Origin of the sequence: Salimicrobium halophilum, assembly GCF_900100295.1 — a bacterium.
Classification (GTDB): Bacteria; Bacillota; Bacilli; order Bacillales; family Halobacillaceae; genus Salimicrobium; species Salimicrobium halophilum.
The window spans coordinates 223,455-275,441 of sequence record NZ_FNEV01000002.1; the positions used below are offsets into that span (position 1 = coordinate 223,455).

The 51,987-nt window shown below is 46.7% G+C and carries 81 protein-coding genes and 2 riboswitches (2 of these 83 running past the window's edge); of the genes, 65 read left to right on the forward strand and 16 right to left on the reverse strand.

The genetic code is table 11. The features are described 5' to 3' along the window. From BLQ44_RS04460 to thiE, 6 genes are all read left to right on the forward strand, one after another. On the forward strand, positions 1-262 hold the 3' portion of the coding sequence (locus BLQ44_RS04460) for a hypothetical protein (protein ID WP_093192488.1). Its footprint begins 218 nt before the window's first position; 262 of the gene's 480 nt are visible here — the last part of the coding sequence; its start codon lies off the left edge, out of view; it ends in the stop codon at positions 260-262. Positions 263-335: 73 nt separating this feature from the next. Next, positions 336-444, forward strand: a riboswitch (TPP riboswitch). Between the two features lie 78 nt (positions 445-522). After that, positions 523-1,011: an energy coupling factor transporter S component ThiW gene (gene thiW, locus BLQ44_RS04465; protein ID WP_093192490.1), complete on the forward strand. Its 489-nt coding sequence runs from the start codon at positions 523-525 to the stop codon at positions 1,009-1,011. Then, positions 1,012-1,114, forward strand: a riboswitch (TPP riboswitch). Positions 1,115-1,150: 36 nt separating this feature from the next. Next, the gene (tenA, locus tag BLQ44_RS04470) at positions 1,151-1,837 is read left to right on the forward strand and encodes a thiaminase II (RefSeq protein ID WP_093192492.1); all 687 of its coding nucleotides are present in this window, start codon (positions 1,151-1,153) and stop codon (positions 1,835-1,837) included. Beyond that, entirely contained in the window at positions 1,834-2,634 is an 801-nt protein-coding gene (thiD, locus tag BLQ44_RS04475; protein WP_093192494.1) for a bifunctional hydroxymethylpyrimidine kinase/phosphomethylpyrimidine kinase, read from the forward strand. Before tenA ends, thiD begins: the two co-directional genes overlap by 4 nt. Continuing rightward, on the forward strand, positions 2,631-3,371 hold the full coding sequence (gene thiM / locus BLQ44_RS04480) for a hydroxyethylthiazole kinase (RefSeq protein WP_093192496.1): 741 nt from the start codon (positions 2,631-2,633) through the stop codon (positions 3,369-3,371). The genes thiD and thiM overlap by 4 nt, the downstream gene beginning before the upstream one ends. Next, a complete protein-coding gene (gene thiE, locus BLQ44_RS04485; RefSeq protein ID WP_093192498.1) occupies positions 3,364-3,975 on the forward strand; it encodes a thiamine phosphate synthase in 612 nt (203 codons plus the stop codon). Before thiM ends, thiE begins: the two co-directional genes overlap by 8 nt. Positions 3,976-4,033: 58 nt before the next feature. On the opposite strand, the gene BLQ44_RS04490 is transcribed toward thiE, so the two are convergent. Beyond that, on the reverse strand, positions 4,034-4,369 hold the full coding sequence (locus BLQ44_RS04490) for a hypothetical protein (protein ID WP_093192500.1): 336 nt from the start codon (positions 4,367-4,369) through the stop codon (positions 4,034-4,036). 16 nt (positions 4,370-4,385) lie between these two features. Continuing rightward, entirely contained in the window at positions 4,386-4,550 is a 165-nt protein-coding gene (locus BLQ44_RS04495; RefSeq protein ID WP_245688092.1) for a hypothetical protein, read from the reverse strand. A 118-nt stretch (positions 4,551-4,668) separates the two neighbouring features. Here BLQ44_RS04495 and BLQ44_RS04500 point away from each other — a divergent pair, with 118 nt between their 5' ends. Next, the gene (locus BLQ44_RS04500) at positions 4,669-4,953 is read left to right on the forward strand and encodes a hypothetical protein (protein WP_093192504.1); all 285 of its coding nucleotides are present in this window, start codon (positions 4,669-4,671) and stop codon (positions 4,951-4,953) included. An 18-nt stretch (positions 4,954-4,971) separates the two neighbouring features. On the opposite strand, the gene BLQ44_RS16480 is transcribed toward BLQ44_RS04500, so the two are convergent. Next, complete coding sequence (locus tag BLQ44_RS16480; RefSeq protein WP_176757426.1) at positions 4,972-5,241, reverse strand: DUF3221 domain-containing protein; 270 nt, start codon at positions 5,239-5,241, stop codon at positions 4,972-4,974. 292 nt (positions 5,242-5,533) lie between these two features. Between BLQ44_RS16480 and BLQ44_RS04510 the strand changes: the two genes are divergently transcribed. From BLQ44_RS04510 to BLQ44_RS04530, 5 genes are all read left to right on the forward strand, one after another. Then, positions 5,534-5,857: a hypothetical protein gene (locus tag BLQ44_RS04510; protein ID WP_245688093.1), complete on the forward strand. Its 324-nt coding sequence runs from the start codon at positions 5,534-5,536 to the stop codon at positions 5,855-5,857. A gap of 129 nt (positions 5,858-5,986) precedes the next feature. After that, the gene (locus tag BLQ44_RS04515; protein ID WP_093192508.1) at positions 5,987-6,442 is read left to right on the forward strand and encodes a hypothetical protein; all 456 of its coding nucleotides are present in this window, start codon (positions 5,987-5,989) and stop codon (positions 6,440-6,442) included. Beyond that, positions 6,439-7,209 (forward strand): AAA family ATPase, encoded by a 771-nt coding sequence (locus BLQ44_RS04520; protein WP_093192510.1) that lies wholly within the window; start codon positions 6,439-6,441, stop codon positions 7,207-7,209. The genes BLQ44_RS04515 and BLQ44_RS04520 overlap by 4 nt, the downstream gene beginning before the upstream one ends. After that, entirely contained in the window at positions 7,206-7,709 is a 504-nt protein-coding gene (locus tag BLQ44_RS04525; RefSeq protein WP_093192512.1) for a hypothetical protein, read from the forward strand. Before BLQ44_RS04520 ends, BLQ44_RS04525 begins: the two co-directional genes overlap by 4 nt. A gap of 31 nt (positions 7,710-7,740) precedes the next feature. Beyond that, positions 7,741-8,058, forward strand: a complete 318-nt coding sequence (locus tag BLQ44_RS04530) for a hypothetical protein (protein WP_093192514.1) — start codon at positions 7,741-7,743, stop codon at positions 8,056-8,058. Positions 8,059-8,736: 678 nt separating this feature from the next. Here BLQ44_RS04530 and BLQ44_RS04535 read toward each other — a convergent pair. After that, on the reverse strand, positions 8,737-9,390 hold the full coding sequence (locus tag BLQ44_RS04535; protein WP_093192516.1) for a TVP38/TMEM64 family protein: 654 nt from the start codon (positions 9,388-9,390) through the stop codon (positions 8,737-8,739). A gap of 160 nt (positions 9,391-9,550) precedes the next feature. Here BLQ44_RS04535 and BLQ44_RS04540 point away from each other — a divergent pair, with 160 nt between their 5' ends. The 9 genes from BLQ44_RS04540 to BLQ44_RS04580 all read left to right on the forward strand — a co-directional run bounded on the left by BLQ44_RS04540 (position 9,551) and on the right by BLQ44_RS04580 (position 13,476). Further along, complete coding sequence (locus BLQ44_RS04540; protein ID WP_093192518.1) at positions 9,551-9,808, forward strand: SunI/YnzG family protein; 258 nt, start codon at positions 9,551-9,553, stop codon at positions 9,806-9,808. 53 nt (positions 9,809-9,861) lie between these two features. Beyond that, positions 9,862-10,371: a sigma-70 family RNA polymerase sigma factor gene (locus tag BLQ44_RS04545; protein ID WP_245688094.1), complete on the forward strand. Its 510-nt coding sequence runs from the start codon at positions 9,862-9,864 to the stop codon at positions 10,369-10,371. Next, positions 10,364-10,891, forward strand: a complete 528-nt coding sequence (locus BLQ44_RS04550; protein WP_093192520.1) for a hypothetical protein — start codon at positions 10,364-10,366, stop codon at positions 10,889-10,891. The genes BLQ44_RS04545 and BLQ44_RS04550 overlap by 8 nt, the downstream gene beginning before the upstream one ends. Then, positions 10,888-11,238 (forward strand): hypothetical protein, encoded by a 351-nt coding sequence (locus BLQ44_RS04555; RefSeq protein ID WP_093192522.1) that lies wholly within the window; start codon positions 10,888-10,890, stop codon positions 11,236-11,238. Before BLQ44_RS04550 ends, BLQ44_RS04555 begins: the two co-directional genes overlap by 4 nt. 4 nt (positions 11,239-11,242) lie before the next feature. Next, positions 11,243-11,518 carry a hypothetical protein gene (locus BLQ44_RS04560; protein WP_093192524.1) on the forward strand — a complete coding sequence of 92 codons (276 nt, stop codon included), beginning with the start codon at positions 11,243-11,245 and terminating at the stop codon, positions 11,516-11,518. A 13-nt stretch (positions 11,519-11,531) separates the two neighbouring features. After that, positions 11,532-12,053 carry a GNAT family N-acetyltransferase gene (locus BLQ44_RS04565; protein WP_093192526.1) on the forward strand — a complete coding sequence of 174 codons (522 nt, stop codon included), beginning with the start codon at positions 11,532-11,534 and terminating at the stop codon, positions 12,051-12,053. Next, complete coding sequence (locus BLQ44_RS04570) at positions 12,054-12,512, forward strand: GNAT family N-acetyltransferase (RefSeq protein WP_093192528.1); 459 nt, start codon at positions 12,054-12,056, stop codon at positions 12,510-12,512. It abuts the gene before it with no gap. 65 nt (positions 12,513-12,577) lie between these two features. Continuing rightward, positions 12,578-13,027 carry a hypothetical protein gene (locus BLQ44_RS04575; protein ID WP_093192530.1) on the forward strand — a complete coding sequence of 150 codons (450 nt, stop codon included), beginning with the start codon at positions 12,578-12,580 and terminating at the stop codon, positions 13,025-13,027. 92 nt (positions 13,028-13,119) lie between these two features. Further along, on the forward strand, positions 13,120-13,476 hold the full coding sequence (locus BLQ44_RS04580) for a potassium channel family protein (protein WP_093192532.1): 357 nt from the start codon (positions 13,120-13,122) through the stop codon (positions 13,474-13,476). 1 nt (position 13,477) lies between these two features. On the opposite strand, the gene BLQ44_RS04585 is transcribed toward BLQ44_RS04580, so the two are convergent. After that, a complete protein-coding gene (locus tag BLQ44_RS04585; RefSeq protein WP_093192534.1) occupies positions 13,478-13,699 on the reverse strand; it encodes a hypothetical protein in 222 nt (73 codons plus the stop codon). A 105-nt stretch (positions 13,700-13,804) separates the two neighbouring features. Here BLQ44_RS04585 and BLQ44_RS04590 point away from each other — a divergent pair, with 105 nt between their 5' ends. The 7 genes from BLQ44_RS04590 (at position 13,805) to BLQ44_RS04620 (ending at position 17,871) form a co-directional block, all read left to right on the forward strand. Next, positions 13,805-14,326 carry a GNAT family N-acetyltransferase gene (locus tag BLQ44_RS04590; RefSeq protein ID WP_093192921.1) on the forward strand — a complete coding sequence of 174 codons (522 nt, stop codon included), beginning with the start codon at positions 13,805-13,807 and terminating at the stop codon, positions 14,324-14,326. Between the two features lie 145 nt (positions 14,327-14,471). Then, a complete protein-coding gene (locus BLQ44_RS04595) occupies positions 14,472-14,990 on the forward strand; it encodes a GrpB family protein (protein WP_093192536.1) in 519 nt (172 codons plus the stop codon). A 2-nt stretch (positions 14,991-14,992) separates the two neighbouring features. Then, positions 14,993-15,433 (forward strand): immunoglobulin-like domain-containing protein, encoded by a 441-nt coding sequence (locus tag BLQ44_RS04600; RefSeq protein WP_093192538.1) that lies wholly within the window; start codon positions 14,993-14,995, stop codon positions 15,431-15,433. Positions 15,434-15,459: 26 nt separating this feature from the next. Then, positions 15,460-16,203, forward strand: coding sequence for a hypothetical protein (locus BLQ44_RS04605; protein ID WP_093192540.1), 744 nt, complete (start codon positions 15,460-15,462; stop codon positions 16,201-16,203). A gap of 13 nt (positions 16,204-16,216) precedes the next feature. Beyond that, a complete protein-coding gene (locus BLQ44_RS04610) occupies positions 16,217-16,924 on the forward strand; it encodes an ATP-binding cassette domain-containing protein (RefSeq protein WP_093192542.1) in 708 nt (235 codons plus the stop codon). An 11-nt stretch (positions 16,925-16,935) separates the two neighbouring features. Further along, positions 16,936-17,184, forward strand: a complete 249-nt coding sequence (locus BLQ44_RS04615; protein WP_093192544.1) for a hypothetical protein — start codon at positions 16,936-16,938, stop codon at positions 17,182-17,184. Between the two features lie 120 nt (positions 17,185-17,304). Then, positions 17,305-17,871: a cell wall hydrolase gene (locus BLQ44_RS04620; RefSeq protein ID WP_093192546.1), complete on the forward strand. Its 567-nt coding sequence runs from the start codon at positions 17,305-17,307 to the stop codon at positions 17,869-17,871. Between the two features lie 33 nt (positions 17,872-17,904). Here the strand turns inward: BLQ44_RS04620 and BLQ44_RS04625 are convergent, their stop codons facing one another. Further along, positions 17,905-18,315, reverse strand: coding sequence for a potassium channel family protein (locus BLQ44_RS04625; protein WP_093192548.1), 411 nt, complete (start codon positions 18,313-18,315; stop codon positions 17,905-17,907). 154 nt (positions 18,316-18,469) lie between these two features. On the opposite strand from BLQ44_RS04625, the gene BLQ44_RS04630 reads away from it, so the two are divergent. Both BLQ44_RS04630 and BLQ44_RS04635 read left to right on the forward strand, forming a co-directional pair. Beyond that, positions 18,470-19,981, forward strand: a complete 1,512-nt coding sequence (locus BLQ44_RS04630) for a potassium/proton antiporter (RefSeq protein ID WP_093192550.1) — start codon at positions 18,470-18,472, stop codon at positions 19,979-19,981. A 3-nt stretch (positions 19,982-19,984) separates the two neighbouring features. Continuing rightward, on the forward strand, positions 19,985-20,659 hold the full coding sequence (locus BLQ44_RS04635; RefSeq protein ID WP_093192552.1) for a serine/threonine protein kinase: 675 nt from the start codon (positions 19,985-19,987) through the stop codon (positions 20,657-20,659). 68 nt (positions 20,660-20,727) lie between these two features. Here BLQ44_RS04635 and BLQ44_RS04640 read toward each other — a convergent pair whose 3' ends face one another. Both BLQ44_RS04640 and BLQ44_RS04645 read right to left on the reverse strand, forming a co-directional pair. Further along, the gene (locus tag BLQ44_RS04640) at positions 20,728-20,970 is read right to left on the reverse strand and encodes a hypothetical protein (protein ID WP_093192554.1); all 243 of its coding nucleotides are present in this window, start codon (positions 20,968-20,970) and stop codon (positions 20,728-20,730) included. A gap of 111 nt (positions 20,971-21,081) precedes the next feature. Continuing rightward, positions 21,082-21,804 carry a 3-ketoacyl-ACP reductase gene (locus BLQ44_RS04645; RefSeq protein WP_093192556.1) on the reverse strand — a complete coding sequence of 241 codons (723 nt, stop codon included), beginning with the start codon at positions 21,802-21,804 and terminating at the stop codon, positions 21,082-21,084. A gap of 126 nt (positions 21,805-21,930) precedes the next feature. On the opposite strand from BLQ44_RS04645, the gene BLQ44_RS04650 reads away from it, so the two are divergent. The 22 genes from BLQ44_RS04650 to BLQ44_RS04765 all read left to right on the forward strand — a co-directional run bounded on the left by BLQ44_RS04650 (position 21,931) and on the right by BLQ44_RS04765 (position 37,338). Next, positions 21,931-22,785, forward strand: coding sequence for a Fic family protein (locus BLQ44_RS04650; RefSeq protein WP_093192558.1), 855 nt, complete (start codon positions 21,931-21,933; stop codon positions 22,783-22,785). After that, positions 22,776-23,141, forward strand: a complete 366-nt coding sequence (locus BLQ44_RS04655; protein ID WP_093192560.1) for a CidA/LrgA family protein — start codon at positions 22,776-22,778, stop codon at positions 23,139-23,141. The genes BLQ44_RS04650 and BLQ44_RS04655 overlap by 10 nt, the downstream gene beginning before the upstream one ends. After that, positions 23,141-23,815, forward strand: a complete 675-nt coding sequence (locus BLQ44_RS04660) for an LrgB family protein (RefSeq protein WP_093192562.1) — start codon at positions 23,141-23,143, stop codon at positions 23,813-23,815. Before BLQ44_RS04655 ends, BLQ44_RS04660 begins: the two co-directional genes overlap by 1 nt. A 43-nt stretch (positions 23,816-23,858) precedes the next feature. Continuing rightward, on the forward strand, positions 23,859-24,785 hold the full coding sequence (locus BLQ44_RS04665) for an aldo/keto reductase (protein ID WP_176757433.1): 927 nt from the start codon (positions 23,859-23,861) through the stop codon (positions 24,783-24,785). 106 nt (positions 24,786-24,891) lie between these two features. Further along, entirely contained in the window at positions 24,892-25,272 is a 381-nt protein-coding gene (locus tag BLQ44_RS04670; protein ID WP_093192566.1) for a hypothetical protein, read from the forward strand. 438 nt (positions 25,273-25,710) lie between these two features. Beyond that, complete coding sequence (locus BLQ44_RS04680) at positions 25,711-25,971, forward strand: hypothetical protein (RefSeq protein WP_093192570.1); 261 nt, start codon at positions 25,711-25,713, stop codon at positions 25,969-25,971. A 30-nt stretch (positions 25,972-26,001) separates the two neighbouring features. Next, positions 26,002-26,220 carry a DUF3953 domain-containing protein gene (locus BLQ44_RS16780; RefSeq protein WP_093192572.1) on the forward strand — a complete coding sequence of 73 codons (219 nt, stop codon included), beginning with the start codon at positions 26,002-26,004 and terminating at the stop codon, positions 26,218-26,220. Positions 26,221-26,274: 54 nt separating this feature from the next. Beyond that, positions 26,275-26,823 carry a Rossmann-fold NAD(P)-binding domain-containing protein gene (locus BLQ44_RS04690; RefSeq protein ID WP_093192574.1) on the forward strand — a complete coding sequence of 183 codons (549 nt, stop codon included), beginning with the start codon at positions 26,275-26,277 and terminating at the stop codon, positions 26,821-26,823. Positions 26,824-26,862: 39 nt separating this feature from the next. Next, entirely contained in the window at positions 26,863-27,414 is a 552-nt protein-coding gene (locus BLQ44_RS04695) for a GNAT family N-acetyltransferase (protein ID WP_093192576.1), read from the forward strand. A 42-nt stretch (positions 27,415-27,456) separates the two neighbouring features. Beyond that, positions 27,457-27,666 (forward strand): DUF3810 domain-containing protein, encoded by a 210-nt coding sequence (locus BLQ44_RS04700; protein ID WP_143004690.1) that lies wholly within the window; start codon positions 27,457-27,459, stop codon positions 27,664-27,666. Between the two features lie 26 nt (positions 27,667-27,692). After that, entirely contained in the window at positions 27,693-28,457 is a 765-nt protein-coding gene (locus tag BLQ44_RS04705) for a kanamycin nucleotidyltransferase C-terminal domain-containing protein (RefSeq protein WP_093192580.1), read from the forward strand. Positions 28,458-28,888: 431 nt separating this feature from the next. After that, positions 28,889-29,332 (forward strand): GNAT family N-acetyltransferase, encoded by a 444-nt coding sequence (locus BLQ44_RS04715; protein WP_093192584.1) that lies wholly within the window; start codon positions 28,889-28,891, stop codon positions 29,330-29,332. Between the two features lie 699 nt (positions 29,333-30,031). Then, entirely contained in the window at positions 30,032-30,190 is a 159-nt protein-coding gene (locus BLQ44_RS16485) for a hypothetical protein (protein WP_176757427.1), read from the forward strand. An 18-nt stretch (positions 30,191-30,208) separates the two neighbouring features. Continuing rightward, complete coding sequence (locus BLQ44_RS16490; protein WP_176757428.1) at positions 30,209-30,367, forward strand: hypothetical protein; 159 nt, start codon at positions 30,209-30,211, stop codon at positions 30,365-30,367. Positions 30,368-30,400: 33 nt separating this feature from the next. Beyond that, positions 30,401-30,787, forward strand: coding sequence for a hypothetical protein (locus BLQ44_RS04730; RefSeq protein ID WP_093192590.1), 387 nt, complete (start codon positions 30,401-30,403; stop codon positions 30,785-30,787). A gap of 62 nt (positions 30,788-30,849) precedes the next feature. After that, a complete protein-coding gene (locus BLQ44_RS04735; protein WP_093192592.1) occupies positions 30,850-31,095 on the forward strand; it encodes a hypothetical protein in 246 nt (81 codons plus the stop codon). A gap of 49 nt (positions 31,096-31,144) precedes the next feature. Further along, complete coding sequence (locus BLQ44_RS04740; protein WP_245688095.1) at positions 31,145-31,696, forward strand: class I SAM-dependent methyltransferase; 552 nt, start codon at positions 31,145-31,147, stop codon at positions 31,694-31,696. Positions 31,697-31,832: 136 nt separating this feature from the next. After that, a complete protein-coding gene (locus BLQ44_RS04745) occupies positions 31,833-32,903 on the forward strand; it encodes a nitric oxide synthase oxygenase (RefSeq protein WP_176757429.1) in 1,071 nt (356 codons plus the stop codon). Between the two features lie 54 nt (positions 32,904-32,957). Further along, a complete protein-coding gene (locus tag BLQ44_RS04750; protein ID WP_093192596.1) occupies positions 32,958-35,810 on the forward strand; it encodes a UPF0182 family membrane protein in 2,853 nt (950 codons plus the stop codon). A 125-nt stretch (positions 35,811-35,935) separates the two neighbouring features. Next, a complete protein-coding gene (locus BLQ44_RS04755) occupies positions 35,936-36,136 on the forward strand; it encodes a helix-turn-helix transcriptional regulator (RefSeq protein WP_093192598.1) in 201 nt (66 codons plus the stop codon). Continuing rightward, on the forward strand, positions 36,133-36,588 hold the full coding sequence (locus BLQ44_RS04760; protein ID WP_093192600.1) for a hypothetical protein: 456 nt from the start codon (positions 36,133-36,135) through the stop codon (positions 36,586-36,588). The genes BLQ44_RS04755 and BLQ44_RS04760 overlap by 4 nt, the downstream gene beginning before the upstream one ends. A 90-nt stretch (positions 36,589-36,678) precedes the next feature. Continuing rightward, a complete protein-coding gene (locus BLQ44_RS04765) occupies positions 36,679-37,338 on the forward strand; it encodes a hypothetical protein (RefSeq protein ID WP_093192602.1) in 660 nt (219 codons plus the stop codon). Positions 37,339-37,409: 71 nt separating this feature from the next. On the opposite strand, the gene BLQ44_RS04770 is transcribed toward BLQ44_RS04765, so the two are convergent. Continuing rightward, on the reverse strand, positions 37,410-37,976 hold the full coding sequence (locus BLQ44_RS04770) for an NADPH-dependent FMN reductase (RefSeq protein ID WP_093192604.1): 567 nt from the start codon (positions 37,974-37,976) through the stop codon (positions 37,410-37,412). Between the two features lie 12 nt (positions 37,977-37,988). Further along, positions 37,989-39,041 (reverse strand): LLM class flavin-dependent oxidoreductase, encoded by a 1,053-nt coding sequence (locus tag BLQ44_RS04775; RefSeq protein ID WP_407690363.1) that lies wholly within the window; start codon positions 39,039-39,041, stop codon positions 37,989-37,991. A gap of 122 nt (positions 39,042-39,163) precedes the next feature. On the opposite strand from BLQ44_RS04775, the gene BLQ44_RS04780 reads away from it, so the two are divergent. The 3 genes from BLQ44_RS04780 to BLQ44_RS04790 all read left to right on the forward strand — a co-directional run bounded on the left by BLQ44_RS04780 (position 39,164) and on the right by BLQ44_RS04790 (position 40,613). After that, the gene (locus BLQ44_RS04780; protein ID WP_093192608.1) at positions 39,164-39,502 is read left to right on the forward strand and encodes a winged helix-turn-helix transcriptional regulator; all 339 of its coding nucleotides are present in this window, start codon (positions 39,164-39,166) and stop codon (positions 39,500-39,502) included. Between the two features lie 53 nt (positions 39,503-39,555). Beyond that, on the forward strand, positions 39,556-39,801 hold the full coding sequence (locus BLQ44_RS04785; protein ID WP_093192610.1) for a hypothetical protein: 246 nt from the start codon (positions 39,556-39,558) through the stop codon (positions 39,799-39,801). 104 nt (positions 39,802-39,905) lie between these two features. Beyond that, the gene (locus BLQ44_RS04790) at positions 39,906-40,613 is read left to right on the forward strand and encodes a metallophosphoesterase family protein (protein WP_093192612.1); all 708 of its coding nucleotides are present in this window, start codon (positions 39,906-39,908) and stop codon (positions 40,611-40,613) included. 34 nt (positions 40,614-40,647) lie between these two features. On the opposite strand, the gene BLQ44_RS04795 is transcribed toward BLQ44_RS04790, so the two are convergent. Next, a complete protein-coding gene (locus BLQ44_RS04795; protein ID WP_093192614.1) occupies positions 40,648-41,100 on the reverse strand; it encodes a DUF1801 domain-containing protein in 453 nt (150 codons plus the stop codon). Positions 41,101-41,219: 119 nt separating this feature from the next. Between BLQ44_RS04795 and BLQ44_RS04800 the strand changes: the two genes are divergently transcribed. Next, positions 41,220-43,349, forward strand: a complete 2,130-nt coding sequence (locus BLQ44_RS04800; protein WP_093192616.1) for a type IA DNA topoisomerase — start codon at positions 41,220-41,222, stop codon at positions 43,347-43,349. Between the two features lie 45 nt (positions 43,350-43,394). On the opposite strand, the gene BLQ44_RS04805 is transcribed toward BLQ44_RS04800, so the two are convergent. The 3 genes from BLQ44_RS04805 to BLQ44_RS04815 form a co-directional block, all read right to left on the reverse strand. After that, entirely contained in the window at positions 43,395-43,769 is a 375-nt protein-coding gene (locus BLQ44_RS04805; protein WP_093192619.1) for a hypothetical protein, read from the reverse strand. Continuing rightward, positions 43,769-44,302: an acyl-CoA thioesterase gene (locus BLQ44_RS04810; RefSeq protein WP_093192621.1), complete on the reverse strand. Its 534-nt coding sequence runs from the start codon at positions 44,300-44,302 to the stop codon at positions 43,769-43,771. Before BLQ44_RS04810 ends, BLQ44_RS04805 begins: the two co-directional genes overlap by 1 nt. 180 nt (positions 44,303-44,482) lie before the next feature. Continuing rightward, entirely contained in the window at positions 44,483-45,376 is an 894-nt protein-coding gene (locus BLQ44_RS04815) for a LysR family transcriptional regulator (protein ID WP_093192623.1), read from the reverse strand. Positions 45,377-45,536: 160 nt separating this feature from the next. Here BLQ44_RS04815 and BLQ44_RS04820 point away from each other — a divergent pair, with 160 nt between their 5' ends. Further along, complete coding sequence (locus BLQ44_RS04820) at positions 45,537-46,676, forward strand: glycoside hydrolase family 113 (protein WP_093192625.1); 1,140 nt, start codon at positions 45,537-45,539, stop codon at positions 46,674-46,676. Between the two features lie 38 nt (positions 46,677-46,714). On the opposite strand, the gene BLQ44_RS16495 is transcribed toward BLQ44_RS04820, so the two are convergent. Continuing rightward, complete coding sequence (locus BLQ44_RS16495; protein WP_176757430.1) at positions 46,715-46,852, reverse strand: hypothetical protein; 138 nt, start codon at positions 46,850-46,852, stop codon at positions 46,715-46,717. Between the two features lie 157 nt (positions 46,853-47,009). On the opposite strand from BLQ44_RS16495, the gene BLQ44_RS04825 reads away from it, so the two are divergent. Continuing rightward, positions 47,010-47,195, forward strand: coding sequence for a hypothetical protein (locus tag BLQ44_RS04825; protein WP_093192627.1), 186 nt, complete (start codon positions 47,010-47,012; stop codon positions 47,193-47,195). 306 nt (positions 47,196-47,501) lie between these two features. On the opposite strand, the gene rlmN is transcribed toward BLQ44_RS04825, so the two are convergent. Next, on the reverse strand, positions 47,502-48,593 hold the full coding sequence (gene rlmN / locus BLQ44_RS04830) for a 23S rRNA (adenine(2503)-C(2))-methyltransferase RlmN (protein ID WP_093192628.1): 1,092 nt from the start codon (positions 48,591-48,593) through the stop codon (positions 47,502-47,504). A gap of 150 nt (positions 48,594-48,743) precedes the next feature. Between rlmN and BLQ44_RS04835 the strand changes: the two genes are divergently transcribed. The 7 genes from BLQ44_RS04835 to BLQ44_RS04865 all read left to right on the forward strand — a co-directional run. Then, a complete protein-coding gene (locus BLQ44_RS04835; RefSeq protein WP_093192630.1) occupies positions 48,744-48,950 on the forward strand; it encodes a hypothetical protein in 207 nt (68 codons plus the stop codon). Beyond that, entirely contained in the window at positions 48,947-49,315 is a 369-nt protein-coding gene (gene crcB / locus BLQ44_RS04840) for a fluoride efflux transporter CrcB (protein WP_093192631.1), read from the forward strand. Before BLQ44_RS04835 ends, crcB begins: the two co-directional genes overlap by 4 nt. Beyond that, positions 49,312-49,671 (forward strand): fluoride efflux transporter FluC, encoded by a 360-nt coding sequence (locus BLQ44_RS04845; protein WP_093192633.1) that lies wholly within the window; start codon positions 49,312-49,314, stop codon positions 49,669-49,671. Before crcB ends, BLQ44_RS04845 begins: the two co-directional genes overlap by 4 nt. Before the next feature lie 141 nt (positions 49,672-49,812). Beyond that, entirely contained in the window at positions 49,813-51,051 is a 1,239-nt protein-coding gene (locus BLQ44_RS04850; protein WP_093192635.1) for a hemolysin family protein, read from the forward strand. Further along, entirely contained in the window at positions 51,052-51,411 is a 360-nt protein-coding gene (locus BLQ44_RS04855; protein ID WP_093192637.1) for a DUF4181 domain-containing protein, read from the forward strand. It abuts the gene before it with no gap. A gap of 10 nt (positions 51,412-51,421) precedes the next feature. Next, the gene (locus BLQ44_RS04860) at positions 51,422-51,613 is read left to right on the forward strand and encodes a hypothetical protein (RefSeq protein WP_093192639.1); all 192 of its coding nucleotides are present in this window, start codon (positions 51,422-51,424) and stop codon (positions 51,611-51,613) included. A gap of 12 nt (positions 51,614-51,625) precedes the next feature. Further along, positions 51,626-51,987, forward strand: the 5' portion of a protein-coding gene (locus BLQ44_RS04865; protein WP_093192641.1) for a maltose acetyltransferase domain-containing protein. It continues 181 nt past the right edge of the window; only the first 362 of its 543 coding nucleotides appear in the window; its start codon is at positions 51,626-51,628; the stop codon falls past the right edge of the window.

Genomic DNA, 51,987 nt, shown 5'->3' on the forward strand with positions numbered 1-51,987 from the left:
ACAATGCAGGGAAGCGGGACTTCAACTGAAAAAAGCGGAGATCCAGGAGGAGCGGAGAAGAGACGGAATCCTTCTCGTCCATACAGGAGCTTCGTGGAAATCCTGGGGAGATGAGGTACTCTTCCAGGTACAGGATATCGACGCCACTACGACCAGGGTCGCCGTGACGAGCCGCCCGAGGATGAAGGGGACGATGATGGACTACGGGCAGAATTATGAGAATGTATCGTCTATCAGAAAGCACCTGCAGAAGGCGGGCTGATCAGAATTTCTTCCGAGAAGATGCATAATTTTCTAAACTTTGTTATACTGGGTTTGTCCAAGTGAATAGTGAACTTAACTACTAGGGGTGCCCGTCAAGCGGGCTGAGAGGAAAGCGTGACTTTCCGACTCTTGGGACCTGATCTGGGTGATGCCAGCGTGGGGAAGTAGTCAACATACCATTGACAAACCGGGTCCCATCTATCAGGGATCCGGTTTTTTTGGCTTCCCCTCCTATCAGAGGAAAAGGAGGGAAAAGAGATGAATCGTACGAAGATGCTCACGACGATGGCTGTACTGACCGCTTTGGGCACATTGGGAGCACAAATGCTCTGGTTCCCGGCAGGTGTAGCGAAAGCCTATCCCGTCCAGCATGCCGTAAATGTGATTGCTGCCGTTTCGCTTGGACCAGTACCGGCAGTGACAATTGCGTTTATGATCGGTGTGCTGAGGAACCTTCTGGGTCTCGGGACGCTGCTCGCGTTTCCGGGAGGGATGATTGGTGCTCTGTTTGCGGGGCTCAGCTATCACTACACGAAGCGTGTCGGTGGGGCGGTTACCGGAGAAATCATCGGTACCGGTCTGTTCGGATCACTCGCATCCGTGCCGATGGCGAATCTTTTGATGGGGTCGGAAGCGGGCGTATTCGCTTTTGTACCATCGTTCGTTGTAAGTACTGTCACGGGAGCTTTGATCGGCTGGATGGTTTCTATTCGACTGAAACAGACAGCTATCGTCACAAATGTATAAGAACGTTGCTGGGGGCGCGATTGTCGCTGAGATAAGGCATTGCCTTAGTCCCTTTGAACCTGATGCGGGTCATGCCGACGAAGGGAAGCACTCTGAACCCGAGAGGCTTCCTGTATTCAAAACAAGGAGGCTATTTTTTATGACATTTACTGAAGATTTGAGAAGAGAAAACGACGACATTTTCCAGGCGATTTTCAACCATCCGTTTGTTCGTGGTTTGGGAGAAGGAGAATTGCAGGATGATGCAGTCGCTCATTATGTGAAAGCAGACTATGAATATTTGAATACGTTCATGCAGCTGTATGGAACAGCGGTCTCTCAATCGAAGAAACGTGAGGATATCGCCTTTTTCCAGGGACAAATCGCTTTTGTCCTCGGAGATGAAATTCATCCCCACCGAAATCTGTGCGACTATATTGGGGTGCCATATGAAGAGTTGAAGGGCTTCCCGATGCCGCCGACGGCTGATCACTATCGCACGCATATGAAAAGTGTCGCCACGGAAGGGCTGCTCGGAAAAACGATCGCAGCGATGTTGCCATGCCCGTGGACGTATCAGGAGATCGGCCGGGAGCTGAAGAAAGAATTCGCCCCTGAGACGAATCATCCTTTTTACGAGTGGATCGAATTCTACGCTAATGATTCCATCACGGAAACGACCGATTACCTGTTGAAGCGTCTGGATGAAGAAGCGGAAGCGGCATCTCTGGAGGATCGTCAGCTTATGAAGGAAGCGTTCCGGAAGAGCTGTCAGCTGGAGTATGCGTTCTGGGAGATGTCTTATACGAAAGAAGACTGGCCGGTAGCGGAGGGGGTATTAAAATGAAGCCGTTCACAGCACTTACCATCGCAGGATCCGACTCCGGAGGTGGAGCCGGCATCCAGGCAGATATCAAAACATTTGAAGAGTGGGAAGTGTACGGCATGTCTGTGCTCACTTCTCTTACAGCGCAGAATACGACAGGCGTCCAGGATGTTCATCACGTCCCGGTTCCCTTTATCGAAGCACAGCTCAGTAGTATAGAAGAAGACCTTCCGGTAAATGTCATCAAGACCGGAATGGTGGCGACGAAAGAAGCAGCAGAGGTCGTGGGGAACTGGATCGCACGTCAACATGCGCCTTATGTGTGTGATCCTGTGATGGTTTCCACTAGTGGTCATCCACTCATGGAACAAGAGACCCGGACTGCTCTTTCTGAAGACTTGTTTCCTCATGCATCGGTAGTGACTCCGAATATTCCGGAAGCTGAGACGCTTCTCGATATGGAGATCAAAACGGAAGAGGATATGGAAGAAGCTGCACGGAAATTTGTAGATAGCCTTGGAGCTAAGGGTGCACTGGTGAAAGGTGGCCATCTGAACGGAGAAGCGGTGGACATCCTATATGATGGAGAAATCATGCGGACGTACCGGGAAGATAGAATCTCTACGGAGAACACACATGGCACCGGATGCACGTATGCCTCGGCGATTGCTGCCAACCTGGCGATGGGGCGATCGTTACCGGTTGCCGTGGAACATGCGAAGGGCTACATCACTGAAGCGATCCGTCATTCTTTTGACATCGGTTCCGGGAGCGGACCAACCAATCATTGGGCTCACAGAAGGGAGCGAGTGCGATGAATCTAGCGCAACTAAGGGAAGAACGACCGCTCGTCCATCACATCACGAATGAAGTGGTGATGAACTTTTCCGCGAATGGCCTTCTCGCCTTCGGAGGAAGTCCGGTGATGGCGAAGGAAAGGGAAGAAGTCGAAGAGATCGCAAGTGTCGCGAGTGCGCTTGTTTTGAATATCGGAACCATCCGAAAAGAGGATATAGAAACGATGATCAAAGCGGGGCAGGCGGCGAATAAGGCAGGGGTTCCTGTACTTCTGGATCCCGTTGGTGCGGGTGCGACAACGTTCAGGAAACAGGCGGTGCAACGAATCGTACAGGAAGTTGATGTCTCAGTCGTAAAAGGTAATGCCGGAGAAATAGCGGCACTTGCTGATATTCCTTTGAAGGTGAAAGGTGTCGATGCTGAGGAAGAGGGGGATGCTGAAGAAATTGCTGTAGAAGCGGCGAAGCGTATTCAGACGATGGTCGTAGTGACTGGCAAGAGGGATGTAATCAGTAATGGCGAAGAATTCACCACCTCGTCGCATGGAACACCCCTGCTTGGATCCATTACTGGTGCCGGATGCTTGCTTGGTTCTCTGATGGCGGCCTGCATGGCTATAGAGAAAGATAAGAAAGAAGCAGCACTGTTTGCCCTCGAGTTTTATAACAAAGCTGCAGAACGTGCTGAGAAGAAAGCGGTAGGCCCAGGTACATTCATTCCTCACCTGCTGGATGAACTGGGGAAAGACGATGACTGACTATCTACACACTTATTTTATCATGGGCAGCCAGAATTGCAGAGGTAACCCGGAGGAAGTGCTTAAGCAAGCGATCCATGGCGGTATTACAGCCTTTCAGTTCCGGGAAAAAGGAACGAATGCGAAAAGCGGAGAGGAAAAAGTAGAGCTGGGTCATCGATTGCGCAGAATTTGTAAGGATCATGGTATTCCGTTTTTCGTGAATGACGATATCGAACTTGTCTATCAGTTGGAAGCGGATGGGGTGCATGTCGGTCAGGACGATCGTGATATCAGGGAGGTCCGCGAAGTGTTTCCCGACCTCCAAATAGGGTTGTCTGTATCGACGGAAGAGGAGTTACGTGTAAGCCGGTGGGATCTGGCTGATTACCTTGGTGTCGGACCTGTGTTCAAAACTTCTTCTAAAGATGATGCGAAAGAAGTGATCGGCATCCAAGGGCTTCAGGCGATTCAGGGACAGGTGCCGTTGCCTGTCGTTGCGATCGGAGGCATAGACGAATCGAATGTTCAGGCGGTAAGAGAGGCTGGCGCAGGGGTGAGTGTGATTTCAGCTATTGCAGATAGCGAACAACCTGAAGAAGAAGTAAGGCGTTTACAGTTGTAGAAAGAAGATATTAATCCCCGCCGGTAAGAGCCCGGTGGGGATTTTTGTGAGGGGAAAATCAGGGATGTGAAGTTTTTCTGATCAGATAAACATCTTCAATATGGGAAGGTGCAGTTTGAATGACGGGATCTTTCCAGTATACTTTCACGTGTTCTCCCTTGTTAAATTCATCGGATTGTTGGAATGAAGGCATATCATAGTATGTCACTTTTTCAAATCCGGTGATCGAATCAGAATCCACTATTGCTTTGTTCTCTGCTACGAAGATTTTGTCATCGCTCACAGATACTATATACCCTTGAGACGTATGTAAGGTCAACAATCGTACAGCTATGAAACCGACGAATAGCAGCCCCGCTACTATCGATAATATAATAACGAATCGTTTTTTCATCGATATCCCTCCTTTGCTAACCGGTCAATATCGGAACAATAATGAGAGAAAGACCTATACTTATCAGCAGGGTCATAAGCCAGTCTCTTTTTGAGGTCGTTTTCAATAAAATGTTCATGGTGGAACTGATGAAGAAACAAACGACAAACACGATCAAAATCATGACGAGGTTGTAGTCCAAATCCTGACACCTCCTGGATGTATTAAGCATTGAGAAAATGTGCGTATGTTCATTGTACCATCTGTGAAAGCTATTCAAGGGACGTACATGAAAATATATACCAAGAGGTGTGTGGACCATGTTAAGAAAATCCAGCAGCATATCAATCATTGTAGCCGGCGTTGCTTTCTTATTAGCGGCGCTGCTTGCCACGTTCTATTCCTCGTCGCGCTTTCCTACTTTCGCCATTTTCGGAATGACTATGGTAACCAGCCTCGGAGGGATCATCCTTGGAATTATCGGTCTGGTCAAAGACGATGGAAGGCAGGCTAAACTGAATAGCACGCTCGGTATTCTTATAGGTTCAAGTTTTGTAATGCTTGCTATAATATTTATCGCTAAAGGGATTCGTTTTGTAACGTAGCCTCCTTAGAATCATACATCACTCATCTAAGGATTCAATGATTTCCAGTCTTTCTGCCCCACACTGGGGAGGATGAGAACTTGATTGATTTCCATTCCAGTAAATGACGGCAGTGTCGCCTACTTCGATTTCATTGAACGTTTTCTCGTCCTCTATCGCATAATAGGCTCCGTTTTTGTTTTGAGCTAATTCTATGATTTCTCTCGTGGACTGCTGTTCAATGTCTTCTTCCGAAATTTCCGGAATAAGCAGTACTTGATCGTAACCTTCCTCGTTTTCTTTTTTCAACGCGATGACTCCTTCCTGCCTTTCCAGAGAAACATCGTTACTCTCACTTGTAGTTTGGGTTCCACAAGCGACTAATGTGAAACTTAAAAGAAACACTATGTATACTCTCAGCAAATTCCTCACTCCTTGGTCGATTTTTAAATCTCTCGTACGTACACGTACCAGGTGGTGTTTTCCATTTTTGGTTGCTATCATTCATAATGAAAGGGGAAAGTAATAAGGGGGCGTTATTCTGAGACGATCGACTATAGTTTTGTCTGTTTTCCTCATGCTGCTGATGGCCGGTTGCGGTTTGGAAACAAAGACACTGAAGGGGTTCTACGATGGTAACTTAGATGAAGTTTCCAAAGTGGCCATCACAGATGGGAATACAGGGAAAAGAAAGATGATAGAAGATAAAAACACTGTAGAAGCGTTTCTGAATGAAATGAAAGACATTGAATTTATACCGGAGGACAACCAAGAACCACGAGATGGGTTCAATTACGCTGTTACCTTTTACGAAAACGAAAAAGAAACCTTCCAATTTGGAATGACTCAAGTCAATGACCATTATTACCACACGGAACCCGACATTTTCCCGATTGTGGATGACTTCTACGAAACCATTGATTAGAAAAATGTGTTTATTAACTTATTTCACCATAACCCTCATCACGTTAGAAAAGATTAATCGAAACGTTTTCCCGAGCGAAACGTAGAAGAGACATGTGCAAAAAAGATGCATGGGGAAGGAGGAGTGTACGTGAACGAAGGTACGGTTCGATTGCCTTACAGAATCTCTAAGGAATGGAACAAGAAAGCGAGAGGGCATCTTTTCGCTGCTCTTGTAGCACTCGGAACAAACGTATATTTGCTGATGGACATGGAGAGTAGGTTAAGGGTGCCCTGGTTCATCATTGGCGTGACGTTGTTTCTTGTAATCTTGGAAACAACGAGGGCTGTTAACTATTTCAAACGCCCGGAACGTGACTATGCAATCATCGAAGATACCACGCTGTTCCTTGATCGGGGGCTTTTGCTTCCGAGAAAAAAGGTGCCACTGAGTATGGTCAAGGACACGGAACATCAGGAGGAGGAATTCGTGATCAAACAGAACCACAATCAGGAAGACATCCCTATTGAAATAGATGCTTTGGAAGAAAAAGACTTCGCTTATCTGCGACAGACCTTGGATAACTATCTGGAGGAGAGTGTGTGAGCAAACGGACGCAAGATAATCAATACATAAAAAGAATTACATTAAAAGAGAAAGCAGAAGCAGCGAGACACTACTTCCCTTTGAATCTTCCCCTTTTTCAATCTTTTCAAGAGATGGAAATGCACCCGAATGTGACGTTCGTCGTCGGAGAAAATGGAAGTGGAAAATCGACGTTCCTGGAAGCTGTGGCAGTTGCGTTAGGATTCAATCCGGAAGGCGGCACGAAAAATTTCAACTTTTCCACCTACGATTCCCATTCGGATCTGCATGAGTATCTAAGGGTGGCACGCGGACCATACAGACCTCAAGATTCGTTCTTTTTCCGTGCGGAGACTTTCTATAATGTGGCTACGCATATCGAGGAGCTCGACCGTGGCCCTGGAGGAGGAAGGATCATCGATTCCTATGGTGGGACTTCTCTACATGAACAGTCTCATGGGGAGTCCTTTTTCGCAGCGTTCATGGAACGGTTCGGTGGGGAAGGTCTCTATATTCTTGATGAACCGGAAGCTGCTCTGTCACCGCTTCGCCAGATATCGATGCTGTCACGTATGGATGAGCTTGTCCGAGATGGGTCCCAGTTCCTCATTTCAACTCATTCGCCACTCCTCACGGCGTATCCTCATGCGGCGATCTATCAGATTTCCGAGGAGGGCATGGAAAAAGTGAAAGTAGAAGAAACAGAGCATTATCAGGTGATGAGTCAATTTTTCGAAGACAGAGAAAGGCTTTTTCATCATCTGTTTGAAGGAGAGGGAGAGTCGTGAAGTATATCGCAGTATTCGTTGGGGTTTTCTTTTTTGGAGTGATCGTCTACCTGTTCAGTTTTTCAGGGGATGGAAAGCTCGAAGTGGTAGAAGAAGGGGATGTATCGATCAGCTTCTCACAAAATAGTGAAACGATTGCGTCAGAGGAGGGAGTAGCTTGTTTCGAATCTGAAGAGTGTAACGTCAGTGAAGTGATGACGCAAAATAGGAGTCTCCAGAAACAGACGGAGGGGATGGAAGCTGTAACGGTACAGGAAGGTGTTCCGATAACTGTAGAAACGACAGGTCCTGAACCTTCCGGAGTCCAAGCCAATATTCTTGAGGTGGACGAATACACTGGGTCTTCGATGGAGGCGGAAACAGTACAGGATGGTTCCTTTGAATTGAATGGCGAAGGAGAAAAGTACGTAGAAATAACGGCTGTGTGGCGGAAGGAAGAGCAGCAGAACAAAGCTGGAGCGGTTATTTCCCGGGTAATGAAGGTGAACGTCGTAGAGTAAAAGAATATTTATAAGGGAGTGATCATATACGATGGATTTGATTGTTGGTTTTCTGATAATACTTGTGCTAGGAGCAGTGATCAGCTTTGTTACCATAGCACTTATTCCGGACTATAGAAAAAACAGAATTATCGCAGGCCTTATCATAGTTCTGATTTCTCCTGTTTTACTATTGCTGTCTTTTAGTGTGCTAGGGGGCGGAATAGGTGCAGGAGCGATTGGTGCTCTTGTTGGGATCTCTATACTATTAGCTGGACTAACTACTTTCATTGTAGGGATATTCACAAGCGATAAGTATAAACTCGGAGCATTAGAAAAAGAGAAAGAAAAACAAAAGGAACTCTATTGAACTACCCTCACCTACGTCGTCGTTGAGCGGGGAGTCTTCTCGCCTAAAGCTGATAAACAAACTTTAATTAAGTGAGCACTGTCCTTTTTCTGTACTATCATGTATATTTTGCAGGTAACAAGTCGTCTTAGAAGCTTATGATAACTCCATTTCTTATGAAAGTGACGAGCTGCCGGAATGGGTTCGTCCCATTAAAGAACATTTGAAAGGGTAATACAGAACTCCATGATACTGTCCGGCAATGGGGCAGTTCAAAATATACTTGAACTCGAATATTCCAGACTAGGGGATTTAGTTGGAGAGGCGCTATGTAAGAAGAGGAACTTCCATAAAAAGGGGAAGTTCTTTTTTGATAGTAATATCAACACTAAACGGTAACAGAGCTTTGAAAATAAAAAATCCTCCTGCTCAGGCAGAAGGGTTGTACAGTCCGAAAGGCCCGGATGGATAAACGTGTGTGTGCAGATGAGTTGTTCCGCAAAAAGGGAGAACTCCCACCCTTATCCAAAAGAACCTTTCTTATGTAACGACTGTATAGTTCTATTATACATAACGGATTTTTTTACGTAAATACAAAACTTAATATTTCTGTAATTTTCCTGTAACATTTACCTTTAAATAAAGATACTTCGCTTCAAAGGTAAATATTGATAGAAAACCCTTCATTTTTTCCATCATTCAGTCGGAGGTAAGACCTAGCCACTTTTTGACCGGTTCTCTGAAGTAATACGTAATTCCGAGAAGCGTGAAGAATACGAAAACGGCTATGATGATGGTAGTCGTGTTCCCTGAGGCGATACTCGATCCGAGGAAACTGTAGGCGAACGTGCCGGGAATCATCCCTAGCACCGTAGCGGTAATAAAGGACTTGAATTGGACTTTCGCGATTCCTCCCGCGTAACTGAGCAGGTCAAAACTTACAATCGGAATCAGGCGCAGAATGAATATATAGAGGAATCCCCGTTTGTTCATCTGATCGAATAATTTCTCGGACCAGGAGAAGTTGTCCATCTTTACGACTGACGTGCCAAAGATCCTGGCAAGAACGTAGCCAGTCGTGGCAGCTCCGGTAGCACCGACAATGATATACAGGACGCCCGGCCATACCCCGAAGGCAAGCCCCGCTCCGAGAGAAAGGACGGAGGTAGGGAAGAAGATGAGAGGTCCGATCGTATAGATGAGGAGAAAGATGAATGGGCCCCACCAGCCGAAGGACAGAACGAAGTCTCTTATGTCAGAAGGACGGATGTTGAAATGGAAATGGGTGAAATAGAAGATGGTTGCGAATACAGCGAGAATCAGAGATATTTTCAAAAAACGTCTGGGTGTCACGGTTTCCCCTCCCTTTCGATGCCTGTTTTATCAAACGGTAAGCTAATTATGGCATACAAACGGTGAGCTGTCTTACAAAACAGAATAGCTACGATCAATTCGATGGGAAGTGAAACATAGCTGCTATGGAAATCGTAGGAATAATGGAGGAGGGATAGGCATGAGTGTTAAAGTGAAAGACAAAGGAGCAACGGTTCGGATCCGCTGGATGTTCTCGAAGGCGGATATTTTGAAAAAAGATATTACGCGTGTCTTCGATTTGGAGGACTACGCCGGAGATGCCAGCATCGATTATTATTTCGGTCATCCGACGGTCAATATGGATCGGATAGTGATAGAAGCGGGGAAGGAACGTTACCTCATTTACACGAATAACGGGTATAACTTGAAAAATTATCTGGAGAAAGCACTCCGATGATTTAAGCCACAGACGTGGGAGGAGTGTCTAATAGATGAAGAAGGTGATGGCCAGTGAATCGACGACTTGTGAAGAAAGCGCAGAAGGGAGATGACGAAGCCTTTCTGCGTCTGTTCCAACAGTATGAACATGATTTGTACCGGACCGCTTTCGTCTATATGAAGAACAAGGACGATGCGCTCGATATCGTCCAGGAAGTCGCTTATAAATCGTTCAAAAAAATAGATACGCTAAGAACGCCCGCTTACTTCAAAACATGGCTGATCCGCATGACAATCAATACGGCTCTGAACACGTTGAAGAAAGAAAAGCGCCTCGTGACGCTCGACCCTGAACATGAGTCCTTCATTGAAGGAGAGGAACCGGATATTCCTGAAACATTCTCCCTTCATCAACTTATCGATGAGCTCGGGGAGAATGAGAAATCGATCGTCCTTTTGAAATATTACTATGGCTACACCTTCCCCGAAATCGCAGAGATCTTACATATTCCGCTCGGCACAGCAAAATCCATTCTTTACCGGGCGCTGAAAACACTTCGGAAGGAGGGGTTCGATGAGTAAGCGGATGCAGCGGGAAATGAACAAAATCGATATACCGGACGAACTCGGCGAACGTTCCCTTCGTGGTGTCAGAAAAGCATGGAAGGAAAAGCCTGTCCGCAGACGTCCGAATGGAGGACTCATTGCGATCGTTGCCGCTTTATTTCTCCTGATCGGTGGAGGAATCATCACGTCGATTTCTCTACAACAACAGGGAGACTACAGTTCATCGGAATCTTCTTCGGAAAGTGCCGAGTCCTCGGGAGATATGGAAGCGGCGGAAGAAAGCGCTAGAGTGGAAGGGTTGGTACTGGTGAACGGTGAAATATATAGAAGAATCTATGAACAGGGAGCCGCGGTGCAAGTAGAGATTGGTACCATCAAAGAGAAAGTGGCAGCTCGAGAATCCCTCGAGGAGAATCTCACCTCCACCGTGCTAGAAGAAGGAACCGTCCTTTATAACACAGAGGAAGAAGGAGTGCTGGCTGCAGAGCTTCCGGAAGGGGAGTATCTTTATTTCGTAAAGGAAGGTAGAGAATGAAGCGAGGAACGAGGAAAAAAGTAATGGCAGGTTCGATCGTCGCAATCCTCCTGGTCACGCTTGCCATCGTACCTGCGAAACTGAGAAGCATGGATGTGGATGATTTTTCAGCAAGCGAGGAAAATTTCTTCCGCCACGCCATCGCTTCGACGTCCGGGACGCTTGAGAACCCGTTGGAACGCATGCTTATCCTCGGGTATCGGATCGATGAAATGGAGAAAGTGAATGGTGTTCCTGTAGAAGCTACGGTCGAAGCAATCACCTTTTTCGGCGTCACAGGAGCGGGCGTCCGCGTAGATCAAAACGGGGCATCTGTCGAACACAGGAGCTATACACCAGGGAGGTGAAGGAATGAAACGCGCATTCAGTTATGGAGTCGGGTCTCTCGCGGTCATTTCTCTGATTGCGTTTATAAATATGGGTATGTTCCAAACGATCGTCAGCCTTGTGGGAGGTATCTGCTTGGTGGCGTCCGCTCTATTGTTACGAACGATGATTGGGGTGGGGCCGAGGTCGTCAGGCGTAACGGCTCAAGGCGAAGATGATCCGAAAGACAAACGCCTCGGTATGCATATAGGTATTTTCGGTCTCCCATATCTGGTAACAACTGTGCTATTTTTGTTGTAGAGGAGGAGATTCGATGCAGATCAGACGTGCGATTACAGAGGACGCTTACGGAGTTGCGAAAGTTCAGGTGGATACGTGGGAATCGACGTACAAAGGGATTGTACCTGAAGCATACCTGGAAGAAATGACGTACGAGAACCGGGAAGAGAAGTGGCGTTATATTATCGAAAAAGGGATGGTGTTCATCGCGGAGAACGATTCAGGTGAAATTGTAGGATTCTCGAGCGGCGGTCCCGAACGTTCGGAGGAACTGGACGACTACGACGCCGAACTATACGCCATTTACATAAGAAAAGAAGACCAGCGGAAAGGCATAGGTCGAAAGCTTGTTACTCCGGTGGTTCAGGAGTTGCTGGAGCGTGGAATGACGTCGATGGTTGTTGCCGTTCTTTCGGAGAATCCCTTCCGTCACTTTTACGAAGCGCTCGGGGCGAAAAGGATCGACCGGATGAAAGTCGATATCAGCGGCAAAGTGCTCGATGAATGGATTTATGGATGGGCTGATTTGCGCAGTCTTTTGAGGGAGGGGAATTGAATGGACGTCAGAGAAATGACGGTAGAAGAATTTGAGGCATATCGCACGAGAGCGGTAGCGGAATATGCCGAAGAACACGTGAAGGCGGGGGACTGGGAAGGAGAAGGTGCTCCGGAGAAAGCGGATGAAGAGTTCCGCTCCCTGTTGCCGAATGGAGTACATACAGAGAATCATCACCTGTTTTCCATCTCCGAGGGAGAGACGGTCATCGGGATGTTCTGGCTTGCGGTGGTAGACAAGGAGAAGGGTTGGATCTACGACATCAAATTGGACGAGTCGGCACGTGGAAAAGGGTACGGAAAAGAGACGATGTCAGAAATCGATCGTCTCGGCAAAGACCTGGGACTTCGTACGATCCGACTTCACGTCTTCGGTCATAATCATATAGCCAGACAGTTATATGAAAAGACGGGATACAGGGAAACGAACGTCATCATGGAAAAAGAGTTGAGCGATTAAAAATGAGATGGATTTCTCTAATATTACTGTTTTTCCTCTTAAGCGGTTGTGACCAAGAGGAGAAGGTGAAAATAACTCCACCCGTCCTTGATGACGGTACCACAATCATCACTGAACAATGGACGGAAACACAGGCCTTCCTTCTTTTTGAAAGAGAAGATGCTTATGGTGTCGCTCACTTCACAAAAGAGGAAAAGACATGGAGAGAGACCGGGCGTTCAAGCTTCGGAGGAGGGAAGGGTAAGGAACTCGTTTTCGGAGCTTCCAAGGTAGTAAAAGGAGAGTATGAACCTTTCGGCGATCCTTCCTATCTCACCGTTTCTGCAGGTCCGATTAACAATGGAGATATTATGGAAGTTAGGACTGGAGAAGGAAAAGAAGCGGCCATTGTTTCATCCGGTGAGACCCGTTATTGGTATGTGATCGGTGAAGAACCCGTACAGCAGGTCAACGGTTATGACAAGGAAGGGGAACGTCTTACTACTACTGTCGGTTATGTTGCAGAAGGCTTTTGAATATAGAATGAGATGGTAGGGAGGGAAAAAGGAAGGAATAAAGGAAATATAGCGAAAATAAGCTGGTAGAAACGGACAAGGGTTTGATTTCGATGAACGAAAGGCGAGTCCGCTACCATCGCATGACGCGTTTATTTGTATCGTTGTTTCTCTTTTACACGAATGTGATCGTCATGTTTGCGCTTATTTATATTCTGCTGGATGCCTCAGGAGTCGGACCGGTCGTCGATCACTATCGAGACCGGGAGCTCGAGCAGGCAGAGTGGCCGGGACGTATCGGCACTTCGCTGTATTTCAGCGTCATTACGCTTTTCTCTGTAGGATACGGAGACGTGACGCCCTTCGGCTGGTCGCGCATTGCGGCTATTATTGAAAGTGCATTCGGCTACATTCTCCCTGCGGTACTTATGTTTCCGTACGTGGCGATGATGAAGGAAGACGAAGAGTAAATCATTCTCTCGTCTTCTGCCGTACGAAACTTATAACAAAAATAATGATACCGAAGATGGCCAGGATCAGGTTCGGCAGGAAGGGCGCTGACTCGATCAACCCTGCTACATATAGTACTCCGAAAAAAGCTGTAAATATCAATCCCACACGTATTCCTCTCGATTCCGTCGGTAGCAGCGAGACGATAGCTACGACGACGAGAGCCGACAACAAACTCCACATATGGACACCTCCTGTCTTTAAATCTTAAACGGTCGTTTCCTCTTTTTGCAACGGGAGAAAAGACCCGCATAACTACAGATGCTGAACCTTGGAAAGGATGCAGATATGATTACACTAAAACCCTTCACAAAAGAAGATTTCGATACACTCATCCAATGGATCGATTCGCCTGAGTTCCTGATGCAGTGGGCAGGACCGAACTTCTCGTACCCCCTGACTTTTGAACAACTGGAGGAATATCTATCCGGAGCGAATCAGAGGGAAAGTACAACACTTATTTACACCGTGTGGGAGAAGGATAAACGCGTCGGACATATTTCGCTTGGACGAATCGACAGGGAGAATCGCGCCGCTCGTATCGGAAAAGTATTGATCGGAGAGACCGACGCTAAAGGAAGAGGTTTGTGCGTCGCTATGATCCGGGAAGTGTTGAAAATAGCGTTCGATGAGCTGGAGCTGCACCGGGTCAGTCTCGGCGTTTTCGATTTCAACGAGCCGGCTATCCAATGCTATAAGAAAGCCGGGTTCCAGATCGAGGGACTGCTGCGGGATTACCGGAAGATAGAGGAGAAATACTGGAGTCTCTATGAAATGAGCATCCTGGCTGAAGAATGGACAGGAGGTTGAATGTTGTAAATATTTCCTGTAGGCTTAAAATTGACAGAATTATGGAAGCGGTTTTTATTGTCCGGAAAAATGAATGTCTGTACATAATCGTCAGTGAGAGAGGCATCATTTCGTAAGCCCTGATACATGGGAGGAAGGAGGACATATGAGACAAGTGGAAGTCGTCACGTATAAGGAAACGTGGCCGGAGGAGTTCGAATCAGAAGCCCTGAGAATTCACGAAGCTCTTGATCAAATCCCCGTCTATATTCATCACATCGGAAGCACATCGGTGCCTGGTCTCTCCGCAAAGCCTGTCATCGACCTCATGCCAGTCGTTCCGAAGATAGACGAGGTCGATACGCATTCAGAAGGGATGCAGAAGCTCGGCTACGAGGCGATGGGGGCTTACGGAATCGAAGGGCGTCGTTTTTTCAGAAAAGGGGGCGACCGCCGCACGCATCATGTCCATGTGTTTGAATTGGACAGCCCTGCAGCTGAGAGACATCTGGCTTTCCGTGAGTACTTGAGAGCTCATCCGGATGTCGCCTCCGCCTATGGAACGTTGAAACGGAGTCTTGCTGAAACCTATCCGGAAGACATGGAATCCTACATTTCAGGAAAAGAAGAGTGGATCCGTACAACCGAAGAGAGAGCGATCCGCTGGTACAGAGAGGAGCGGTAAGTATGAGATACTTCCTTCTATTAGCGCTCTTGCTTCTGGGAGGTTGTCAGTCCGGGTTTGCAACGAGCGACTACGGTTCTCTTCCTCCTACCGAAAATGATGTCACGTTTCAGGCAGAATCGGAAATCAGTCCTTCGGAACAGGGAGTGCGCTTTTATATCATCAATGCCGGCGAAGAGCCGGTTTTCTATGATATGGGATACGAAATTGAGATAGAAGTGGACGGCACATGGAAGGAGATCCCTTTCAAAGACAAGCCTTCGTTCCGGAAACGTGATCGGAAGGTGAATCCGGGAGAAAGCTTTGAGTCGGCAGTCTTACTCGAAGAACTGGAAGCAGCTTTTGAGGAAGGGATCTACCGGGTCATCGTGACGATGGCGATGGAACGGGATACGGAAAAAGAGTTCATGCTGGCTTCTGAATTCGAAGTGACGTCTTCCTAGAAGCCTCAGGAAAAGAGGAGAGTAATGTGAAAAAGGTATTCGAGTATTTCCGTCTATTCACGATCGAGGCGGCTACCAATAAGATTGCGTTTTTCTGGACGCTTGTCCTGCCGCTTCTTTTCATGATTGTCAATTCGATGGACTGGTTCGGGAGTCCTCCGGATAACTACATATCTATTCTGGCTGCTTACTGGGCCTACCTGGTTCTCATCACGTCTTTGAACGGTGTAGGGATGGGGCTATTGGTGTACAGGGATAACGGGTTCCTCAAAATGTTCTCTTTCCTATCAGGATCCCATCAGCCGGTCATTTTTGGGAAGATCATGGCGCAGTATGTCTTCATGGTCGTCAATATGATCGTGTTCACGATTGTCGTGTCGCTGCTGTTCCGCCTGGATCTCCTGATGGTGCTGGGAGTCGGAATGATGACGGCACTCTTCCTGAGTATTCCTCTCTTCTTCCTTTCGCTTATCGTCCCGATTCTTCCCGTGAAAGAAACGGCCATTGCGCCTCTGTTCTCGCTGATCATATTCGGCTTCATATTTTTCGCGCAAATCGATACCGGAAATGCGATGCTTGAGAATCTTCATTCCATTCTGAATCCCGCCGTATTCGTGAGAGACAGTACCATCGGTTTTTATCAGTTTCTATCTTCCGTAGAAATCTCCGTGTCCGTATGGCCCTTGCTAGTGGCGGCTGTGCTATACGTAGCGCTCGGGTTGTTTCTCATGAAAAATATCCGTCTGACCTCGGTGAAGAACCGGTCGTAGAAAGGGGAACGTCATGCATCTTCAAAACGTTACGTATTCCTACAGTAAAAATGAACTTCCGCTATTTCAGGGGCTATCCCTCACGTTCCGTCAGGGAAAGGTCAACGTCGTCCTCGGTGCGAACGGAGCAGGGAAGACGACTCTGTTCGATATGCTTGCCGGAGCTATGAAGCGGCCGGAAGGATTTCACGATATGTTCGATCAGAAAGAGATCTGCTATCAGTTGCAGGGCTTCGGCCTTCCGGATACCCTTCGCGGGAAGGATCTATTCCGACTGTTTCTGAACACGGATGACGATTCTCCATACGACAGTCCGGAACAGGCGCTTCATCTGGAGCTGACGGATGAAGAAAAGGAGCGGGTCCACCGACTCTGGAACAAAAAGACGGGCTTGATGTCTGTTGGAGAGAGACGCTGGATCATGATTACATCTGTTTGTCTCCTGAACCGTCGGCTGTATCTTTTTGATGAACCGACGTCCGGGCTTGATCCGGAAGCGAGGCATCACATCCTCCGCAAAATCGATCATTTGGCAACGGAAGAAAGGTATGTCGTCATGTCCACGCACATTCTTCACGAACTGAAGCATATGGATACGCATATCTTTTTTCTGCATAACGGGAAGCTTATGTTCGAAGGGAGTTACGAAGAGTACCTCCAACAGGCAGGGACGGATGATCCGGATATAGCATTTGAACAGATGAGGAAACAGACGTCCTGAGGAGGATTTGAATGTCATTTTTAACGGATAGAGAGAGGAAAGAAGAGACCCTGCTTCTAATCTCAACCTTCGTGATTGTCCTTCTGACCGATGCTTCGTTCCTTTTTTATGTCGGAGCGATTCTCGTTTTCTTCATTCCTGTAGTACATAGGAAGGGGCAGCTTACGAAGAAGGAGTGGATGAGTAACTTCGTGTATGTATCAGCGCTTCTGTTTGCTATGTTCATTGTTAATGTTCTGATAGATAAGATCTTTGGTTGAAAACTTACAATACTTAAACCTCCCTTAGTTTCTATGATTTCATGGAAAAAATTGCTCGTTCACGAATGAGAGATTGTGTGATAGCTTATTCGTTGAAACCAGCCAGGGAGGTATTTTTTTATGTGGAAGAAAGGTAGTATTGTTGGTCTACTGATGATGTTGATGATACCGATGACGGCTCATGCTGATAAAACGCACGTGGTTCAACCGGGGGAATCGTATTACACGATCGCTTCCCAATACGGGGTGAATACGCACCAGCTTCAAGCGATGAACAATGACTGGAATTCCTACCTTTCCATAGGAGAACGGGTAGAAGTTCCGGTGACCCTTAATAGCTATGAAAAAGATCTTCTCGCACGCCTCGTAGAAGCGGAAGCAAAGGGGGAGAGCTATGCAGGGAAAGTAGCCGTAGCGACTGTCGTGCTGAACCGTGTCTCCAGTGATATTTTCCCGGACACGCTCTATAATGTCGTGCACGACGGCCGACAGTTCTCCCCGGTGTTGAACGGAACAATCAATCAGCCGGCAGGAGCGGAATCCAAGCAAGCGGTAGAAGAAGCCCTTGGCTATCAGGGCTATGACAACGAGTCCCTCTATTTCTACAACCCGAATAAAGCGTATAGTGCTTATCTAGCGTCCAAAGAAGTGACCGTCGTGATAGATAACCACGTGTTTTTGAGATAAAAAAGTGCGGCCCGATTCTCTCGGGTCGCACTATTATTTTTCGCTCTCCTTCTTCTCTCTGTCCGTCACTGTTTTCACAAAGAACGCGGTCGGCATCAAAACCCCGATCATCGCTTCTAATATAGCGAAGAACCGCGTAGGCCCTACTGGCACCATATCCCCGTACCCGACGGAGATAAGTGTTTCTCCACTGAAGTAGAGGAGGTCCAAGAATGTCGGCGTCACGTCTTTCATTCCGGAAAGGGTGAAGACGAGAATCGTCCCTTGCGTATTCAGGAAATAATATAAGAACGCGAAGCCGATCAGAACGCCCGTCATCGACATCAGGAGCTTAAGGAAGAAACGTGGATCGAAGGCTCCTTTTTCTTCCACGTCCTGACGGAAGAAGTAAATCGTATTACCAGCTATGAATCCAAGTGTAATGATAATGAGAAATGTTGTCATGGTTACGCTCCTTCTCTTTCAATTCTTTCATCCTCTTATGTAACCCTTCATGAAGCTCACGAAACGAATTTTTGATTTCCTTTTTCTTTTCCTATAACCTTAATATAGTGACTACTATTTACATAATCTAAGAAAAGGAGACTTCCAATCATCCATGTTTCTTGATGCGTTCGGTACAAACGGATTTCTACTATTATCCGCATTTTTATTATTCAGTGGCGTCATCGTCGCTAAGTTCTCCAGCCGCTGGGGGATCCCCTCTCTGATCCTCTTCATTATGGTCGGAATGCTGATTGGGAGTGACGGACTCGGTTTCGTCTACTTCGATGATGCAAAGACTGCTCAGATCATCGGGGTATTCGCGCTCGTTATCATCCTGTTCGAGGGTGGGCTGCATACAAAATGGGCGACGGTGAAATCCGTAGCCGGGCCTTCGCTATCCCTCGCGACATTCGGAGTGCTCATCACCTCGGTCCTTATAGGTTTAAGCGCCTATTACCTATTCAATTTCTCTCTACTTGAAGGCATGCTGCTCGGGGCGATTGTCGGTTCTACCGATGCTGCGGCCGTATTCGCCGCGCTGAAGGAGCGGAACATCAAAGCGAAAATGGGAGCGACCCTGGAGGCCGAATCCGGGACGAACGATCCGATGGCCGTGTTCCTGACGTTATCCTTGATAGAACTGATTGTGGCCGAGCAGGGGACGATCTGGTCGATGATTCCGACATTTTTCCTGCAAATGGGGCTAGGTCTGGTGTTAGGACTCATCCTTGGGAAGACGGCTTCTCTTTCCATCAATAATATCAGGCTCGATTCGAGTGCGCTGTACCCGATCCTTTCTGTCGCTTTTGCTCTCATCACCTACAGCATCACGGCCTTTCTCGGAGGTAGCGGCTTTCTTGCGGTGTACGTTGCGGCTCTCGTAATCGGAAATAGCGAACTGACATACCGTTATTCGATTTTCCAATTCAACGAAGGGTTCGCCTGGATGGCGCAGATCCTCATGTTCATCATCCTCGGGCTCCTCGTATTTCCCGGGCAATTATTCACGCCCGAGATTATGGGTAACGGGTTCTTGCTTGCCTTCATCCTTATTCTGATCGCCCGTCCGGCAGCTGTGTTTCTGTCGCTCATCAAGATGAATTACACGATCAAAGAGAAAATTTTCATCTCCTGGGCAGGTCTGAGAGGGGCAGTACCGATCGTGCTTGCGACTTTCCCGATTGTCGAAGGTCTTGATGCCAGTCGACTGATGTTCAATATCGTTTTCTTCATCGTCCTTACTTCGGCTCTCGTCCAGGGATCGACCATTTCCTACGTAGCTGCGAAGTTGGACCTCGTCGGGAAGAAAAAGGACGTTCCTCACCACTCGATTGAGCTCATTTCCATGGGGAAAGCCCAGGCGGAGATGATTCAATTCCAGACAAACAGGGAATCGGCTGTGGTCGGGAAAAAATTGCATGAAATCTCTTTCCCGAATCGAGCCAATGTAAGTGCGATCATCCGCAACAATCATGTCATCACCCCGTATGGAGAAACGGAAATCAAAGCTGGTGACTTTCTTTATATCCTTGTGGAAGCATCCTATAAAGATAAACTGAAAAAAGTATTGGAACAACGTGTGGAGCGCCCGGAACCAGAGGGTCGTGAAAGCGAAGGGAGTTAGTGTATGGATGATGGATGGAAACAGGCGATACCGCTATTATTAGATTTGAAAGTATGGGAAAACCCGGATAATCAACCGGTGGGAATCAGTGGTGTACCTGAGGGTCTCCGGTGTATCGGGGTCGGTACAGATGCTGCCGTATTTCAGGCAGACGACGCCCCTCAGTACGCATTCAAGGTGTATGCCAGAGAGAAAAGCGAGAAGTTGAACGTCGAAGAGTCGATTTACGCAAGACTACGGGGATCGCAATACTTCCCAGTCTGTTTCGGTTCTGGAGAGACCTTTCTCGTCATCAGTTACGAAGAGGGGCCTACGCTTCTCGAATGCCTGCTTCAGGGAATCCCGATTCCGGAACAGGTAGTGAAAGATGTGGAAGCAGCAAGAGATCTTGTCCGGAGAAAAGGGCTCAATCCGCGAGATATCCATTTGAAAAATGTGCTTCTCCAGGACGGACGCGCGAAGATCCTGGATGTGTCTGAATATATCAAAAATGGGGATGACCGCCGCTGGGAATACCTGACGCGAGCGTATCAGGATTATTATCATCTGATCGAAGGAAAGAAGGTACCGCTGTGGCTCGCGGAAGCGGTGCGTACCTGGTACCACCAGGCTGGCGATGATTTTTCCTATGAGAGCTTCATGAAGAAGATTACGCGCTATACAAAATTTTATAAATGACAAAGAGAGCTCTTTTCTGCCGAAAAGGGCTCTCTTTTTGCGGAAAGGCGGATATGTAGAGGGATGATTCAGTTATTTTCTTTTCGCCGTAGGTATTCTTTGTAGACGCGCTCGTTTTCTAAAGAATGAGGAACTGGATCAGACGCTTCCTCTTCGTCTTTCAACTCTTTGTAGATCTTCTCGAGAAGATAAAGGCCCCGAAATATGCAGCCGGCGACGATACCGAACGAAATGATGCCTGCCCAGAAAGGACCCGTCTGCAGAATAAGATAGCCGAGAAACATACTGCCGAGCATGATCATTACCAGCATAGATCAAGTCTCCTTTTGGTAGTTTTTGAAAATACTATTTCCAAAATAACACAGTAGAGACAGGAAGAAAAAAGAAGGAGAAATGTTTCATTCTCCTTCTTTGCCTATCTTTTAAAAAGGGTTGGTCGCCCATTGAAGGGACTGTTTGATGAAGATTCTTGGGTGGAGCTTGAGTTGAGCGACCATGTACTCGGCCAGGTCTTCCGGTTGCATGTATTTCTCTACATCGTTTTTCTCCGGATTATCTCCGAAGGCAAGTTCCGTCGCGACCAGGCTCGGGTTCATCGTGAAGACGCGGATGTTGTGCGGGCGTACTTCCTGCATGAGGGCCTCTGTCATTCCCTGGACGGCAAACTTCGAAGCGCTGTAAGAGGTGGAGCCCGCTGTTCCTTTCAGTCCGCTGCTCGAAGATATGTTGATCATATCTCCACTGTTTTTCTCGATCATATCGGGAAGGACGGATCGAGTGACGTGATACATGCCGAACAGATTGATTTCAATCGTCCTTTTCCATTCATCAGGGTCGATATCGAGAAAGTCCCCGTGCAGACCTACGCCTGCATTGTTGATGAGAATGTCTGCTTTGCCGAGGGATTCTCTCAAGTTTTCGACCGCACGCTCGGTGTCTTCGAGATTGGCGAGGTCTACGGCCTGATATTCAGCACGGACGCCAAGCATTTCTACTTCTTCTTTCACTTTCTGTAGTTTCGATTCTGTCCGTGCGATCAATCCTACGTGTACGCCTTCTTCGGCCAGTTCAAGCGCCGTAGCTTTTCCAATGCCGCTCCCGGCACCTGTGATGTATGCAATTTTTCCTTTGATGTCTTGTCCCATAATGTATTCCTCCTTCTGAACTTAAAGTGCTCCTGTTACAATTACCCTAAACTTTTTCATAAAAAACGACACCGGAATCGTCCCTCCTTTCGATTATAGTTGAAACGAGTGAAATGAGGCGAAGGAATGATAGCTAAAAAAGAATGGAAAACGTGGCAGTCGTTCAAAAACGTGGAGGAACTGGACAAGCACGTAAAGTTCTTCCTCGATCAGCACAAAGGCGAGATTTCTGAAGGGAATTACAAGGTTCTTCAGTTCATTCAGAGGCATTCCCTAGTAGTGCCAGGCGTATCGTTCGCAAAAGTGGCGACCATATCAGAAGGAGCCGGAGTAAGCCGAAGAACGGTGATCCGTTCCGTGAATCGCTACGAGGACATGGGGCTCTTAGAAAAGATCGAGACGAAGAAACCGAATGGAAAGCGTGGCGTGAACCTTCTCGTGATACAACCTCAATCTTTTTCTTTGCCTGAGGATGACACCCCAAGTGACACCCCACCTGACACGGCATCGAAATGCGGGGACGCCCGTCAAGACAGCGCTGGGAAGGGGAATTCCGCACCGGAAGCATATAAGAAACAGAAAAGAATCCTTTCTTGTAAAAAAGACGTAGAGGAGCCGACGTCCGGACATTTCGACGTCAGCTATCTTTCCTCCAACATCCCTTCTTCTTTCGCTACTGCAGCTGCCCCGTTTCTTCCTCTCGCCGAAATCGAACAGGGATGGAATAAGGTATTGCAAGTATATGGTAGAATGAGTACGTTAGAACAACCAATCGAAGCATACATAACGCTTCTCGTACCCGTCTGGAAACAGGTGATTTACGCTTTTAAAATGGGAAGAGTGAGATCGAGCCTCCTGGGTTATTTCCACGGGGCTTTGGAAGAGACATTCTCCAGACAGTTGCGACGGGAAGCTCATGGGAGTTCGGACCTTTTATTCTACGATTGGCTGGAGGAAGAGGAGGAAGAGATTTGCGTCTGATTATGAAAGTCATTCTGCAGGTGGCAGGATTATATATTTTTTATTACATAGGTAGTACCATCCAGGAATGGCTCGGTTTGCCGGTGCCTGGAAGTATATTGGGATTGTTGCTGTTGCTTACGCTTCTGATGACGGGAGCTCTGCCGGTAGCGTGGATCGATCATGGGGCGGGATTCATGCTCGCTTACCTGCCGCTGTTCTTCGTGCCGGTGACAGTCGGCATCATCGAATATCCGATTCTGTTAAGCGGGACGGGGATTCTGATGATTCTGATGACAATCACCGGGACGTGGCTGACGATGTTCGTCGCCGGGTTCACGAGTGAAAAACTCTCGAAGCAAAAGGAGGAAGTGTAATGCCTTTTGTAATGTTTATGCTGACGGTTCTTTCTTTCATGCTGATGGGGAAAATCTACTCTGAATACCGGACACCGGTGCTGACGCCCGTTTTGACGACGGTTGTGCTGCTTGTGAGTGTGCTGTTGGTGTTTGATATTCCTTACGATACATACATGGAGGGGGCGGTCTGGATCGACAAGATGCTCGGGCCTGCCGTCGTCGCACTGGCTTATCCGATGTATCGGCAGCGGGCTGTGTTGAAAAAGCACTTTCTGCCGATCGTCGGGAGTGTCGTGGTAGGCGTAGTAGTTGCTTTCGGTTCCGGGTATGCGATGGCCGTTTCTTTAGGGTTGGAGCGCGAACTGTTGCTTACTCTTTTACCTAAGTCATTGACCACTCCGATTGCGGTACCTGTGGCCTCGGAAATAGGCGGGATCCCTTCGATGGCAGTGGCGTTCACGATGATTGCCGGGTTCACGGCGATTCTGACGTCTCCGTTATTCTTCAAATACATTCCGTTCAAGGATATGGGAAAAGGGATTGCGCTGGGTACGGCGGCTCATGGACTGGGTACTTCGAAAGCGATCGAGTACGGGGAAGAGACGGTCTCTATGAGCTCCGTGGCGATGAGCCTGGCTGCCATAATCGGCTCGTTTTTCGGTCCATTTTTCGTATGGCTTCTGTCCATCTGAGGGTTAATACTCTTTGAAACGTGGAAGATAGGGAGCAGGAGGGATTGCAATGGTGAAATTAGGAAAAACAGATTTATCGATCAATCCGATTGGACTTGGAACAAATGCGGTCGGAGGACATAACTTATACCCGAATCTCGATGAGCAGCAGGGCGTGGATATGGTGAAAGCCGCGATTGATGAAGGCGTGAACTTCCTAGATACGGCTTACGCTTACGGCCCCGGTCGATCCGAAGAACTCGTAGGGCAGGCGATCCGTGAGTCCGGGAAGCGGCATGAAGTCGTTCTTGCGACGAAGGGCGCTAACACGAGTGACGGCGGCAAAAGCAACCGTCCCGACTTCCTGAAAGAAGCGGTGGACAGCAGTCTGAACCGCCTCGGTCTCGACCACATCGATCTCTATTACATTCATTTTCCTGACGAAGACACGCCGAAGTACGAAGCGGTCGGTGCGCTCCAGGAACTGAAAGAAGCAGGGAAAATCCGTGCCATCGGCGTATCCAATTTTTCCATGGAGCAGCTGAAAGAAGCGAACCAGGATGGATATGTGGACGCGATTCAGGAGCACTATAACCTGTTCGAACGGGGAGCGGAACAGACGTACTTCCCGTACACGAAAGAAAACGGCATCAGCTTTGTGCCATTCTTCCCGTTCGCGTCCGGACTTCTTGCAGGGGAATACGACGAGAACACGACATTCCCGGAAGGAGACCTTCGCCTGAACAAGCCGGAGTTCCAGGGAGACGCGTTCAAGGAAAACGTGCGTAAGGTGAATGAACTGAAGCCGATCGCAGATTCGTATGGTATAGATGTGGCTCAACTGGTCCTCGCTTTCTACATTCATCACGATGCGATTGATGCTGTAATTCCTGGTGCGAAGCGGAAAGAACAGGTGCTTCATAACAACAAAGCTGGTAAAGTGAATCTCGACAAGAAGACGATCGAACGAATCGATCAGTTGTTTTCATAAGAAATGGAAGGTGGGGCGACTCACCTTCTTTTTTTGTGTTAAGATTAGGTAAATTATGCCAAACGACTTTGGATGAATTGCCGACAAGATATTAGGAGGGACATTGGTGAAAATCAAAAAGATTTTGGGGCTTTTGTTACTTTCTTTTGTTTTAGTGGGTTGTCAAAACGATAATTTAACCCTGAGCAGCGGGGATGTTACAAGTATCGACGTGTATGAATGGGACAGTGAAAAGCTGGTGGCGACTATTGATGATGAAGGTTTTATTGAAGAACTTGTAACAGAGTTAGATCAAGCCAGTACAGCTTCCACAGCAAATATGGATTTTAAATTACCGGAGTATGAAGTGCACTTTAAAAACGAAGAAGAAACGTTGCTTAAGCTGGGATATTTCAAAAAGAGTATCGATTTAGGTGTAGAAGGTAGGTACTTAGGTTTGGCGGAAGGTATGTTTTTCAATGTGGAAATCCGGCTACCTATGGAATGATTTTCAAGAGATTTTTCAATTTTGAAACGAAATTGGTTTACTATCGTACGTGTAATAAGAGGGTTGATGGAATATTTATCCTGCGAAATTGATCTGGTCTTGAACAATCTTGGTGGTAAATAGTTAAGGGGGGCTTACTAGGTGTGAAAGAGAAACTTTCTTATATTTTTTATTGGCTAATATTGTTATTAGGTATTCACTCATTTTGGCAATTTTTCTTCGTGGAATATGGCTTCGTGTATACGATGATCTTTACCTTCAGTTGTGGTTTTCTAGGACTTGTATTGGCGATGTCATTACGAAGCCGTATATTAATTGCGGTAAGTGCGTCACTCCTCTTGAGTCCGTACCTTCTGTTGGTCGTAATGAATATCATTTAGAGATTCCGTGATTTACATAGTCACAAGTAAAATCTATAGCAAAGGAGGGGAGAGATCCATGGACATTATCTTATCGATCATACTGGTGATCACTCTGATCATTTCAGTATCTTATGTAGTGTTTAAGAGAAAACAAGCCGGTATCACCGGAATGAAAAGCGCTTTGACACCCATTTGCCTTTTCCTCATCGGTGTCGTGAACCTATTCGCTTACTGGTTCGGTTTCAGTGGACTGGTAAGTTGGACGATGAGTATAGTTTTGTTGCTTCTGGGTGCTTATTTCACAAAATATATTCAAGCACCTGTGAAACAAGGATGAAGTGTATGCAGGTTTAGGGGGGATGATCGTATGAAAATACTTAGACTACTTTTGGGCGCGGTGGTAAGTGCCCTGGCTTGTTTCAGTTTGATAACAGGAACTACTGGGATAACGCCGTATCTCTTATTATTAGTGAGTGGATTAGTTCTCGTTATGGGGATTACGGAGTTTCAAAAACGGAAACCGATCGCTTTTACTCTATTCCTTGCATTCGGATTCAGCTTTTTCGTCGGGATATATACTTTGTAAATGAAAGTTCTATGAGGAGAAGATTTACATAGTCTCAGAGCAAGGAGGGTGGATATGGAAAAGAAGCACGCGCTGGTGATTGGCGGGACGGGGATGTTATCCGACGTCACGCTTTGGCTTGCGGAAAAAGGATATGTCGTATCTGTCATTGGAAGAGATAGAATCAGACATGAAATTGTGAGGGGGAAATCGCACGACCCGGAGTTAATTAATAGTTTGAAGGTAGATTACAGAGACCATGCATTACTCGAAACTTTAGTTAAAGACGCTATCGAAGAATATGGTCCAATCTCATGTGTCGTCAGTTGGACTCCCTTCCTCGAATCATTGGAGTTGATCAATCGGATCATATCGGAGAAGAACCTTAATTGGAAGCTGTTCCAGGTGATGGGAAGCAGACGTTATTTCGAAAAAAATCAGCTGGAGGTCACACCTCAGTGTCACCATCGAAGCATTTATCTTGGGTTTGTCATGGAGGACAATCACTCAAGGTGGTTGACCCTTGAGGAGATTGCCGGCGGAGTTATCGAGAGTGTGAAGGAAGACCGGGAAGAGTCGGTGATCGGCGTTCTTCATCCATATGAGAAACGGCCCGGTTATTAAACTCACTTGAAAACATCAGAGAGGCAGGTTTGAATAGAAATGTTACCTGAATTAGAAACAGAACACTTATTGTTACGAGCTTATGAAAGAAAGGATGCTCCGCGAGCTAAAAGATTAGCTGGAGACAAAGATGTAGCGGAGACTAACTTTTTGCCTCATCCATATACGTTGGAGATGGCCGAAGGTTGGATTTCAAGTCATCCAGATCTGATCGAAAAAGGAGAAACTTATCCATTTGCGATTATTCTCAAAGGGGAAGATCAACTTGTAGGCACAATGACACTTAGAGTAGACAAATTACATAACAAAGGTGAACTGGCTTATTGGATTGGCAAAGACTATTGGAATAATGGTTACGCCACGGAAGCTGCCCAATTAGTTATTGATTTTGGGTTTAAGGAGCAAAAGCTGAATAGGATATGGGCTCCAGTAATGAGCAAAAACAAAGCTTCGGCAAAATTGATGCAAAAAGTTGGTCTGACCTACGAAGGAACGTTAAAACAGGACATTATAAGATGGGATGAGTATCAGGATGTCGATATTTTTGGCCTTTTGAAAGAAGATTATTTTGGAAGGAAGCCATCCGTATAAAGATGAAGGTATATCTGAATAATTTAGAGAGGAGAGGTTCCGGTGATGATCTTTGTATATTTAGTAATTAGTATTGGTATGTCATTCTTTCTAGGAATCATTCCGGAAGGGTTCGGAAATACGTTGCTGCTTGGCGCTATTTTGGGTGTGTTGTTAGGAATTTTTCATCAGCTTACTAAAATATACAAATGGTTGAGCAATGAGAATGATGAATCTACTGTTGAGTCAAGTAAAATACCCATACGTAGGTAAGGGAAAGCAGTGAGGTGAGCCTTAAAATGGTGAAATGGACTCCAGAGAAATTTACTACCAAAGATAGGATGAAAGCTGCTAATGAAATACTGAAAGAATTGAAAGACAAATATAAAGAGTCATTAATAGCTGTAGCAATTGAAGGGTCGACAGCTAAAGGGTTAGATGCACCAGAATCCGACTTGGAGTTAAGAGTACTCTTGGACAAAGACTATAACTATCATAGGTGGTACGCCTTCTTTTATGAAAAAATGTTCGTAGGAATCAGCTATAATTCTGTTTCCAAAGCATTAGAAGCTTCCAAAGGAATTGATTATGAATGGTCCATAAGTGGCGATAATTTGGAAACTGCTGAAGTGATCTTTGATTCACGAAATGTTTATGGGGAATTGAAAGCGAATAATAAGGCAGCTGAGCAAAATGCAGACTTTGAGGAACTATTCTTAGAAGCTACAACGGATATGTATGAACGTGTCTATAAGGTCTATACACTTTCTCGTATGAACTACATAGGGATGACCCGAGAGGTGGCTAATATAGCTTATTGGGCGGCATTAGCGGTTGGTTTAGCCAACAGGGTTAAGTATAGGTCCAATAAAACTATGGTTGAAGATAGTTTCGCATTGGAAAACACACCAGAAAATTATGAACAGCACGTAAGAAGCTTGTTTTTAAATACAGACATAGATGATATCCAAAATGCAGTAAGCGATCTATGGATGACGTTTGATAATTGGATTCAGCAAGAGGTTGGTATGAATTTGAATGATGATCACTTAAGATACATTTAACTAAACGGATTGGTAAGGGTTGGAAAATGAAGACATTACTTTCGTTCCATTCCATCGTGCACGCAATTTTCTGGATAGGGACTTTGCTCATATTCTTTGCTATGAATAAAGAAACGACTGCTTCGTTATTAATGAATGGGTATCTGATGTACCTTGTTTTCTACGTGGTATTTTTAATATATGTAGGGATTTCGAAAACAAGAAAGTTGAAGTGGGCTCAATTAAAGGAAAGAATAGTTAGATTCATTGGATGGTTTCTTTCATTAAGTGCTGTCCACTATCTAATGAACTGGGAGATCGATATATGGGGGTTAGCTGTTCCTTTAGGTTTGTCACTTGGATTGGTTTTTTCTGAGTTCATGACAAACTAAAGGCTCGTACCCGTCTCGCAACATATTATTAAACTAAAAAACGTCAGAGGTGAAGACAGCATGTGTTTTGAATTCAGACCTATAACCATAGAGTATGTGAAAGAAATCTCTTCATGGAATTATGAAGGCTACGTGGAAGAAGTGATCATGACTCCATATATTGAGTCCTTCGAGAAGTCACAGGAGCTGACCGGACCTGGTGGCAGTGATGGTTTCGTAGCATTTTTAAATAATGAAACTGCCGGTTTGTTCGAATTCAACATCCAGGGAACTGTGATGGAGATAGGTTTGGCTCTCAGACCTGATCTTATAGGTCAGGGCTTAGGAGTGACATATGTTCAACAGGGGTTGGAGTTTGGTCTGCAATATTATACTGCTGACCTTTTCTTGGTGAGATTGTCTGTAGACAAAAGGAATGAAGCGGCCATTCGAGTCTATGAAAAAACAGGATTCCGTAAAGTGGAAGAGAACGAAGTCGATAGTAAAATGATTCTGCCGTTGTGAAATGAAGGAATGTCTAGATGGAGAATCCGTGGCCTGGATGATATTCGAAGTAGAAAATAAGAGCATTAAAGGGAGGATTTTATGAGGCTGGTAATCGTAGGTGGTGTCACGGGGGTGTTGACTTATATCATTACTGAAATCATATTTCATTTTTTTGATTTTACTTACAACGTGTTCATGAACGATTTTAACCTCCTGTCCGTGGTTATCGATTTCGGAAGTTACATAGGTATTTTTTTACTGATTTTCTACACCTTAAAGAAAGTATTCATTAAGGAGTAACATTTTAAATCCAGTAAAATTGAAGCTATCATCTTTGGGGTAACAAGGAGGGCTTAAACTGTGAATAGGGTCTTAAGGATATCGTCGTTTCTCATGCTTATCCTAAGTATATCTTTTGTTATTTTAGATGTGATATTAAACCTGATAGAGATGCCGTATTTAATTTGGTTGCTGGGTATGTTGGTTTACTGGTTCTTATTGGGGTACGATGATTATTTCGAGGAAGGCAACAAAATGTGGGGAGGAGTCACTATGGGCTTGTCCACAGGTTGTTTCTTCACCATTCTATTTTTAATGCTTACATAGGTAAGGTTTTATATGAAGAGGATGACTGCTTATCTTAAATTGCAGTTCCAGATATTTGCAGATACTGAATAGAATTACTGTTCATACTATATTATTTGGAGAGGGATGAAGATGGATAATCAATATTTTGTAGGATGGGGGACGTTGGCTCTCATCAATGCGGGGCTTGCTCAAGGAAAGAACAGGACAGGGTTGGACTGGTTCCTGCTTTCTTTAGTATTGGGGCCGATAGCAACCTTCATCCTATTATTCGTAGAAAAGAGAAGCTAAGTTAAGGAGGACGATTGCATGGATTTGCTGATGTCGACATTTCTGATGTTCTTTCCCATTATCATAGTAGCTTTTCTCATAAGGTGGGTACGTTTGATTAAGATCAATAGTGACAAACAAGTTGAACAGAATAAAAGGATCATTTCTCTTCTTGAGAAAGCAGAAAAAGAAAAGTGACCGTGCCATAAGTGTTTCGGGAAAGGGGAATATATGATCAGATGGACGCTGGCTATTGTATTGATTATCACGATAGGATTTTACATATGGCAAAGCATGGGTTCGACTTCCTTAGAAGGAGAGTCAGAACATTGGCGTGCAAGCTACGAAGGGTACAAAGAAGGTAAGTTCAACTACAGAGAATATCGTATCATTTACACAGGAAAAGAAGAGATCAAAGGCACGGACATCACTTATTCGATTGAATCCGACCACATCCAGACAGGGCAAGAAGGAAACCTTCAAAAGACAGATAAGCTAGAAGGGAAAGGAGCCGAAGTCACGACAGTTTGCGGAAGTTGCAGAATAGCGATGAAGAGCGGAATGATTACAATAGAAGTTCAATGGGCCGACCATAAGGAACGCCTGGTACTGGAATAGTGATTCTTGCTTTCGTGTTAGGACGAATAAAAGACTGTGAAGTTTGACAGGGGGGAGCAACTGTGAAGAATCCGAAGAAGCTGATTTTTACTGTGTTTCACATCATAACGCCATTGTTCTATTTTGCAGGGTATTCAGCCATTCAATTTTTTCAAGGTAATCCTGTTATGGAGACTATACCAGACACGTTATCAATCATTGCCATCTATTCTATTGTGATGAATATTATGTGGGTGTTCAATGTAGATAAGCTTGATCGTGCAATTGAAAGAGACAAAGAAAACCGTGAACATAACGCTAATGTATAACCAAACGTCAGCACTTGAACTTCTGGTTAAGAGAGAGGGGAGAAGGATTGTGAAGAAATCTTCGTACGATACCCATTACCGGCAGACTGACTATTTCGGAGACCCTTATCCCGGACTCGTGGAATTCTTTGAAGCGTACGAACCGAAAGGCCACGTGCTTGACTTAGGTTGCGGGCAGGGAAGAGATTCCTTGAGTTTAGGCAGGCTGGGGTACGAGGTCACGGGCATCGATGTCTCTAGTGTCGGAATCGAACAGATGAATCGAGCGGCGCGTGAGGAGAATCTGGAAGTGACAGGCGTAGTCGAGGACATCTATACATGTCCGGTGGAAACGAAGTACGATATCGTTCTGCTTGATTCGATGCTCCATTTTTATAAGAAGGACGAGGAGAAGGAAACGGCACTGGTCCGGAGAATTGCTTCAGAGCTGAAAAATGGCGGAGTGCTTGCGATCTTCATGATCGAAGGGATGAAGCGGGAGGCTGTTCTGAAAGGGATCTTCGATGAAATGGACATCCCATGGACCGTGCTAGCTGATCGTTATACGGACTATACGGAATTCAGCGCTCGTTATCACATGTATATTTTGAAAAAATCATAGAAAGCATGATCATTAGGAAAAGATCGGGGGACGAGCCCTGACTTTTTTTGACCTGTTTTTGACAGAAGGAGTCATACCTTTGTCACCCCTCTAACCGCTTACATGTGGTAAGATGAAGAGGAAAGAGAGGGTTATCATGATCGAACAGGCAAAAGAGTTTTTGACCCAATGTTATCAGGAGTTGCAGAAGTCTGAATCTGACCTCCGTAAACGGATAGACGAAGTGGAAAAGGAAATAGAAGAAACGGGACTTTATACACACACGTATGAAGAACTGGAACACGGAGCGAAGATGGCGTGGCGCAACAGTAACCGCTGCATCGGCCGTTTGTTCTGGAACCGGCTCGAAGTGAAAGACTGTCGCCATATGGAAACGGAAGAAGAAGTGGCCGGAGCTCTGACCAATCATATTCGGGAAGCGACCAACGGAGGGAAGATCCAGTCGACGATTTCTATTTTCAAACCGAAAACGGAGGAAGGCGAAATCAGAATCTGGAATCATCAGCTGCTCCGTTATGCCGGTTACGAGACAGAGAATGGAATTATCGGCGATCCCGCTTCGGTGGAACTGACGAAACGGGCGATGGAGCTTGGCTGGAGAGGTGAAGGGACATCTTTTGATATTCTGCCGCATATCTTTCATATCGATGACCGTGGTCCTGTCTGGTATGACGTTCCGAAAGACGCCATCCAGGAAGTGGAGCTGAGGCATCCTGATTATGACTGGTTCCGGGAGCTCGGTCTTCGCTGGTACGCAGTTCCGATCATTTCCGACATGCGTCTCGAGATAGGTGGTATCGACTACACGTGTGCGCCGTTCAATGGCTGGTACATGGAAACGGAGATCGGAGCGAGGAACTTGGCGGATGATTTCCGGTATGACTTGCTGCCGGTCGTCGCTGAAAAGATGGGAATCGATACGAATCGGAATTCTTCGTTATGGAAGGACCGGGCGCTCATAGAGTTGAACCAGGCGGTGCTTTATTCCTTTCAGGAAGATGGAGTATCGCTCGTGGATCATCATACGGCTGCGCAGCAGTTCCAGGTTTTCCAGAAAAATGAGTGCAAGTATGCTCGTCAGGTGACAGGAGACTGGTCGTGGCTGAACCCGCCCGTGTCTCCAGCGACGACACCGATTTTTCATCAAAGTTATGAGGACCGGATGGATTCACCGAATTATTTTTACCAGGAAGCGGCTTATTCCTGAAACTTTTCGTGTCGTAAATCGTAGAAACAGAGTAGAAGAGAGGAGGAGTTGTTATTGGATATCAAACCGAAGAAGACGAGCGGTCTCTCCGCTGGTCAAAAACAGAAACTGAATAAGTTCGGCGGTTGGTTCGGGAAGTTCTTCACGTTCTTGATCATTGTCGCATTTCTCGTACTTATATCATTCAATTGGATCACCGACTATATATGGATGGGAACCGTGGGGTATCAGGAATCCTACATGACCATTCTGACGAGCAAACTGACGCTCGGGGTGGTCGGATTCCTCGTATTTGCGATTTTTACTTATATCACCTTCAGTTGGATCCGGAACGTGTATGTCGGGCATTTTTCCGCCGGGCAACTTCCGGGATTCATCAATAGTAAGAAACAGAGTCGATTGATGGTGCTTGTTGTTGCGCTTATCGTCGGGCTGCTCGGAAGTGTGCTCGTACAGGGAGTGGGCTGGGAGCCATGGCTCAAGTTCCTCAACTACGAGACGTTCGGAGTCAGTGACCCGCACTTCGACCGGGACGTGTCATTCTATATGTTCGTCCTGCCGTTCATTGAGTTCGTCCTTTCCATTGTGCTAGGACTCGCCATCTTTTTCTTCCTAGTGGAGATCGGGTTCTATTCCGTTTACAACATGTACCGGATGAGCCGCAAAGCACAGATGCATATGGGTATCACGCTTGCTGTGATCGGGGTATTGCTTGCCGTACAGCACGTACTTGAACCGTTCCATTCACTGCTCACCAATCAGGTGAATGCGATCCAGGAGAGTGTGGTACATGGACTCAGCTATACGGATGATGTCGTGAATAACCCGGCATCCTACGTCATGGCGGGGATTGCCCTGCTTGGAACCATTTGGATCGTCATCTCCTTGTTCCGTGGCAATTGGAAAGGGATGATTGCGCCAATCGTGCTATATATCGCTGTCGGTATTCTGGCTCAGGGTGCATCGATGATCGTTCAGAACTTCGTTGTATCACCGAATGAATTTTCAAGAGAAAGTCCTTACCTGGAAGAGAACCTATCCATGACAAGGACCGCTTATGATTTGGATAATATGACCGAGGAACAGCACCCGGGCGCGGACACCCTCGACCAGGCGATGGTGGAGCGGAACCAGGATACGATCAATAACGTCCGTATCAATGACGCCCGTCCGATCCTCGATGTCTATAATCAGCTCCAGACGTTCCGTACGTACTATGAGTTCAATGATATCGATATCGACCGTTACAATATCGACGGGGAATATGAACAGGTTTTCCTCGGCGCTCGTGAATTGAACACATCCGACTTACCGTCTCAGGCACAAACGTGGGTGAACCAGAACCTTCGCTATACGCACGGGTACGGAATCGCGATGAGTAATGTCAATGAAATCACTCCGCAGGGACAGCCGGAATACATGGTAGAAAACCTTCCTCCTGAAGGGGATCTCGAGATCACGCGTCCTCAGGTGTATTTCGGGGAAGAAGAGTACGATTCCGTCATCGTGAACAGTGGAGTCGAAGAATTCGATTATCCCGCCGGCGACGAGAATATGTCGAACACCTTCGAAGCAGATTCCGGCGTACCTCTATCAGGAATCAACCGGGCTCTATTTGCGATCAATGAAGGATCGTTCCGTATGTTCGTCTCCGATCAGGTGACCGGGGATTCTCAGCTTCTACAGACAAGAAATATCATGGATCGTGTAGAAAGAGTCGCTCCATTCCTGAGCTATGACGAAGATCCATACATTTTCGTCCGCGACGACGGAACGATGGCGTGGATGATCGACGCTTATGTAACAGAAGAGAATTATCCATATTCCGAACCGTATTCCGGCGACAATAGCTATATCCGGAACTCGGTGAAAGTGACCGTGGATGCTTATACCGGAGAAATGGACTTCTACGCGGTGAATCCGGAAGAACCGCTACTGCAGACATACCAGCAGATTTTCCCTGATCTGTTTACGACAGAGATTCCGGAGGATGTGAGGAATCACTTCCGTTATCCGATCGACCTGTTCAAAGTACAGGCACAAATGTATCAGACGTACCATATGACGAACCTCGAAGTATTCTATAATCGTGAGGACTATTGGGAGATTCCTACCGAGAAGTACTTCAATGAGGATATCGCGATGGAGCCGTATTATATAACGATGCGTCTGCCGGAAGCGGAAGAAGAGGAATTCATCCTCATGACGCCGTTCACTCCGAGAAACCGTCAGAACATGATCGCCTGGATGGGTGTCCGTAACGACGGGGACAATTACGGAGAGATGATGGTCTATGAATTTCCGAAACAGGAAAACATCTATGGACCGCAGCAGATCGAGAACCGCATTAACCAGGACAGCAACATTTCCCAACAGCTGAACCTGTGGTCTCAAGGTGGATCCGAAGTTATCCGTGGGAACCTGCTTGTTCTGCCGATTGAAGATACCGTACTGTATGCGGAGCCGATTTATATCGAGTCTTCCAACGAGACGTCGCTTCCTGAAGTGAAGCAGGTCATTCTTGCTTATCAGAACCAGATCGTGATGGAGCCGACGTTCGATGAGGCCCTTGAAGTGCTGCTATCCCGCGTCGATCCGGAAGCGGAAGCACCGGAAGACGGTGGAGATAGTGAACAGCAGGGAGACACGCCGCAACAGCCATCGATCGAATCGAACGAAGTGTTGCAGGAGCTGTCCGATTTGTTTGACCAGTACCAGCAGCAGATGTCTGAAGGAAATTACGAAGAAGCAGGTCGTATTATGGAAGAAATCCAGACGACGCTTCAGGATTCCCAGACTCTCCAGGGAGCCCAGCAGCCACAGCCGAACGGAGAGAATCCGGACGCTGAAGGCGAAGCGGGTGCTTCCGGAGAAGAAGGTACTACAGAAGAATCTACAGAAGAATAGATTTGAGAAAGCCGTTCCTTGTCACAGGGAGCGGCTTTTTTTATAAATGAATTGTTTTTTCGAAGACAATAATGTAATATATAATTAACATAAGTCATTTATATATTACATCGGGAGGGTGAGCTGTGAAGAACAACGTCAAGATTACACGAATGAAGCTGTCCATCACCCAACAGCATTTGGCACGCAAGGTCGGTGTAGCTAGACAGACGATCGGTCTGATCGAGAAGGGACAGTACAACCCGAGTCTTAAGCTGTGCATCGCCATTGCGAAAGAGCTGGATGCTACGCTCGACGATTTATTCTGGGAGGAGGAAGCGGAATGAAGTCATGGATGTCTTTTTTATTATCGAATGACGAGTACAAACGGTTGAAGATGTTACATTTCTACGCAGAAGGCGGCGTACTGCTGTTCATTGCGATGCTTGTGCTTTTCTTGACGAACGATTATTTCGGACTTGGTCCGGACGTTATAGTGTTGCTCGGTATGATGGTGTTCATTTTCTACGTCAGTACCAGGTATATGTTCGCAGGGATCGAGTACCCGGATATGACTTCGGAGAAGAGTTACAGGAAGGAAGTGAGAGTGACCTTGATGCGATCGGTCACGTTCCTGGGTATTTTCAGCGGGTTCTATCTCCTGCTGGTGGACATACCTACCACCGCAGAAGCATGGATCGATCTTGCCGGAATTGCTATCATCACAAGCGTGGTCATGTTCGTCTCGACGTTTATTTCATTGAAGCGATCGTATAAAAAGAACAGAGAATTGCTCTGAACCGAATCTTCTGACCGATCGAGTTCGTACATTCTGGATGAAGGGGATGGCATGGTTCCCAGTTCTGTATGAACGAAAGGGGGAGATAAGTTGATCAAGAGCAGAAAAGCGATAATAAGTTCTCTGCTGATAATGTGCTTATGTATGGTGTTATTCTTTCCATACCCTGATAACCCCATGGTGGGCGTACGTAGTGCCCTTTGGTCTTTTCCTATAATGAATGAAGAAGGCTATATCATACGTGGGATCATCGGAGCGGTTCTTTTCGTCACCGGTTTAATTTTACTTGCGGCCGGGATGAAGAAGTATCGGTTCCGGGCAGTGATTTTGCTCATTTTGCTATACACTGCTTTGCCACCTGTACTTATTAAGGTCCACCAGGAGACCTTCGCTTCGGGAATAGGAGCCGTATCCTTGAAGGACAATGGGTTGTGCGAGTTTGAAAAGAGAAGTGAAGATGTGGTGAATGGACATTGTGAACTTTTTTTACATAACAGAAGTAACGACCCCGTAACATTCGAATTGAAGTTTTTAGACTCTTCTTTTGCTGACATGGATATGCGAGTGGAGTCCCTCATGAATATAGGAGGACCGTATTCTATTACTATAGGAGCGAATCAGGAAAGAATGATCGAGGTGGACAAGCCCATCGATGTATCGGATATGGCTGAGGGTGATTATGTAGAAAACGGGACGTCTTTTGAAGTTCATCTTAAGTTGATTAACGATGGAAACGAACGTATCTTGTGAAGCAATAAAGATATGCTTAGGTTAGTTACGACAAAAAAGGACCGGCCTTGGTGACCGGTCCTTTTCCATAATCAAAAATCGTATTTCGCTTCTTCTGCTTCTTTGATTTTCTGATACGTATCTGTCAGCACCATCGTATCTTCGACGAGACGATCAAGACGGAAGAACACATCGTCATTAATGATTTCTTTATTGAGAAAATCTTTGTCATTCAGGAATACATACGTCTGAACGACTTGTGCTTTCATATACCCGAGAATCGGCTTCAGCTGCTGCTCCGGAATAAGAAAATGTTTATCGGAGCCGGCTGTCGCGTACATACTGACGATTTTCCCTTCCAGCCCATCCTGAGGAAGAAGGTCAAAGATATTCTTAAGTGTCGCCGGGATGGATGCCTGGAAAATCGGGGTGCCGATGATGACAGCGTCCGCTTCCATGATCGTCTGCGCGACGTAACCGGTGTCCCCTTTATAGTCCAGATAGTTCCGTCCGTCACTGAACTCGATGTCGTAATCGCCGAGATCGATCAAAGTAAACGTGTGCTCCGGATACTGACGTTCCACGGATTGTTTCACATAGTTCATCGCTGTTCTCGTTTTCGAGCCGACTTTGGAGCCGGCCAGACCTACAATGTTCATCCGAAATCCTCCTTACTTCTTCGTATGCTTCTTAACTTCTGGAAGAATCTTTTCCCCGATCAGGTCGATGTTTTTCTTCAGTTTTTCAAAAGGGACACCGCCGAAGTCCATTTGTGCAATGTAACGCTGGTGACCGAACGTTTCATGCTGGTAAAGAATCTTCTCGATGATCTGTTGCGGGCTTCCGACGTTCATGACGCTTCTCGAGTCGGCACCTTGGGCGAACATCTGCTTGGAAAAGCCGTGACCGTTCGTTTTCTTCATGCCTTCGTTGAAAAATGGATACGATTCGCGCAATGCTTCCTGCGTCGTTTCCCCTGGGTAGAAGAAACCTGCCATGGATACCGGCAATTCGTCCGGATCGTGGCCTCCCTGGCTGGCAGCCTGACGGAAGGTGTCTACCGTATTCTTGAACGTGGAAACAGGACCACCAAGAGCTGCGAAGAACATCGGAACGCCTGCGTAACCTGCTTTCATAGCACTCGCCGGATGTCCACCCACAGCACGCCAAATCGGAAGTTCTCCGTTCATCGGTCTTGGTAGAATGTGAGCGTCTCTGAGTGGAGCGCGGAAGTTCCCGCTCCAGTTGAGCACTTCATGTTCATTGATTTGACGCAGAAGGTCGAATTTTTCCTCATAAAGATCTTCGTAATCCCGGAGGCTATAGCCGAGAAGTTCGAAGTTCCGGGTACGTGAAGCTCTGCCTGCAATCAGTTCCGTACGCCCACCCGAGATCAGGTCGATTGTTGCGAAATCTTCGAAGACGCGCACGGGATCGAGCGTACTGATGATGGTAGAGGAGCTTGCTATTTTTATTTTTTCCGTTGCCTGAGCGATGGCACCGAGCACGACAGAGTGTGCCTGCGTCGTGAAGTAGTCCTGATGGCTTTCGCCGACACTGAAAAAGTCGATGCCTGCCTGTTCGGCAAGTTGGGATAGTTCGATTATTTCGTTCAATCGCTGGGAGGCTGGAATCCGCTCACCAGTCGATGGGTTCGGCAAATGGTCGCCGAGGGTGTATAGTCCGAATTCTAGTCCATTCGATTGGTCCAATCCATATTTCATCAAAAACTCACCTTTCTCTTTTCAGGAGTCTAATGTTATTATGTACGATAATAGAACTGATGGGAAGTACGCACTTTCAGGATAGGTAGTATCATCAATGATACCTATGGGGAGGAATAACGATGAACGAACATATGAAACCGGATCAGTGTCAGGTACAGGAAGCACTTGGCATCCTGGTAGGGAAGTGGAAGCCGATCATTTTGCTTCATTTGTTGAAAGAAGGAACGCAACGTTTCAGCGAATTGAAGCGTGAGATTCCGGAGATTACGCAGAAGATGCTTACGAAGCAGTTGAGGGAATTGGAAGCGGAAGGAATTGTCGCTCGTGAAGTTTACCCCGAGGTGCCGCCGAAAGTGGAGTATTCGATCACGGAATATGGTCGTGAGCTTCAACCGATTTTGGAGGCGATGCATGAGTGGGGGCAGAAGCATGCTCAATTTAAGAAGGAGAAAGCTTAGATTATCAGTTATGATGATCGACTTTTGATGATTTCTTGAAAAGAGGTGATACCTTGGGGATTAAAAACATAATTATGGGCCTGATATTGGGGTACTTGGCAGTTGTCGGTGTAACGGAATTACTGGGTATGAGAATTGTGCATACAGGCTTATTCTTTCCTCTGTTGCTGCTAGGGATTGTAACCATAGATAATGGCATGTCTTTTATAAAAGAGGGATCGAAAATATACGGATTCTTTGTGGGGTCGATGGGTGGAGTACTTCTGCTCGTCTCATGTGCAGGGATGATCATGGAGTGACCACATAACCGGACCCTACTCATAAAAGTAATCAGAGGAAAAGGTTTCTTCCTTGAAAATCAGGGGAAATAATCGGTTAGTTGATACAAAGAAAGGAGTCATCTATGAGCATCGCTTATATCTCAGACATTCATGGAAACGCAACAGCACTAGAAGCAGTACTGGAAGACATCAAACAACAAAACATCGACCAAATAGTCGTCCTCGGCGATCTCTGTTTTCGCGGGCCGGAACCTAAAAAATCGTTGGACCTTATCCGAAAACTGGATGCACCAGTCATCAAAGGCAATGCGGATGCCTGGGTGACACGCGGGATTCGCATCGGCGAAGTACCGGAAAAAGTCATAAAGATGATGCGAGAAGAACAGGAGTGGACATGTGCTCAGTTGACGGACGATGACATGTCTTATCTTAGAGAATTACCTGAACAGGTCACAGAATCCATAGGAGATAAGAAGGTGTACGGATTTCACGCAACACCGGATAGCCTCTTTGAAGTGGTGAAACCTGATTCGTCCGATGAAGACTTGCGAAAAGCCATTATGGAAAAAGAAGAGGCTGACATCTATCTTTACGGTCACATCCACACCCCTTATGTGCGTCATATTGACGGAAAAACAGTTGCTAATCTCGGAAGCGTCGGATTGCCATTTGATGAGGACCCAAGAGCTTCATATTTAATAGTGAATGAAGAGGGACCGGAAATCAGAAAGGTTTCTTACGACATTGATCAGGCAGTCCAAAAACTTTACGACCATGATTATCCGCAAGCGGACCTGGTTGCAAACGTATATCGCACAGGAAAACTCTGAAATAAAAATGCCAGGGCTCACCCCTGGCATACATTTACGACTCCTCAGGCGACGCGCACCTTCTGCCGAAACGGTTCCGCTCGTGATCGGCCCAGGAAAAAGCATCTTGGATGGCTTCCTTCATTTTCATCTCATCCACTTTTTTAAAATTGCGGATCCGGATGCAATGCTTGCCGTTATTCCCTCCCCCGAGCACTTCTTTTGTGTAGATAGAAGGTAGAGGCCTTCCGTTCTTTTCTGCCGCTACATAGACGCTGATATTCGTCTTTTGCGGGGCGACACCGATTACCGGCCACACACCTTCCCCCTGATTATCCTGCCAATCCATCTCCCCATATCCCATCATGGTAATGCTGGAGCCAGCAAACAACTGGCGTTTTGCATTCGGTACAGTATCCATGATCCATGTATCCAACGTACGCATACCTTCTTCAAACTTCCCTGATGCTTCAAACAATTCTTCAATGGTACCAGCTTCCACTTTCATCCGATCGCCTCCTTTTTCTCTATTATAGCTTATCTATGATTATTAATCTGCAAACGTATGTTCTTGATTTTTCCATAAAAAAACGATATGTTTAACAAAAGAAAGGACGTGACCGAAGAATGACAAACGTGGTCATCCTGGCGGAAAAGCCATCCCAGGCGAAAGCATACGCAGACGCCTTCCAAGTGCAGAATAAGACGAATACATATATACAGCTGAAGCCGGATTCTATTTTTTCTGATGGAGCGACGATTACCTGGGGTGTCGGTCATCTGGTCGAACTGAAAGAGCCTCACGATTATAAAAAAGAATGGAAGAAGTGGAAGCTCGATCAGCTGCCGATGGTGCCGGACCGTTTTCAGGAGAAAGTGTCGAAGGGGAAGTGGGAGCAGTTCCAGGCGGTGAAGCAGCTGTTCAAACAGGCCGATATGATCGTGAATGCGGCAGACGTCGACCGCGAAGGCTCGAATATCTTCTATAGTATTCTGCGACTTACTGGTGTGAAGAAGCCGGTGAAGCGTCTGTGGATCAACTCGCTTGAAAAAGACGAAGTGCGGAAAGGGTTCGAGCGTCTGCAGAATAACGAGAAGGATCTGCGCATGTTCGAAGAAGCGAAAGCGCGTCAGATCAGCGACTGGCTCGTAGGGATGAACGCGAGTCGTCTGTTCTCGTTACATCTTCAGAAGAAAGGGTACGGAGGTCATCTGTCGATAGGTCGTGTGCAGTCGCCGACGGTGTATCTTATCTATCAGCGACACAAAGAGATCGAGAATTTCGTTTCTGAACCCTTTTACCAGATAGAAGGTGAATTCCAAGCGGAAAAAGGGAAGTACAAAGGTCTTGCGAAGATCAAAGAGAAAGATAAAGCGAAAGTACAAGCCTTGATGGACAAGCATCGCCTGAAGGAACAGGAACCCTATGAAGGCACCATCGAGAACGTGGACAAGAAAACGAAGCGGATCAAGTCTCCAAAACTCCATTCCCTGTCGACGCTCCAGAGTGTGGCGAACCGTATGTGGAAGTATCCACCGGCGAAAGTATTGAAGATCGCCCAGCAGCTGTATGAGAAAAAGCTTCTCTCTTACCCGCGAACGGACTGCAACTTCATTACGAATAGCGAATTCTCTTACCTGGTTAAAAAAGTGGATGATTACCAGCGGACGCTCGGCAGCAACTTTTCTCCTGTATCCTTGAAACCGAATAAGCGCTACGTCAATGGTTCCAAGGTGGAAGAGCACTATGCGATCATTCCGACCAAAACGATTCCCACGGCGAAGAAGCTCGAAGGTCTCAGCCGCGAGGAGCGCAATATCTACAACGAAGTGTTAGCGACGACGCTTGCGATGTTCCATAAGGATTACGTGTATGAAGAAACGGTGATTCAGACAGATGTACACGAGTTGCCATTTTTCTCGAAAGGTAAAAGAGAAGTTGACCTTGGGTGGAAAGAATTGTTCCCACAGCCGAAGAAGAAAAAAGAAGAACTGCTTCCGGAAGTGCAGGAAGGGGAGCGCCCAGAAGCGAACGTTCATATCAAGGAAAGCATGACGCAACCGCCGAAGCCATACACGGAAGGACAACTCATCACAATGATGAAAACCGCCGGGAAAACGGTGGAGGATGAGGAAGATGTGGAAATCCTGAAAGAAGTGGAAGGACTCGGCACGGAAGCCACTCGCTCCGGTATCATCGAGACGATCAAGAAGCAGAACTACATCACCGTCAAGAAGAATGCCGTTTCCATCACCGACAAAGGAATTATGCTATGTGAAACGATTGATGGGACACTTCTCTCGAGTCCGTCCATGACCGCCAAATGGGAAGCGTACCTTAGGAAAATTGGAGAAGGGGAAGGATCGAAACAGACATTCATCGATAACACAGGCAAATTCATCGAGAAGCTGATCCAGGAAGCTCCCGCCTCTGTGGAAAAGGTGCAGATCCGCGATACAGGAGAGAAGAAAAAGAAGTGGAACGAACCGATCGTCACCTGTCCTTCCTGTAAGAACGGATCCATCATCGACCGCTATAAGTTTTACGCATGTTCCGGATATAAAGAGGGGTGCAAAGTCACGTTTCCGAAGCGGCTGGCCGGCAAGTCGCTGACGCCGAATATGATCAAAACGCTCTGTGAGAAGAAGCAGACGAGAGTGTTGAAAGGGTTCAAGAGTAAGAATAAGAAGTCGTTCAGTACGGCGTTAAAGCTTGATGAAGATTGCAGCATCAAATTCGATTTTGCACAAAAATGAAGAAGGCGACCAGTTCCTTAGGATAGGAGTTGGTCGCCTTCTTTATCAGCTCATGATCTGAGACCCCTGAAGAAGCTCGGGCTTGGCTCCAAGAGTAAGGAGGAATATCTTGGAATCATTGATATCTTTGTGCTTCTGCATCACCTGGGTCAACTGGTCGATATCCGGATGATCTTTCAGCTTTTGCACTTCCTGTTGATACAGATGAAGGACAGATCCGCGAAGGAACTTGGGTTCATATGCTGGGAGGTCGTCGTCCATCAATAAAGAACCCATGTATCCGTACTTGAGTTGAAGCTGTCTTGTTAGACTCACGACATGAACCAACTGCTCCGATAACTCGGGGTAATTCTGCTTCAACGTCTCCAAATCCTCTTTCACATCATACAACTGATTCAATCCAGCTACCATGTATGTCATTACACTTCCACTCCTTTTTCCCATGGTTTCTCGAGACCGATGATTTCCGTCAATTCTTTGCTGTGCTGCTTCCTTGTGCGGCGACGCTCTGCGCGTTCTTTTCCGGATTCGTAAAGAAACTTCTCTTCTTCTGTCTCAGGTACAAGCTGAGGAACGGAGATTGGTTTTTTATTTTCATCCAGAGCGACGAAGGTCAGGAATGCCGTAGCTGCCATTCGCCGCTCGCCGGTGATCATGTCTTCCGCTATCACTTTACAGAAAATCTCCATCGATTTGTTTCCAGTGTAGGAGACGAAGGATTCCACGCATACGGAATCCGTCTGATGAATGGGATGGAGAAAGTCGATCGAGTCCGTGGAGGCAGTCACACATTCCTTGGCACGTGCATACCGCCGGGCAGACAGGGTTGCATTATTGTCCAGCTTCTTCATAAGCACACCGCCGAACAGGGTATTATAATTATTCAAGTCGTTGATCATCACCTGATCCGTATTTACAATCAGGCTTTCCCGTGGATATTTGGTTTCCGTCATGATTCATTCCTTCTTTCCCGAAATTGTTATCCTTTCTTCGATAACTCAAGTGTACGCTTGTCTGACGGGAAAAGTGAAATGGATAGTTGCCATTCGTGACATAGACAGAGTCTATGTAAATGCTTACAACCATGCAATTAAAGAATGAAAATAGGAAGGTGAACAAATAAAAACACTCCCTTAATCGGAAGTGTTTTCGATCAGACGCTCCTGCGTGAACCGAAGCCATTCTTTTGTAGCGTACGATAAGTAGTGGTTCTTCCTCCAAATGAGAGCGACGTTCCAGTCTAGAACCGGGTTCCTTACTTTGATGACCCGGACTTCTTCTTTCAGGAGAGCGGCGACACTGTAAGGGAGGATGGAGATACCGAGACCGGAAGTGATCATTTTTCCGATGAAATCCCATTGAGAGCTTTCGGAGACCGTTTTCGGCTGGAAACCGGCCTGTCTACAGGCGTCATGGATGCGTTCATATAGAGCGAAATCCTTGTTGAAGGTAATGAAATTCTCGTGTTCGAGTTCTTGCAGATCGATCCGCTTCCGATTGGCGAGAGGGTGAGAGAGGGGTACGACCACTCCCAATTCCTCCTGGATGAAAGAAAACGTATGAAATTCTTCTTCCTCGGTAGGGAGCACTGCGATGCCGACGTCGAGATTCTCCTTCAAAATGTCTTCTTCAATCCTCTTCGTCCCGTTCTCAATCAGCTCGAACGTAATGTGGGGGTGGAGGTCATGGAACTCTCCAAGGATTCGGATGACGCGTTCAGCATCCAGAATAGGAGGAAGACCGATACGTATGTGTCCGCGCTGCAGACCGATCAGGTCATCGAGTTCGGTCTTCAGATTCTCGGATGCTTTGACGATGGTTTCCGCTTTGGCGTAAATCGCCCGTCCTGCATCAGTCAGCACTAATTTTTTTCGGGAACGATCGAATAATTCGACGCCCAGTTCTTCTTCGAGATTTTTGATCATTTTACTGATGGTCGGCTGCGTGACATAGAGGTAGTCCGCCGCACGAGTGAAGCTTTCAAAACGGGAGACTTCTATAAAGTATGTAAGATGTCGGATATCCATAGGTTCACCTGTTTCTATAACGAATAATCAGGTTGAATTGTATCACAGGTAAAATGGAAGAGGAATGGATTAAAAGAATATAAGAATATATTAATAAGATGAATGCTTTTTTCTGCTATACTAAGAGTAAATAATTGTAATTCGTAAAGGAGAGGTTCGGGTGAAGCTTGCAAAGGGGATCATAGCTTTTGCGATTGGTATGTTCATTATAGTGGCGATATCCGTCGGTTCTAGCTATCTATCCTCGAACGTTGAGACAACAGGGAAGGCAGAAAGTCGGAATGCGCCTATCATCAGTTCGGAGGATAAGCTTCCAGTGAAAGAACCCATGATCGAACCGGTGTCTCGCAAATATGAAGTGGAGGAGTTCCAAGCAGGAATGAACCTGCTAGTCTACGGGGATCCCGATTTGGCAGAAGCGGAAGGTTATTTTGAGCGCTTCCGGGAACTTGGGTTTAACAGCGTGACGATCACTTTCCCTTTTTACCAGGAACATTGGCAGGCGAATGAGGTGAGAACGGATCCGGTGATTACCCCGGAGCTGCCTGACCTCGAACGTTTGATTCAAGCGGCACAGATCCAGGATCTGAAAGTAATGCTCAGGCCGACGATGGACGAACAGTCATTATTGAAAACCGGTCATTGGAGAGGGGAGATTCAGCCCACAGATCCCGGAGCCTGGTTTGACAGCTATTTCGAGCTTCTCCTGATGTATGCGGATCTTGCTGAAAAGCACAACGTGGAGTATTTCAATATCGGTACGGAGTTCAATTCTATAGAAAACCGATATAGCGAAGAGTGGCTGACCCTGATTGAAGACTTGAGAGTTCGTTATAAGGGAGACCTGCTTTACTCGTTCAACTGGAATACAGTGAAAAATATTTCTTCAATTGAATTTGTTCAGCAGCTCGATCACGTCGGCATTGATGCATATTACCCTTTAGACGCACCGGACGGGGCAAGTGTCGACATGCTGACCCAGGCATGGAGCAAATGGACCGAAGATTTGTCTGCCCAAGCGACTCACCCGTCTGTCCTCATAACAGAAGCTGGCATGATTCCGATAGACGGCGCTTACCGTCGGCCATATGCGTGGAAAATCCCTGGGGGAACCGTCGATCGTCATGCGCAAGCCGATTATTATGAAGCGACCTTTACCGCATTGAAACCAATCAGTGAAGGCATCTACTGGTGGAGCGTAACGCTCGATGAGGATACGGGAAATGATAGTCTTGATTATTCTCCGCTTAATGGGCCGGCAGAAGATGTGCTGAGGCAGCTGTTCGTGGAGGAAAAATAAAAGCAGAGAGGCCTTTCCAAGAAGACCTCTTGTAATTGTTATTCTCTTCTGCCACCTGCTTCGCGGGCTGTAATGTCGCCCTGGCCACGTTGCAGATCTTCCTGGATCTCCTGCTTCACTTTTTCGGGATTTGTCTTATTAGATGCTTCAGCGGAAGTTTTCTTTTGAGAACTCATTCGTCATCCTCCTTTTGTCAAAGGTTATTCTTTAGTTTGATGGAAACAGCGAGTATTATTCCTTTTCTTGATAAGGTTGAACGTTCTGTGACAAATGACGAAAGAAGGTTATACCTGTATAAATCGGGAATACTCTCTTTAGAGGGAGGTGTGGATCATGGCATGGCTGCTTACCGGTGTGTCGGTGCTTATGGTATTGGTTGCGCTTTCTGCTGTTTTTGACAAGAAGAATAAGAATGATTCCTACAGCCGTTATGATGATGAAGAATCCGTCGAGGAGTTTTACCGCGATCACGGAGCTGTCAGTAAAGTAGAGAATCCCGAATATACAAAATATTTCTGAATAGAAGGCCGGCATGCAGTGGTACTGTTTGCCGGTTTATTTTTTTGTGCCGGGAATCTGTACGTTCGTAAGGAATTTTTGATGATAAATGTACCGTAAAATTAAGTTAGGTATGTTCAGCGGTAAAAATTACTTCTGAGTGTCCAGCAAAACAAAGAAGAGTACACTCAGCAAGAAAAGCTACCGCCGAATGGACCGCAAATCGATTTGCAGGACGTTCGCGCTGACAGAAAATCTCTGAACGTCAGCAAAAACCGAACAATAGAAAAACCGCCTCCCCGAAATAGGGAAGGCGGTTCATATCAATCACACGCCAGCTTTCTCTTGCTTCGCTTTCTTACGTGCTTTCTCTTTTTCGATCTGCTTACTTCTCAGCTGTCCGCAGGCAGCGTCGATGTCTGTACCATGCTCGGTACGTACACCACACTTGATGCCGCGATCCATGAGCGTCTCGTAGAATTTCAGAATAGCTTCTTTTTCACTACGCTCATAAGGGTTATCCGCGACCGGGTTGTACGGAATCAGGTTGACGTAGGATAAGTGTTTCTTATCCATCAACAAGTCCGCGAGCTGGTGCGCTTCTTTGACGTGATCGTTCACGTCTTTCAGCAGAATATATTCGAACGTGATCCGCCGGTTCGTCTTCTCGAGATAGTAGTCGATGGCCGGCATCAGCTTCTCAAGCGGGTACGCGCGGTTGATCTTCATGATCTGCGTACGAAGTTCGTTTGTTGGTGCGTGGATGGAAAGGGCCAGGTTGATCTGGATGCCTTCATCTGCGAATTCGTACATCTTCGGCGCGATACCACTTGTAGAAACCGTGATATGACGGGCACCGATGGATAGGCCTTTTTTGTCGTTGACGACTTTCAGGAAGTCGATCAGGTTATCGTAGTTGTCGAACGGCTCGCCGATACCCATGACGACGATATGGCTGACGCGCTCGTCTTTCTCTTTTTCGTCCAGGTGCTGTTGAACCTTCATGATCTGTTCGACGATTTCTCCGCCGGAAAGGTCGCGATGTTTACGAAGAACACCGCTGGCGCAGAAGGAACAGCCGATGTTACAGCCGACCTGCGTCGTCACACAGACGGACAAACCGTAATTGAACCGCATGAGTACGGTTTCGATGACGTTCCCATCATGCAGTTTGAAGAGGTACTTGATGGTACCGTCTTCGGATTCCTGTTTGATCTCTTCGGACAACGTTTCAATGGTGAAGTTCTCCTTAAGCACATCTATACAGGATTGGTTCACGTTTTTCATGTCGTCAAAATCCGTTACGCGCTTCTGATAGAGCCAGTCCCATACTTGCTTGGAGCGGAACTTTTTCTCGCCATGGTCCACAAGCCAATCCGACAGCTGCTCGAACGTTAGTCCGTAAATGGATGGTTTCATATATACGCTCCTCATTCTCAAAAATTCACTATTCCTATATTAAGGGATACAGGAGGTAGTTACAAGCCTTATGTTTCGTGAAAGGCAGAGGAAAAATTGACTGAATCCTGTGTCATTTGTGGTATCATGAAAAAAGAAGGAGGGGGAACGATGAATCAGAGAGTGCTTCACGACAAACCTTCCGTGCTCGGGTTTCTGGGAAGTTTCTTATTGGGTGGAATCGCTATTGCTTTGGCTGCCGTCGATCATAGCATGTGGCTAGTGTTTCTTGTCTTGTCTCAGGTTATTCTGATCCCGGTCATCGGGCGGACGTCGAGGCTGACCCACGAAACTCCGGTCGAGGGAGCAGGCGAATGATTTATTTATACATAGCGATCGCCGGATTCGTCGGCGCGGCTCTCCGTTATATGACGGGAGAGCTTTTTTTCCGTCAGGAAGCGGTCTTTCCTTTTGCAACGCTGAGTGTAAATATTATAGGAACGTTTCTGCTTTCCTGGTTTACGTTCCGTTCTTTGAAATTACCGGATAACGCAAAGAAGGCGATTGGTACTGGGCTCCTAGGTTCCTTCACGACATTCTCCACGCTGAGTGTGGAAACGGTGGATTTGGTTGATAAAGGAGCTCTCACTTCCGCCTTTTTGTACATAAGCGTTACGATCATCGGCGGTCTTGCCGCTGCCGTTCTCGGATTCAGGATCGGGGAAAGGAGGGAGGATGGATGACAATCTTTTCGATCTTTCTCGTTGGATGTGGTGGCGCAATCGGTGCATTCCTTCGTTTTTATTTCAGCAAGAAGTGGAATAAGGAGACGCTTCCGTGGGGGACACTTACTGTAAACCTGACCGGAAGCATGCTTCTCGGCATTCTTGTAGGCGCCGCTATTCCGGAACAATGGATGCTGCTTGCTGGGACCGGGCTGATGGGGGCGCTTACGACATTCTCGACGTTTCAGGTGGAAAGCTTGAACCTCTTGAGAGGAAAAGAGAGAAGAAGATACGTGCTTTATCAGGGAGCGAGCTATGCAGGAGGGCTGACCCTTGCGTTCGCCGGACTTCTGCTGGGAAGATTTCTGAGTTGAATGGCTGGCGCTTTTCTTTTCACTGCTGGTGATTTGGGGTATAGTGGAAGGAAAGTGAAAGCGTTCGACCATGTGCGACTTACATACAAGGCACGGACCGATTATTAGTTTTTGGGTGAAATTTTGAAGGAGGAAGCTGTTTTGATCATAGCGATTATCGCACTCATCTTTGTTTCGCTGTTCTTCTCGGGCAGTGAAACGGCTTTGACGGCGACGAATAAGATGCGCCTGCAGTCACAAGTCGAGAAAGGGAACAAGAGGGCGGACAAACTGCTCCGTCTCGTTTCCAAACCGAGTGAATTCATTACGACCATATTAATAGGAAACAACATAGCGAATATTCTTTTACCTACGCTTGTTACGACGCTGGCAATCGAGTACGGCTTTAGTGTCGGGATAGCTTCAGCCATTTTGACGATTGTCATCATTCTCTTTGCGGAAGTGATTCCGAAATCAGTAGCGGCGACTTTTCCCGATCGCGTGGCAATGATTGTGTATCCGGTGATCTGGTTTTTCGTCATCGTTTTCAAACCGCTTACGGCCATTCTGAACTGGTTTACGGATAACCTGAACAAATTTCTATCCAGGGGACAGCCGGCTAACGTACAGGTGTCCAAGGAAGACCTGCGTACGATGGTGGATGTGGCTGATTCTGAAGGGCAGTTCCATGAAGAGGAGTCGTACCGGATCAAAGGGGTCCTGGATTTCTATAATCTGAATGTCAAAGATGTTATGAAGACTCCCCGGGTCGATCTGATCGCTCTCGATAAGGACTCTACCTTCGAAGAGGTACGGGATGAAGTGGTGAACAACCCGTACACGCGTTATCCGGTCTATGATGAAGATATCGACAATATCGTCGCCGTCTTCCACTCCAAGTTCCTGTTATCGTGGTATGAACATCCGGAAGAACCGTTCTCCGCTTACTACGACGCGGAACCGCTCTTAGTATATGAGTTCCAGTCCATGGAATCGGCCTTCAAAAAAATGACGATGAGCAAGAAGCATTTGGCTATCGTCCTTGATGAATATGGCGGGACAGAAGGGATTCTGACGCACGAAGATGCGATTGAAGCGATGATTGGTCTCGAGATTGAAGATGAATGGGATGATGGAAGTGACCCGCTCGTCGAAAGCTTATCGGACGATGAAATCATCTGTGACGGAAAAATAACGCTCAGCCGCCTGAACAGCATTTTTGATACAGATATTCCGGAAGAAGAAGACGTGCTTGCGGGTTATATCTTACGGGAGTGCAACGATTTTCCGGAGCACGGAGAGATCATTGAACGGGAAGGCCTTGAGTTCCAGGTACTTGAAATCGAAGGACGGATGATCCGCCGTGTGCATATCAAGAAACTCCCCGAGGAGGACGAATAAGTGATCGCCGTGCTCGGCGTCGTATTTGTCGTGATATTTCACATAACGGTCAGTGAATTCGTGCTGAAGCGGAAGTGGGGTATAGAACCGGACCGCTCCGGTCTTTCCTGGGCCGGGCGGGACAAACGATTCGTCGCTGTGGAGATCCTTCTTCTTCTCGCCGCGTTTTCGTTCCTATTTGTGACAAGAGGAGTGAATCGTACCTTTTTCGTCGTACCGCTGCTTCTGACCGGGTATTTTCTCTCTCAGGCGCTGGAAGCGAAGAAACGGAATTCGGAAGATCGTGGCTACTATTATGATGGACTTGCTGTCGTATCGCTATTGCTGATGACACTATTTTCCCTGATGGGGACGATTTAAGGAGTTATGTATGGATAAAGAAGACGAGATTCTCGAAGAGTTGAAGAAAACGAACCGGCTACTGGAAGAACAGAAGGATGAGGTCACTCCTTTTCAGGCCGTGATGGACATGGTGAAATCGCTGTTGCTGGGCGTACTGATCGTCGGTCCGATTCTCGCGGTCATCATCGTTCTGTTCCAGTTGATCGGAAGTTGGCTGTAGGAGGATGAAGGTATGACGGAAAAAGAAAAAATGCTCGCAGGCGAGATGTATGATCCCTCAGACTCGGAGTTGATGCGGTTACGCAAGCTGGCGCGCGAGAAGACGCACCGGATCAATATGGAAGTCGATGGGAAGAAGCGCACGGAACTCGTGAAGGATCTGTTCGGGTCCGGAGATTCGCTATACATAGAACCGAGTTTCCGCTGTGATTACGGGGAAAATATCCACGTCGGCGAAGACTTTTTCATGAATTTCGACTGTGTATTTCTCGACGTTTGCGAGATCCGCTTCGGAGACCGCTGTCAGGTGGCTCCAGGGGTTCATATTTACACGGCAACGCACCCGCTTGATGCCAAGGAGCGCTCTGCCGGTAA

What these genes read in the sequence shown, in the direction of transcription:
- BLQ44_RS04745 (WP_176757429.1), top strand. Translation starts at nt 31,833, where the DNA reads ATGATCGAACAGGCAAAAGAGTTTTTGACCCAATGTTATCAGGAGTTG.
- BLQ44_RS04565 (WP_093192526.1), top strand. Translation starts at nt 11,532, where the DNA reads ATGCAGATCAGACGTGCGATTACAGAGGACGCTTACGGAGTTGCGAAA.
- BLQ44_RS04705 (WP_093192580.1), top strand. Translation starts at nt 27,693, where the DNA reads ATGGTGAAATGGACTCCAGAGAAATTTACTACCAAAGATAGGATGAAA.
- crcB (WP_093192631.1), top strand. Translation starts at nt 48,947, where the DNA reads ATGATTTATTTATACATAGCGATCGCCGGATTCGTCGGCGCGGCTCTC.
- BLQ44_RS04690 (WP_093192574.1), top strand. Translation starts at nt 26,275, where the DNA reads ATGGAAAAGAAGCACGCGCTGGTGATTGGCGGGACGGGGATGTTATCC.
- thiD (WP_093192494.1), top strand. Translation starts at nt 1,834, where the DNA reads ATGAAGCCGTTCACAGCACTTACCATCGCAGGATCCGACTCCGGAGGT.
- BLQ44_RS04775 (WP_407690363.1), bottom strand. Translation starts at nt 39,041, where the DNA reads ATGAAATATGGATTGGACCAATCGAATGGACTAGAATTCGGACTATAC.
- BLQ44_RS16780 (WP_093192572.1), top strand. Translation starts at nt 26,002, where the DNA reads ATGAAAATACTTAGACTACTTTTGGGCGCGGTGGTAAGTGCCCTGGCT.
- BLQ44_RS16495 (WP_176757430.1), bottom strand. Translation starts at nt 46,852, where the DNA reads ATGAGTTCTCAAAAGAAAACTTCCGCTGAAGCATCTAATAAGACAAAT.
- BLQ44_RS04550 (WP_093192520.1), top strand. Translation starts at nt 10,364, where the DNA reads ATGAGTAAGCGGATGCAGCGGGAAATGAACAAAATCGATATACCGGAC.
- BLQ44_RS04795 (WP_093192614.1), bottom strand. Translation starts at nt 41,100, where the DNA reads ATGAAAGTGGAAGCTGGTACCATTGAAGAATTGTTTGAAGCATCAGGG.
- BLQ44_RS04695 (WP_093192576.1), top strand. Translation starts at nt 26,863, where the DNA reads ATGTTACCTGAATTAGAAACAGAACACTTATTGTTACGAGCTTATGAA.
- BLQ44_RS04540 (WP_093192518.1), top strand. Translation starts at nt 9,551, where the DNA reads ATGAGTGTTAAAGTGAAAGACAAAGGAGCAACGGTTCGGATCCGCTGG.
- BLQ44_RS04860 (WP_093192639.1), top strand. Translation starts at nt 51,422, where the DNA reads ATGGATAAAGAAGACGAGATTCTCGAAGAGTTGAAGAAAACGAACCGG.
- BLQ44_RS04560 (WP_093192524.1), top strand. Translation starts at nt 11,243, where the DNA reads ATGAAACGCGCATTCAGTTATGGAGTCGGGTCTCTCGCGGTCATTTCT.
- BLQ44_RS04590 (WP_093192921.1), top strand. Translation starts at nt 13,805, where the DNA reads ATGATTACACTAAAACCCTTCACAAAAGAAGATTTCGATACACTCATC.
- BLQ44_RS04600 (WP_093192538.1), top strand. Translation starts at nt 14,993, where the DNA reads ATGAGATACTTCCTTCTATTAGCGCTCTTGCTTCTGGGAGGTTGTCAG.
- BLQ44_RS04585 (WP_093192534.1), bottom strand. Translation starts at nt 13,699, where the DNA reads ATGTGGAGTTTGTTGTCGGCTCTCGTCGTCGTAGCTATCGTCTCGCTG.
- BLQ44_RS04640 (WP_093192554.1), bottom strand. Translation starts at nt 20,970, where the DNA reads ATGCTGGTAATGATCATGCTCGGCAGTATGTTTCTCGGCTATCTTATT.
- BLQ44_RS04500 (WP_093192504.1), top strand. Translation starts at nt 4,669, where the DNA reads ATGTTAAGAAAATCCAGCAGCATATCAATCATTGTAGCCGGCGTTGCT.
- BLQ44_RS04645 (WP_093192556.1), bottom strand. Translation starts at nt 21,804, where the DNA reads ATGGGACAAGACATCAAAGGAAAAATTGCATACATCACAGGTGCCGGG.
- BLQ44_RS04490 (WP_093192500.1), bottom strand. Translation starts at nt 4,369, where the DNA reads ATGAAAAAACGATTCGTTATTATATTATCGATAGTAGCGGGGCTGCTA.
- BLQ44_RS04845 (WP_093192633.1), top strand. Translation starts at nt 49,312, where the DNA reads ATGACAATCTTTTCGATCTTTCTCGTTGGATGTGGTGGCGCAATCGGT.
- BLQ44_RS04615 (WP_093192544.1), top strand. Translation starts at nt 16,936, where the DNA reads ATGTCATTTTTAACGGATAGAGAGAGGAAAGAAGAGACCCTGCTTCTA.
- BLQ44_RS04530 (WP_093192514.1), top strand. Translation starts at nt 7,741, where the DNA reads ATGGATTTGATTGTTGGTTTTCTGATAATACTTGTGCTAGGAGCAGTG.
- BLQ44_RS04625 (WP_093192548.1), bottom strand. Translation starts at nt 18,315, where the DNA reads ATGACAACATTTCTCATTATCATTACACTTGGATTCATAGCTGGTAAT.
- BLQ44_RS16490 (WP_176757428.1), top strand. Translation starts at nt 30,209, where the DNA reads ATGGATTTGCTGATGTCGACATTTCTGATGTTCTTTCCCATTATCATA.
- BLQ44_RS04760 (WP_093192600.1), top strand. Translation starts at nt 36,133, where the DNA reads ATGAAGTCATGGATGTCTTTTTTATTATCGAATGACGAGTACAAACGG.
- BLQ44_RS04650 (WP_093192558.1), top strand. Translation starts at nt 21,931, where the DNA reads ATGATAGCTAAAAAAGAATGGAAAACGTGGCAGTCGTTCAAAAACGTG.
- thiE (WP_093192498.1), top strand. Translation starts at nt 3,364, where the DNA reads ATGACTGACTATCTACACACTTATTTTATCATGGGCAGCCAGAATTGC.
- BLQ44_RS04595 (WP_093192536.1), top strand. Translation starts at nt 14,472, where the DNA reads ATGAGACAAGTGGAAGTCGTCACGTATAAGGAAACGTGGCCGGAGGAG.
- tenA (WP_093192492.1), top strand. Translation starts at nt 1,151, where the DNA reads ATGACATTTACTGAAGATTTGAGAAGAGAAAACGACGACATTTTCCAG.
- BLQ44_RS04805 (WP_093192619.1), bottom strand. Translation starts at nt 43,769, where the DNA reads ATGACATACATGGTAGCTGGATTGAATCAGTTGTATGATGTGAAAGAG.
- BLQ44_RS04800 (WP_093192616.1), top strand. Translation starts at nt 41,220, where the DNA reads ATGACAAACGTGGTCATCCTGGCGGAAAAGCCATCCCAGGCGAAAGCA.
- BLQ44_RS04635 (WP_093192552.1), top strand. Translation starts at nt 19,985, where the DNA reads ATGGATGATGGATGGAAACAGGCGATACCGCTATTATTAGATTTGAAA.
- BLQ44_RS04825 (WP_093192627.1), top strand. Translation starts at nt 47,010, where the DNA reads ATGGCATGGCTGCTTACCGGTGTGTCGGTGCTTATGGTATTGGTTGCG.
- thiW (WP_093192490.1), top strand. Translation starts at nt 523, where the DNA reads ATGAATCGTACGAAGATGCTCACGACGATGGCTGTACTGACCGCTTTG.
- BLQ44_RS04835 (WP_093192630.1), top strand. Translation starts at nt 48,744, where the DNA reads ATGAATCAGAGAGTGCTTCACGACAAACCTTCCGTGCTCGGGTTTCTG.
- BLQ44_RS04780 (WP_093192608.1), top strand. Translation starts at nt 39,164, where the DNA reads ATGAACGAACATATGAAACCGGATCAGTGTCAGGTACAGGAAGCACTT.
- BLQ44_RS04730 (WP_093192590.1), top strand. Translation starts at nt 30,401, where the DNA reads ATGATCAGATGGACGCTGGCTATTGTATTGATTATCACGATAGGATTT.
- BLQ44_RS04815 (WP_093192623.1), bottom strand. Translation starts at nt 45,376, where the DNA reads ATGGATATCCGACATCTTACATACTTTATAGAAGTCTCCCGTTTTGAA.
- rlmN (WP_093192628.1), bottom strand. Translation starts at nt 48,593, where the DNA reads ATGAAACCATCCATTTACGGACTAACGTTCGAGCAGCTGTCGGATTGG.
- BLQ44_RS04715 (WP_093192584.1), top strand. Translation starts at nt 28,889, where the DNA reads ATGTGTTTTGAATTCAGACCTATAACCATAGAGTATGTGAAAGAAATC.
- thiM (WP_093192496.1), top strand. Translation starts at nt 2,631, where the DNA reads ATGAATCTAGCGCAACTAAGGGAAGAACGACCGCTCGTCCATCACATC.
- BLQ44_RS04555 (WP_093192522.1), top strand. Translation starts at nt 10,888, where the DNA reads ATGAAGCGAGGAACGAGGAAAAAAGTAATGGCAGGTTCGATCGTCGCA.
- BLQ44_RS16485 (WP_176757427.1), top strand. Translation starts at nt 30,032, where the DNA reads ATGGATAATCAATATTTTGTAGGATGGGGGACGTTGGCTCTCATCAAT.
- BLQ44_RS04790 (WP_093192612.1), top strand. Translation starts at nt 39,906, where the DNA reads ATGAGCATCGCTTATATCTCAGACATTCATGGAAACGCAACAGCACTA.
- BLQ44_RS04620 (WP_093192546.1), top strand. Translation starts at nt 17,305, where the DNA reads ATGTGGAAGAAAGGTAGTATTGTTGGTCTACTGATGATGTTGATGATA.
- BLQ44_RS04630 (WP_093192550.1), top strand. Translation starts at nt 18,470, where the DNA reads ATGTTTCTTGATGCGTTCGGTACAAACGGATTTCTACTATTATCCGCA.
- BLQ44_RS04770 (WP_093192604.1), bottom strand. Translation starts at nt 37,976, where the DNA reads ATGAACATTGTAGGTCTGGCCGGCTCCAAAGTCGGCTCGAAAACGAGA.
- BLQ44_RS04680 (WP_093192570.1), top strand. Translation starts at nt 25,711, where the DNA reads ATGGACATTATCTTATCGATCATACTGGTGATCACTCTGATCATTTCA.
- BLQ44_RS04570 (WP_093192528.1), top strand. Translation starts at nt 12,054, where the DNA reads ATGGACGTCAGAGAAATGACGGTAGAAGAATTTGAGGCATATCGCACG.
- BLQ44_RS04580 (WP_093192532.1), top strand. Translation starts at nt 13,120, where the DNA reads ATGAACGAAAGGCGAGTCCGCTACCATCGCATGACGCGTTTATTTGTA.
- BLQ44_RS04810 (WP_093192621.1), bottom strand. Translation starts at nt 44,302, where the DNA reads ATGACGGAAACCAAATATCCACGGGAAAGCCTGATTGTAAATACGGAT.
- BLQ44_RS04660 (WP_093192562.1), top strand. Translation starts at nt 23,141, where the DNA reads ATGCCTTTTGTAATGTTTATGCTGACGGTTCTTTCTTTCATGCTGATG.
- BLQ44_RS04610 (WP_093192542.1), top strand. Translation starts at nt 16,217, where the DNA reads ATGCATCTTCAAAACGTTACGTATTCCTACAGTAAAAATGAACTTCCG.